Raw genomic sequence first — 57,671 nt, 5'->3', positions numbered from 1 at the left:
TACAACAAGGCACTGCCCAAGACACCCACAAAGCCACCCAAGAACTCGATCGCATTGCCGAGCAATATCTGCCCTCTAAAGTCAATCCCCCCAAACCCAAACCCGGTTATAAACCGCAAGTCGGGGAACGGGTACGCATTCCCAGTTTAGGACAAACCGGAGAAGTGCTACAAATCGACGAAGACGGGCAAGAATTAACCGTGCGCTTTGGGTTAATGAAAATGACCGTAGGACTGGCAGAAATCGAATCCTTAGACGGCAAAAAAGCGGAAGTTCCCACTAAGGAAACGAGCAAAAAAACAGTTACGGAAAAAGAGAAAACGCCCCCTCCAAAACCCACTGCCCCAGTTATCCAAACCTCTCACAATACCTTAGATATCCGAGGCTTGCGCGTGGTAACGGCTGAAGCAGAACTCGATCAAGGGATTACCAAAGCCTATAATGCTAATTGTACCAATGTCTGGATTATTCACGGCAAAGGCACGGGTAAATTAAGGGAAGGAGTCCATGAATTTCTCCGGAGTCATCCCCAAGTAGAGCGCTTTGAATTAGCGGATCAAAAAAACGGCGGCACAGGGGTAACCATTGCCTATTTAATCGGATAATTCCATCACCGTAGGGGCGGGTTATACCAAACTCTAGGACACCCACAAATCAACCTTGTAAACCCGCCCCCACCCCACCAACAAATCCACCATAAATGATGATATCGACATCGAGTTGGGCGGGTTCACCGTAGGGGCGGGTTATACCCAAATCTAGGACACCCACAAATCAATCTTGTAAACCCGCCCCCACCCCACCAACAAACCCACCGGAAATGATGATATCGACATCGGGTTGGGCAGGTTCACCGTAGGGGCGGGTTATACCCAAATCTAGGACACCCATAAATCAATGACGTAAACCCGCCCCCACCCCACCAAAAAACCACCGGAAATGATGATATCGACATCGTGTTGGGCGGGTTTACGAATGTTATTGGTGGGATTCCAAAATGGTTGAAAAACCCGCCCCTACGGATTGATTTATATCGTGTGATGGATACAATTCATCCGTTTCCCATTTTAACGGATTATCCATAATATATTGTTGAATTGTGGCTAATGAACCTTCATCGCGGATAATGTGTTCGTAATATCCCCTTTGCCATACCGGAATTCCTTTCATTGACCGGATTTGATTGATCCGACGCGCTGAAAAGGTTTTAAATGTTCTAATAATTTTGGCTAGGTCGTGTTTTTTATCCTGTTCTTTAATCTCGATAATACCATGGAAATGATTGGGCATAATCACAAATATATTTAAGGCAATATGGGAATAAATTTTCGTTAAATTGAACCAATTGTCTTCAACAACTTGACCGTAACGGCTGAATTTCATCATTCCATCTTCAATCTTGCCCAACAAACATTCGCGCTGGTAAATACAAATCGTAACAAAATAGAAACCCGGTTGACTGTAATCATATTCCGGCAGGCGAATGGAACGACGATGATGAATTTTGGGATTATATTTCATGTTCATAGCACCAAAACAACAATCCGTAGGGGCGGGTTATACCCAAATCTAGGACACCCACAAATCAATGACGTAAACTCGCCCCCACCCCACCAACAAACCACAGGAAATGATGATATCGACATCGTGTTGGGCGGGTTCACAAAGGTTATTGGTGGGATTCCCAAATGGTTGCAGAACCCGCCCCTACAAATTTTCTCGCTATTATTCTCTGTAAAAAACCTATTATTCATATTCACCTAGAAAATGGCCCATTCTGGGGATTAAATGGCGAACAGCGAGTATCGTTTGGAGGACAGGAAACACAACAGTCCCATCGTTTTTCTCTATTTCTGTTCCAATGAGACATAGAAACTTGGACAAAGGCAGAACTAGCAACTTGCCTAATTCCAGGATCTTGATGTTGAGAGAACCTTTCTCTACAATATTGTGCGCCATCTGCAATATCAAAGTTAATTTCAATTCGTGGAGCTAATTCTCTACCCATCGGTTTCGTTACCGTACATAGGCCTTGAGTTAAATTATCAGTCTTTGGATACTCATTATAATAGTAGCCTTCTGGCTTTTTCCTATCGCAGAGTTGCGTAAAATTTATCGTGCCTACATACAACACATCACCACTTGGCTGCCCTGGTAATTCTGCTAGTCGATTATTAGGTTGGGCAGTCGGATTCTCTTCAGCTAGAGTCGGAGTTGATGTAGCAAAAAGTGCAGCTATAGCAATAAGAGAAGCTCGCATTCCAACTCCTAAACCAGCAGCTGCGAGAAATGCTAGTATTTGAGGAGCTGCTGCGACTAATACTATTACTACTCCAACTATCGCAACTGCCCAAAGAAACGTGGTAATTTCTTCTACTGGAATAGAAAATTGGTTAAAGTTTTGGGGGTCAACGTCGAAGTTTGGGACTTTAGGAATCTCTTGAACTGGCCCAAATGATTCTGATTGACCCGTTCCTTGATTATCTTCAGGAGGATCATCATCATCATTTGTATAGGGATTTGGAGGAGGTTCTCCATGATAGCGGTCTCCAGTTGGTTTAGGATCTTGTGTTTCTCTAATAGGTTGTACACGATTTTGACTAGGTTGATTTTGACTAGATGGATGGTCACTCAGCCCATTTGTATCACCAAAATGCACGCCCTGAGTATACTGCTGAAGTAGGACAAATGTCGGTAGCATTTGGTGTCATTGAGTTTAAATTTTTATTAAATTTCTGCTGCCGATACGCACTTCCCAGGAGAAACCGGGTTTCTGGACGGCTAATTTCCTTCATCCCTCAGATCTCCATTTTCCGAATCCGAATTGTGGTAGGGGCAATTACAGTAAAAGCACCCGGTAGTTGATCGGCGTATTGAGCGATCGCATTAGCAATGATTGTTACCTTTTTCTCGTTGGATAACCCTATTAACAGGCGATCCACAATCAGTTGATTAATATTTTCATCTGCCAACAAGTTCACGAAGCTACATCTAACACTGGATACACCACATCCGCCTTTAACGCTTCAGCAGCAAAGGCAAGGGCGGCGAGGATAGACTGGCGATCGAGTCTAGGATAAGCTTGTAAGAGTTGTTCCTCAGTTTCTCCAGCCGCAAGACTTTCTAGAATCAATTCAACGGTAATTCGAGTTCCCCGAATCGTTGGTTTTCCCATCATAATTTGGGGATCGGAAATAATCAGTTGTTGGTACTCCGGCATCATGTACAAGAACTCCTGTATCAATCAGAAACATTTCGGTTTGACCGTAATGCCTTATAGAAATTTCTTTGGGACAGAGAAAATCTGAAGTTAATGTCCCCCTATTAAATACTCCACATATAGCGTAAAATTAAAAAAATGTCAATTTATTTCACCAGATGTGGAAAATGGAGTACATTAAGATCTCATCACTTCATTTTATGTGACCGTAGTATCTCCATTCCTTATGATGCAACCTTCATGTCCGATCGCGGAAACCCTCTCCATAACAGCCCATGCCCCCCACACAACCCCTATCTATGTGGTTAAGCGAGATGGCACTCATGCTGCCCTAGATGTCACCAAGATTCGTGCTGTTGTGGAGTGGGCATGTCTGGGAACCCAGACGAGTCCTATTCCTCTAGAGGCAGGGCTAACGACTCGTCTACGCAATGGGGTAACCACCAGAGAAATCCAGGAAAACTTGATTAACTGTAGCTTAGAGTTGTGTAGCCCGACAGAACCGGATTGGCGCTATGTGGCTGGAAGGCTCCATATATGGAGCTTGTGGAAAGATACTCTAGTCAACCGTGGCTACCAATATAGCAATTATCCGAAAACGGTGGCTCGCAAGGTGGCAGCCAATGAGTATGACGAACGGATTTTAACCTATTCTCCGGATGAATTGGAACGGGCAGGCAGTTGGATTAACCCCGATTGGGATACGGATTATGATTATGCTGGAGCCACTCTGTTGACGAAGCGGTATTTGCTCAAAGATGAATTACCGCAAGAGGCTTATCTGACTTGTGCGCTGTTGCTTGCGTCGGTGGAGGAGCCGCAGAATCGGTTGAAGTGGGCGAAAAAGTTTTATGAGGCGATCGCCCAACGGAAAATTTCCTTAGCGACTCCCATCCTCGCCAACCTCCGCATTCCTGGGGGTTCTCTGTCGAGTTGCTTCATTACCGCCATGGATGACAACCTAGAGAGCATTTACGAAACCCTAACCGATACAGCTCGCATTTCCAAAAATGGCGGCGGTGTGGGGGTAAATGTGAGCCGCATTCGGGCGACAGGATCTTGGGTGATGGGTAAACCCAATGCTTCTGGGGGAGTTGTGCCCTGGATTAAACTGCTCAATGATACGGCGATCGCCGTGAACCAAGGCGGAAGACGCGCAGGAGCAGTCACCGTCAGCCTCGATATCTGGCATTTAGATATCCTCGAATTCCTGGAAATGCAAACCGAGAATGGGGATCAACGGCGTAAAGCTTATGATATTTTCCCCCAATTGGTGATTGCCGATGAATTCATGAGACGGGTTATTGCCCAACAAAACTGGACATTAGTCGATCCCTATGAAGTAAAAACCAAACTGGGCATTGACTTACCGACGCTTTGGGGCAAAGACTTCGAGCAAGCTTATGAAAAAATTGAAGCTGAAGTGGGTCATACTCTAGCCTTGTATAACCGGATTAATGCCAGGGAACTGTTTAAAACCATCATGCGTACCCAGGTAGAAACGGGTATGCCCTATCTGGCTTTCAAAGATACGATTAACCGGGCTAATCCCAACTCTCATAAAGGCTATATTCCCGGCGTTAATCTCTGTTGTGAATCCTTCAGTAATGTTAGTCCTGGAGAAGAAGCCCATTGTTGCAACTTAAATAGCCTCAATTTTGCCAACCTAGAAGCCGAGGAATTGGCCGACATTTGCCAAACGGCAGTCCGCATGTTGGACAATACCATTGAAGTCACCCATCCTCCTTTCGCAGCCAGTAAAACCCATAACGACAGATATCGCACGATTGGGGTAGGAGCTATGGGATTAGCGGATTGGTTAGCCAAACGCCAACTATCTTATGAAGACTTGCCTCAAATGAGTCATTTATTTGAGGAAATGGGCTATTGGTGTACCCATGCTTCTATGGAACTGGCGAAAGAGCGCGGTGCTTATGAATACTTTGCGGGCAGTCAGTGGAGTAAGGGGCATTTAATTGGATCTAAACCGGTAGAGTGGTTTCGGGAACATTCCCAGGAGCCAGAACGCTGGGAACAATTGTCACAGGATATCCAGAAATATGGTATTCGTAATAGTCATATTACGGCGATCGCCCCTAACACCTCCTCCTCCCTCGTCCAAGGCTGCACCGCCAGCATTCTCCCCACCTACAGCCGTTTCTTCTACGATAAATGGGCAAAAGGCAGCGTACCCATTGCCCCCCCATTTATCACCGATTTCTTCTGGTACTACCAAGAAAGCAAAAACTTAGAACAGAAAAAAGTCGTCGCTGCTGTTGCTACCATTCAACAGTGGATTGATACCGGCATTTCTATGGAATTGCTCTTTAACTTAAACTCCGGTGTCTATTTTCAGGATGAACCAGAGCGCACCCTCAAAGCTAAAGATATTTTTGAAACTTTAGTCATGGCTTGGCAACAAGAATGTAAAGCCGTATACTATGTCCGCACCGTTCAACGGGACGACTTTAAGGAAGGGTTAACCGATTGTAGTTCTTGCGCCAATTAACCGAATATTTGCTAAATTCGGGAAATGGAAGTAGATTATAAGCTGCTTCCATTTTTTGGTCATTAACTCCTAATTGGACTACAAAAATCATGAATCATACACACATCATCGATCGGCAAAAAATGACGATGAACCCCATCTTTAACCCTGGGGGAAATGACGATACCGAACATCGCACCATTTGGTTTGGGGAAACCACCAACCTCATGCAACTCAATGATGTCCGCTATCCTTGGGCAGTCAGTCTCTATAAAATGATGCGTGAGAACTTCTGGATTCCCGAAAAATTGGACATTACTCAAGATGTGGTAGATTATTGGAATTTGACCCCAGAAGAAAGACAAGCATTTGATGGAATTTTGTCCTATTTAACCTTTTTGGATTCCGTTCAAACCTGCAATATTCCCCACTTAAAAAGCACGGTAACTGCTCCAGAAGTGAGTCTCTGTATGGCAGAACAAATTGCCCAAGAGGGAATGCACAATCAATCTTATCAATATATGATTGAGACGATTATTCCTTCAGAAAAAAGGAATCAAGTTTATGATTTCTGGCGCACGGATAAAGTTCTCAAAGACCGATGTCGGTTTGTAGCGACACTTTATCAGCAGTATATCGACGATCCGACTCCAGAAAAATACTTTGTTTCTTTGGTGGCAGATTATATTTTAGAAGGGCTATACTTTTACAATGGCTTTTGCTTTTTCTATAATCTAGCTTCCCGGATGTTGATGCCAGGGAGTGCGGATATTTTCAAGTTGATTAATCGAGATGAATTATCCCATGTCCGGCTCTATCAAAAAATCCTGCCGGAGGCAATGACGGTGTTTCCCAATTCGATGGATCAAGTTTATGAAATGTTCGATCAAGCTGTGCAGCATGAATGCCAGTGGACAAACCATATTATTGGCAATCAAATTCTGGGAATTACGGAGGGGAGTACGGAGCAGTACACCAAATACTTGGCTAATATTCGCTTAGGTGCGATCGGTTTGCCGCCGATGTATCCGGATGATAAATATAAGAAGAGTCCCTATGCTCATCTAGAGCGTTTTTCGGATACGAAGAAAGAAGGCCATACGAAGGCAAATTTCTTTGAAGCGGGAGTCACCAGTTATGTGATGTCTTCCGGGGTAACCGGTTGGGACGAAATTTAGTAATCATAGGGAGCAGGAGATTTGATGGGTTTTTAGCGAGCAGGAGATTTGATGGGTCTTTAGCGAGCAGGAGATTTAATGGGTCTTTAGCGAGCAGGAGATTTAATGGGTCTTTAGCGAGCAGGATGCTCGCACTCCATAATATAATGATGAAATTTCAGGAGTGTGAGCGTCTCGCTCACTAAGGATAGTAAGAGCGAGCAGGAGATTTGATGGGTCTTTAGCAAGTAGGAGATTTAATGGGTCTTTAGCGAGCAAGATGCTCGCACTCCATAATATAATGATGAAATTTCAGGAGTGTGAGGGTCCCGCTCACTAAGGATAGTAAGAGCGAGCAGGAGATTTCATTATTATGACTTATAAAAAGCCCTTGCCTAAATTAGAAATTCAAGGAGGGATTTACTTTATTACTTTTACCACTTATGAAAGATTAGAGCTGAATGATGAAGCGCGAAAAATAGTCTTAGATGCTTGTCTATATTTTCATGAAAAACGCTATTTTTTGTATAGTACTGTTGTGATGTCAGATCATGTTCATTTGTTAATCAAACCCTATCGAAAATCGGAACAAGAATATTGGTCAATGGGTAGTATTATGCATAGCATAAAAAGTTATAGCTCTAACCAAGTTCCTAAAGTGATGAAACATATGGGCAAGGTTTGGCAAGATGGATGCTATGATGTATTGATCAAAAATCGCGAACATTTTCTGAATATTTTGGACTATATCAGAGAAAACCCAGTTAAAGCAAAATATGCTGATGCTCCAGAAGATTATCCTTTCTTGTGGGAAAGTTTTTAATTCTTTTTGTAGAGGACAATACAGGAATGCGAGTATCTTGCTCGCTAGTTGATTCCGAGAGGAGTGCGAGCATCTTGCTCGCTAGTTAATCCCGATGAGGAGTGCGAGCATCTTGCTCGCTAGTTGATTCCGAGAGGAGTGCGAGCATCTTGCTCGCTAGTTGATTCCGAGAGGAGTGCGAGCATCTTGCTCGCTCGTTAATCCCGATGAGGAGTGCGAGCATCTTGCTCGCTAGTTGATTCCGAGAGGAGTGCGAGCATCTTGCTGGCTGTTGATCTCTAGAGGAGTGCGAGCATCTTGCTCGCTCGTTAATTCCGAGAGGAGTGCGAGTATCTTGCTCGCTCGTTAATCCCGATGAGGAGTGCGAGCATCTTGCTCGCTCGTTGATTCCGAGAGGAGTGCGAGCATCTTGCTCGCTCGTTAATTTGTAGCGAGCGAGACGCTCGCATTCCCTACTTTTAGGATTTGTATCAAAAAACTTCTGAAGCCATGTAGGTGAGGAGAGGGAAGGGTAGGCGAAGGGGAAAAGGAATTGTTAGACTGAAATGATCCATTGGCCTAGGTTCCTCGGTACAATGAACAACGACTTCATCGTTGATAAACACTCCATGCGATCGCAGTATTCCCCCCGTCGAACCAAGATTGTTGCTACCATTGGCCCAGCTACTAGCAGTGCAGAGGTGCTTCGTGAGCTAATCCTAGCCGGAGCAACGACCCTCAGACTGAATTTTTCCCACGGCAGCCATGAAGATCATCAGCGCAATATCCGTCTGATTCGCCAAGTGTCCTTTGAGCTGAATCAGCCGGTGGGTATTTTACAGGACTTACAGGGGCCGAAAATTCGGTTGGGGAAATTCGAGCAGGGATCGGTGGTACTGAAAAAGGGCGATCGCTTCACGCTAACGAGCGATCGCATGTTGGGAACACAAGAAATTAGTTTTGTCAGCTACGATCGCCTCGCAGAAGAAGTCCCTGTAGACTCCACCATTCTCCTCGATGATGGTCGAGTCGAAATGAAAGTGGAAGAGATCGATCGCAGCACCCAACAACTCCACTGTCGCGTCACAGTTCCCGGAACCCTCTCCAACAACAAAGGGGTCAACTTTCCGGGGGTTTATCTCTCCGTTAAAGCCTTAACCGATAAAGACCGGGTGGATCTAGCCTTTGGCTTAGATCAAGGGGTAGACTGGATAGCCCTCTCCTTTGTCCGCAACCCCCAGGATGTTCTGGAGATTAAGGAAATTATCTCCAATGCAGGCAAACAAGTGCCGGTGATCGTCAAAATCGAAAAACATGAGGCGATCGAGCAAATGGACGCTATTCTGAGCTTATCCGATGGGGTCATGGTCGCTCGCGGAGATCTGGGAGTAGAAGTGCCCGCCGAAGACGTACCCATGTTGCAAAAACGCCTAATTTCTACCGCCAACCGTCTCGGTATTCCCGTAATCACGGCGACCCAAATGCTTGATAGCATGGTCAGCTCCCCCCGTGCCACCCGTGCAGAAATTTCCGATGTTGCCAATGCCATCCTCGATGGAACCGATGCGGTAATGCTCTCCAACGAAACCGCCGTCGGTAAATTCCCCGTAGAAGCCGTTGCTACTATGGCCCGCATTGCCCAACGGATCGAAAAAGAACCCCATACCCGCAACGCAGAGACCAATGGTCGCCAGTCCATTCCCAGTGCCATCTCCCAAGGGGTAAGCCGCATTGCCGAACAGCTCAATGCCGCCGCCATCATGACCTTGACGAAAACCGGTTCAACAGCTCGCAATGTGTCTAAATTCCGTCCCATCGCTCCCATTTTAGCCATTACCCCCCAAGTCTCGGTGGCACGGCGGTTGCAATTGGTGTGGGGAGTAGACACCCTCTTGGTTCTCGATTTACCCTCCATGAATCAGACGTTTGAAGCGGCAATTAATACAGCCCAAGAGCAGCATTTACTCCAGGAAGGGGATTTAGTGGTGATGACGGCAGGGACTTTAACTGGAGTGCCCGGTTCAACGGATTTGATTAAAGTACAAATTGTCACGGCGGTTCTAGGCAAAGGAACGGGAATTGGCCAAGGCTTAGTCAGTGGTCGAGCCAGAATTGCCCACAATGGGTTAGAAGCCACCCATTTTCATCCCGGTGATATCTTGGTTGCGCCAGAAACGGGAGCCGATTTTATTGAAGCGATTCGCAAAGCCGGGGGAATTATTGTGGAAATAGACAGCACCACCTCCCATGCAGCTATTATTGGTTTGCGCTTAGGAATTCCGGTGCTTGTAGGCGTTCAGCGAGCGACAGAAGTTATCCGTGATGGGGAGTTTGTCACCTTAGATATGGCGCGGGGTTTGGTCTATTCTGGCTCATCGAGAATGTAATTAACCTGAGATGGCAAAGGATACTTTTCACGAACAAGTTAAGAGGGGATTGGAAAAAGAAGGCTGGGCGGTGACTGACGACCCGTTATTTTTGAAGTGGGGAAATACAACGACCTATATCGATCTGGGAGCAGAAAAATTATTGATGGCCACAAAAGAAGAGAAAAAAATAGCAGTTGAAATCAAAACCTTTTCTGATATTTCTCCCATGTTTGCTTTTCATGTGGCTGTTGGACAATTTGTGAACTATAAAGTTATGCTTGAGAAACTAGAACCCGATCGCCGCCTTTATCTTGCTGTTCCAGATGTTATTTATGAAACTTTATTTCGGTCGGAATTTGCCCAAGCTGTAATCGCTAAACAGGAAATTAGTTTAATCATCTACAATCCAGAGGAGGAGATCATTGAACAATGGCTACCTTAGAACATTTACGCAGTGCAGTCATTCAAGTCTTGGAAGAGTTATACTGTTATAATACTTCCCGTCAAGAAAAGGATGTTTTTTCAGAGATTATTTTGGATAAGGAACGAGATCATTATCTTTTGTTAGATGTAGGTTGGAAAGGAAAGCAGTATATTTATGATCCTTTTATTCATATTGACATTAAGGATAGTAAAATCTGGGTGCAACGCAATTTTACGGATGTGGATTTGGGAGAGAAGTTAACGGCAATAGGGGTAAAGAAGGAGGATATTATTTTGGGTTTGCATTCGCCTTTCATGCGCCAGTTTTCAGGTTATGGAGCAGTTACGGTAGAATAAGTTTGCGATCGCCCTTATCAATACCCATGTCCACTCAAACCCCTCTCAGTTCCCAGCCTTCTCTGTCCCTCAAAGAAGCGATTAAAAACAGTCAAACCTATCTGCTCTCGCAACAATATCCCCAGGGGTACTGGTGGGCGGAACTCGAATCGAATGTTACCATCACGGCAGAGATGGTGATGTTGCATAAGATTTGGGGAACGGACAAAACTCGACCCCTGGATAAAACAGAAGCTTATCTGCGATCGCAACAACGAGACCATGGCGGCTGGGAACTGTATTATGGGGATGGGGGTGACCTGAGTACCTCTATCGAAGCCTACATGGCCCTCAGATTGCTGGGTGTGCCTGCCTCTGACCCCGCATTGCAAAAAGCCAAAACCCTGATTCTGCAAAAGGGAGGCATCAGCAAAAGCCGCATTTTTACCAAAATTCATCTCGCCCTTTTGGGGTGCTATGAGTGGCGCGGTGTGCCCTCTATTCCCCCTTGGGTGATGCTCTTACCCAATGACTTTGGGTTTAATATCTATGAACTCTCCAGTTGGGCCAGAAGTAGCACCGTACCTCTGATTATTGTATGCGATCGCCGCCCCATTTATCGCCCCACCCCCAACTTCAACCTCAACGAACTCTACAGCGAAGGCATCCACAACGTCCGCTACGAACTGCCCCAAAACCAAGATTGGACAGATATCTTCGTCTGGTTTGACCAAGGCTTCAAACTCGCAGAAAACCTTAATTGGATTCCCTTTCGTCAAGAAGGACTGCAAGCAGCAGAGCGCTGGATATTAGAGCGCCAAGAACCGAGCGGAGACTGGGGTGGCATCATTCCCGCCATGCTCAACTCCCTTCTAGCTCTTCGTTGTTTAGAATACAGTATCCGCGACCCCTTCGTACAACGGGGATTAGCCGCCGTAGACCGCTTTTGCATCGAAACCGAAGACACCTATCGCACCCAAGCCTGTGTTTCCCCCGTTTGGGATACCATTTGGGTATTACGCGCCCTAGTCGAATCTGGATTAGCCCCCAACCATCCCGCCCTCGTCAAAGGGGGAGAATGGCTACTCGATAAACAAGTTTTAGCCTATGGAGATTGGGCCATTAAGAATAAAGTCGGTAAACCCGGCGGTTGGTCATTCGAGTTTGACAACCAATTTTATCCCGATATCGACGATGCGGCCGCTGCCGTCATGAGTTTAATCGAGTTAGAGCTACCCGACGCAGAAAAAAAATGGGATGCGATCGCCCGTTGTGTAGACTGGATCATGACCATGCAATGTCAGGCCGGAGGATGGGCAGCCTTTGACCTCGACAACAATCAAGATTGGTTAAACAGTCTCCCCTACGCAGACCTCAAAGCCATGATTGACCCCAACACCGCCGACGTTACCGCCAGAGTCCTCGAAATGCTCGGCGAACTCAAACCCCATACTCACCAACTCAACCCCCCCGCGCTCACCGAGCAGAGTCGCAATGAGCGCACCCAAAGAGCATTAACCTACCTCCAACAACAACAAGAACCCGAAGGCCCTTGGTTTGGCCGTTGGGGCGTAAACTACATCTATGGAACCAGTGGCGTACTCTCCGCCCTCGCCCTCATCGCTCCAGATAGCCATAAAACCCAAATCGAAAAAGCCGCCAACTGGCTCATTTCTTGCCAAAACGCCGATGGTGGATGGGGCGAAACCTGCCACAGTTATCATGACCCCAGCTTAAAAGGCATCGGAGTTAGCACCCCCTCCCAAACCGCTTGGGCCTTAATCGGATTATTAGCCGCCGGAGAAGCCACCGGAATCTTTCCCTGGCAGAATTTAGAATGGGGAATCAACTATTTACTCTCCTGCCAACTGCCTAATGGAGAATGGGAAGAAGCCGAATTTACCGGAACCGGTTTCCCCTGCCACTTCTATATCAAATACCACTTTTATGCCCAATACTTTCCCCTCATTGCCCTCAGCAGATATCACCAATTAATCACTAACCCTTAACAATGAGTAAGTATGAATATTCAATTCATTTCCGGAAACCAATCCATTTGAATCTGTTCAATAGAATAGGGGCATGTTTCTGGAAACTCCCAATCCAAAATACCCGTTTCATTCGCAGCATCCGCTCTAGCATCTTCATAAACCTTCGATAGATTTTGCCAATATCGCTTTAAGCTAGGTGTATCTCTGAGATAACGTTTCAGATTATTTCGTTCTCGTTTAATGGTAATTTCCCAAGAGCGAGAACGTTTTTCGGGTTGGTATTCCCATTTCAAAAGATGCTGAATAATTAAGCGAATAGACGATAAAAAGCGATCGCGCTCTCGTTTACTCAAGTCTTCAATCTCTGGTAACAGATTCTCCCAATCCACTTCACCATAGCGCTCTTGCCGAATCAGAGCGACCTGTTGTTCAACCCATTGGATGATATCAGTTTCGTAGAGCATAGTCTGAAAAGGGCGATCGTAACTCATTCTATCCTAAAAATAACCTTTTCTAGCCCCTCCATTAAGTAATTGTTGTTCTAATTTATCAGATATCCCTGGATTATTAATAAATTTTGCATCCTTTGCTTGTGGGACTTCATCAAGCGTAACATCTGTCAAGTTAGTACCTATAAGAGTTGCATTAGTTAAGTCCGTTTTCGGTATCCTTCGATTTCGATATTTCTGGATATTCTTTTTGAATTGTTCTACTGCCATTTTTTGTGCTTCCAATGGATTCTTTGAGTTGTCGAATTGCTTGACACGCTCTCGAAGCTCTTCGAGTTCTTGCTTAAAATTCACATCTTGATTCACCTTATCTATTGTCTCTTGGTTAAATGACAAAGAATGGTTTTTAGGATTATCTAAATATTTATCAATACTCTCCTCTAAATCATCAATTAAGTTATCGTAGCTTTTCAAATTAGCACCGGTTAAATCAGCACTGGTTAAATCAGCACCGGTTAAATCAGCACCGGTTAAATTAGCACCTGCTAAATTAGCATCGGTTAAATTAGCACCGGTTAAATTAGCACCTCTTAACTCAGCCCTCGTTAAGTTAGCACCCGTTAAGTTAGCATTAGTTAAGTTTGCCCTATTTAAATAAGCATCCGTTAAGTTAGCATTAGTTAAGTTTGCCCTATTTAAATAAGCATTACTCAAGTTCGCAAAAGCTAGATTCAAACAATTTGGCTTAGGGCATTGAGTAATTTCTAAATAAGCATCGTTTAAAAGAGCGCCTTTTAATGTAGCATAACTTAAGTTAACACCAGTTAAGTTAGCGCCTGTTAAGTCAGTCATAGTTAAATTAGCTCCTTTTTCAATTAAGATATTACCACTTGATTTATCACTAGCAGTTACACTTAAGTCAGCACCACTTAAGTTAGCGCCTATTAATTCAGCGCCTCTTAAGTCAGCACCCATTAATTTAGCGCCCCTTAAGTCAGTACATTTTTGTTTTGCTGTTTGGTTTAAGTTGAAGACTCTGAACAATTCAAGAATAGGAAATTCAGACAAAATATCAGCCTCTTGAAGCATCTCACATTTAAGGTCTGACCCTATAAGCTTTGCTTCAAGTAATTGTGTGTTCAAAAAGCTTGCTCCTCTTAAATCTGCGTAGGATAAATTGATATTATTTAAGTTGTATCCCGTAAAATGAACAAACTTCAGATTTCCTCCCTTGTAAAATTGACATTGGTCAGGATGACTGGCTGAATTGCTTATATCACAAGGATCATTTGGATTTTTTTCAGGAATACCTAATTGGTGGAGAAAAAGCACAAGTCTAGCTTTTCTATCATTTCCTTCAGTTAACTCCCGCAAAGTAACTACAGTTAAATTTTGAATAAAACTTTCTCTTTCTTTTTTCGATTCTTCAGAATAATCCCTAGAAAGCTCTATTTCCTTAATCGTATTCATATACCCTTCAAGAATTCTTTGATTATTGAGTTCATTAGTTGTTTTACGTTCCCTTAAATCAGCTTTATAATTTGAGTAAACACCAAATATTCCAGCACATAAACCAACAACAATCGCTGTGGGGAATATGGTTTTGAAATCTTCAAGCCACTCTAATCGAGATTTGAGTCTTTGAATGACATTTTTAGGTTGAATTAATTCTTGATACTTTTTGTCTTCTAATAATGCTTTTAAATCTTCAAAAGCATGGTCGTTTTTGTCCAAGAAAAAGTCACGCAATTTTTGCTCACTTAAATGCTCTGAGTAGTTCTCTGCTATTTTGCGGGCAATATCTTCAAGTATTTTCTCCTTAATCAAATTTAAATCAGGATCGAGTTGTTGAAATTCCCTCTGGGGATTCTTTGACCCTGTTGTTTCAGGAGATGAAGCAGCTTGGGTTTCATCAAGATTTCTTTCTTCACTGGTTGGATGAGCTTGTTCCTGGGGGTTTGGTGTTGGATCAGTCATGATAATTGAGTGAGAAGTCAAAAAAATAACCGATAATTCAGAGGTATACTTTAGTTTAACTTCCTTAAAAAGACTATATTGTAAACAATTATAACTTTATACTCATTTTTGAATCTTATTTTTGCGAATTAGCTGAACTAGAAGTAAAATTTTGTAAAGCGATGGAATTTACGGTTCGGATTTAGGTTATTTTTCTCCATATTTAGGATGCAAAAAATCATAAATATCACCCCTAAATGAATGACATTGCCACAAGAAAGGCAAACTCAGATCAACCCCCAATTATCTCTGGATCGGATTTATTAGCACCTCTAGTACCACAGCAGAGAAAATCGCTGAATTCTGTCAAAAGTGTTAGCTTGTCGAGTTTGCTCTGTTTGGCTCAATATTCGTCAAGAAAATATTTTAGGTTCGGCAAGGATAATTTATGCGACGAAATAAGGAATTGCAGCTATGAATCACTCCTCACTCCCCCTGTTTGGTAAAACCCAATTCATCGAAAATCAACTCAATGAATTTTTCGATCGCCTCTCAGAAGGGGGAATGTACTTTGAGATGGGTATGGTACTATACCTAGAGACCGAAGCCCTAACCCCAGGCTGTGAAGAAAAAATGCAACAAATCAACCAAGTTAAACATCGCTGTAATACCTTGCGCCGGGAAATTGAATCCGAACTCTACACCGAAATGCTCATTCCCGATGCACGGGGAGATGTATTAAGCTTGCTCGAAGCCTTATATTATCTCATTGGCTTAATTGGGGATAATTTCCAAAACTTAATGATCGAAGAACCGATTATTCCCACTCCCTATCATAGTGATTTTAAGCAGTTAGTTTCCATGGCTGTTCAATGTTTAGAAACGATTGTCCTCACCTCTCGCGCCTTTTTCCGCGACTCCAGAACCGTGCGCGACTATGCTTATAAAGTGCGAGTTTATGAAGCAGAAGCCGATCAAATTTCCTTTCGCCTCAAACGGGAAATTTTTCGCTCCGTTTTACCCCTGGCACACAAAACTCAATTGCGAGATGTGATTGATGTGATTGATGAATTAGCCGATGCATCCGAAGATGTGGCCGATAAATTATCGATTTATGCCATTAAACGAGCATTATAGTATTTCACGCGACAGAAGAGTAATGGGAAAACTATTCCCCCATTCCCCCCATCCCCCCATCCCCCTATTACCATCATGGATGTTATTACCGCTTTAATCTTCCTCTCCAGTGGACTATTTTTAGGATGGTCTCTCGGTGCTAATGATGCTGCTAATGTGTTTGGTACTGCGGTGGGTAGTCGGATGATTCGCTTTTCCACAGCCGCCTTTTTATGCAGCGTCTTTGTGATTTTAGGGGCAGTTATTGGGGGCGCAGGGGCTGCCGGAGGACTGGGAGAACTGGGATCGTTAAATGCCTTGCCGGGAGCCTTTACAGTGGCATTATCAGCCGCTATCACCGTGTTTTGGATGACTAAGTTAGGTCTACCCGTATCTACCTCTCAAGCGGTGGTGGGGGCGATTATGGGTTGGAATCTATTTAGTGGAGCAATTACCGATTTAGCGGTGTTATCAAAAATTGCCCTGACTTGGGTGGCTTGTCCGGTTTTGGGGGGCATATTTGCGGCAATTTTATATCGCTTGATTGTCAGTATTATTAATCAAGTTAAACCCCATTTGTTGCAATTGGATTTATATACCCGTTGGGGGTTGATTTTAGCGGGAGTTTTTGGTTCCTATGCCTTGGGCGCGAATAATATTGGTAATGTGATGGGGGTGTTTATTCCCTCTTCTCCGTTTACGGAGTTTAGTCTAGGGGAGACCGTGCGGGTTAGTTCTGTGCAGCAATTATTTTTACTCGGAGGAATTGCCATTGCCATTGGAGTCTATACTTATTCTAAGAAAGTGATGATGACGGTGGGCGGGAGTTTAATGAAGTTATCGCCCATTGCTGCTTTTGTGGTGGTGGTTGCCCATTCTTTAGTGTTATTTGTGTTTTCTTCGAGGGAATTACAACAAACGTTGATTAACTGGGGACTGCCTCCGATTCCCCTAATTCCGGTGTCGAGTTCCCAAGCGGTAATTGGTGCAGTGATTGGTATTGGGCTATTACAGGGAATGCGAGGCGTAAGACAAATTCGCTGGCGGGTTTTAGGGGAAATTGGATCGGGTTGGGTGGCGACTCCGGCGATCGCCACTTTAATCAGTATTATCCTCCTCTTTATTGTACAAAATGTCTTTAACCAACCGGTGTATGAGGAAATCCACTTTCGCCTCTCCCAACCCGTATTAATGTATCTACAAAAGCAAGGTGTGCCCACTGCCGAAATTGCCCCCCTAGAAGGTCAAACCCTGACTAAACCCATTAATTTTCGCACAGCCTTAAGACGAGTCGCTACCTTAACCCCAGAACAAGAATCCCAGGTGATAGCAGCAGCAGAACTCTATCCCCTACACATTACTCCAGAAGCGATTAACAAGATTGATGCTCAAGCCTTAACTCCAGAGCAACTTTTAGCCCTTCAGCGCTTAACCGGTCAATCCTTTGATTATAAATGGGAATTTCAGCAAGCGTTAGGCGTACAAACTACTGCCTGGCAAAAACAACCGGGAGAAGAGCAGTTAGACGACCAATTCCTTTATCTAGAAAAACTCTTTTATGATCCAAAAAATGAGTAGGGGTTAACGGCCGTTAACCCCTACAGTTAAAAATGAGGATTAAATCAATTTTCAAATGTCGTAGCTAAGGGTTTCGGAGACAATTGAGCCACCAAAGAGGCGATCGCCTGGGTATAATGAGGATCGGAAGACGTAGCTCGTAAACGAGCATTTTGCACCAAGCGTCGTTGATCTTGTTGACTCAACTCTATCGCTACATCGGGCGTAATCCCGGTTTTGCTAATATCCGTTCCCTTCGGCGTGTAATAATGGGCGATCGTCACCGCTAATCCGGAGCCATCAGAGAGAGAATGAACCGCTTGCACCAAAGCTTTACCAAAGGTTTTCGTCCCTACAATCTTAGCTCGATGATTATCTTGCAGAGCGCCCGTCAGGATTTCGCTCGAACTCGCCGATCTTTGATCGACTAAAACCGCTAAAGGACGTTGAGTTAAGGCAGTACGATTCGCTCGCACAGACTCCCGATGACCATTACGGTCAATGGTACTCACAATCGCTCCATTTTCCAGCCACATGCGGGCAATTTCAATACTCGATTCTAATAATCCCCCTGGATTACCGCGCAAATCTAAGACAAATGCATCTACCTTTTGATGCTCTAAATCCTTAATCGAGCGCTCCATTTGTTCGGCTGCATGGGAACTAAACTCATCTAAACGAATATACCCCACTCGCAAAGAACCCTCTTGTTTCACTTCAGCATTTACAGAAGGAACTTCTACCGTTGCTCGCACTAACTCTAACTCAAAGGGGCCCCATCCCGGTCGGGTGACTTGCAGTTGAACTTTGCTTCCTACATCTCCTCGAATCAGTTGAGTAGCCGCTTGTATGGACATTCCCTCTGTAGAGCGACCATCAATGGCTAAAATGATATCTCCAGCAATAATCCCCGCTTTGAAGGCTGGAGAGTGGTCATAGGGTTTAATCACGGTCAATTGGCGGGTTTGGGGATGGATTTCTAAGGAAATACCGACTCCGGATAACTCTCCAGAGGTTTGCTCGGTGAGTTGCTGAAACTGGTTGGGGTCAAGAAAACGGGTATAGGGGTCATTGAGCTGTTGCAAGGCAACACGAATGGCTTTGTAGGCTTGGTCTGGACTGGTATATTGGCGATCTAAGAGTTCCTGTCGCACGTTTAACCAGTCTACTTGATTAAAATTGGGGTCAACATACTCACGGTTTACGATTTGCCAGGCTTCATCCACAATGGCTTTGGGACTATCCTGTAGGGCTGCACGGACTGATTGACACCAGGCTGTACCAAGTAAAGATAAGGTTGCTGTCGTGGTAACTGTGCCCGTAAGCAACGCAATCTGAAGCGGTTTTAAACAATTTTTATACCAGTTCATTGGGATTAGCCGCGATCGAGGTTAGAGAGTGAGCTGTCCTAGTCTATCTTGATCTTCCGTTTTACCCATCAACCGATCCAGTGGACAGGGATACTCAGTTGATCGAAGAATGCAAAATGCTTAAGGAGAGCGCTTTGATTCTACTTCAAGATAAATCACTCACTTTCCCTATTGTGTGACACTTTTCCCGAATTGCCACCAGGGAACATAACATAACTTTACATCGGCTAAGGAAAATGGCGATCGCCTATACTCAAATCGCATCCCCCTAGCCAATCCTATGGAGATAGTGATGAAGATTTGGGCACAACTAGGCTCTCCTGTACTGCGTCGTTGGCGGCGGTTGGGCACTTGGGTACTCCTTAGCCTGATTGTAGTGGTTGTCAGTGGGTGGGCGATCGCCACCTCCCAAAAACTTTCTGCGGCTTCCCAATCCCCCCTCGATGCCTATTTAATGTTAGGGGGCAGTATTCGCCGGGAAGTACATATCACCCAAGTCGCTAAGGATCATCCCAACATTCCCATTTTAATCTCCCAAGGGGCCGACGATCCTTGTATTTTACGCCTCTTTGAAGTGAATGCTTCCCCTCAAGATCGAATCTGGTTAGAACGTTGTGCCAATTCTACCTTTGAGAATTTTTACTATACTTTACCCATTCTTAAACAATGGGGCGTTCATCATGTGCAAATGATTACCTCTGCCCGTCACCTCCCCCGCGCCCAATGGTTAGGACAAATCATCCTCGGCAGTCATGGCATTTGGATGGAAACTTATACCGTCAAAGAAAAAGGAATTCCCGGTAATACTGAATCGGGTTTAAAAACCACATTAGATGTCATTCGTAGCCTCATTTGGGCAGGAATTAGCCAATTTTATCAACCCACCTGTAACCAATTCTATCCTCTAGTCGATGCTAATTTACAAGAGTGGATAGACAAAGGATATGACTGTGAAGATCAATGGGATTTACGCCCTATTTTCAAGGATATGCCTTAAGTCCCGATAGGCAAAGTTAGAATTAGGATAAACCCTCAGCGCTATGATGACTGAAACCTTATCCGCACAAACCATCACCCTCAGAGACCTGATCGATCGCTTTGGCTTAACTTTAACTGAAGATGAAAACTTTTTCCCCGAATGGCAAGAAAATTTACCCGATATTTCTCCGAGCGATCGCCAACTCCTCGATAAAGTCAAAGCGGGTTACATTAACCTCCTCAACCATCCCCCCTTACTCGAAAATGTCGTTAGAATGGCGATATTAGACCCCATCCTATTCATCGGCAACTTCTATATCTCCCCCTTCTATATCAAAAGCGAAGAACCCATAGAGATTAGCGCCGAAGACGATGGCGTAATCATCAAGGGTCGAATTGATACCTTGATTTTGAAAGAACAATTTTGGATCGTGGCGATCGAATCCAAAAAAGCTGCCTTTTCCATCGAAGAAGCCCTCCCCCAGATCCTCGTCTACATGCTCGCCAGTCCTCACCCCGAACGCCCCTGTTTTGGTATGATTGCTACAGGAGGCAGCTTTATTTTTATCAAGCTCGTCCGGGGCGAAATCAACCGCTATGCTTTATCAGATGTTTTCAGTCTTCGCAATCGCGGTAATCAACTCTACGAAGTGCTACGAATCTTAAAACACCTCAGCCAGTTATAGCCCCATCCCCCCATCTCCCCATCTCCCCATCTCCCAACCTGACAATTCTGCCCATTGTTCTGTATTCTGAAAAGAACCAACGTTATTATAATTTTTGTAAACAAACTTGAATTGAGCATCCTTCCATGAGTAACAGCCCACTCCATGCCTTCTTTGTCGGTCGCGCCCTATCCGAGGCGATCGCCGAAGAAGTCGAATACACCCTAACCCATGCCCTCAGTAACTTTGGCAAAGCAGACGCAGAACAACAAGAGAGGCTGAAAAACTTCCCACAAATGGTCTTAGACCGGGCAACAGCAGCAGAATCCGCCGCCCGCAACGGCAACCCTTCCCCCACTCCTGGACAACCCAATACCCCTACCCGTGACCTGCAAGAAACCCTAGATGATTTGCGGGCCGAAATTGCCCAACTGCGTTCTGAACTGCAAAAATATCGCTCCCGTTCCACCTAAAAACCAACCCATCAATCGCCCACTGATGACCTCTGTATCTGCGCTCTCTAACCTATCCGACAACCCATCAGCCCTTTCCCCCTCCAGTGTTATGGAACAAGGCTATAGCAGCAAATCCTATCGCTGGAATCGCCCCAAATATTCCCGAAACCGTCGTTTTCTTGATATTTGGAGTTTCTTCTGGCTGTTTTTAGGCTCTCTATGGCTCAATGGTAAAGCCTGGAGTTACCAAGGCGGTATGACCGAGGAAAAAATCCAAAAAAGACGGCGACAGCAAGCCATTTGGATTCGGGATACCTTCCTCGATCTAGGGCCCACGTTTATTAAACTCGGCCAACTCTTCTCCACCCGTGCGGACTTATTCCCCCTTGAATATGTAGAAGAACTCTCCAAACTCCAAGACCGCGTACCGGCTTTTAGCTATGAAAAAGCCGAAAGCATTATCAAAGAAGACCTAGGCAAGTCTGTTCAAGACCTCTACCGCAGTTTTGACCCTATCCCTATGGCTGCTGCCAGTTTAGGCCAGGTTCATCGTGCCCAACTCCATAGTGGCGAAGAAGTGGTCGTTAAAGTCCAGCGGCCCGGTTTGCGACAACTCTTTACCATCGATTTAGCAATTCTCAAAGGGATTGCCCGCTATTTCCAAAATCATCCCGACTGGGGCAAGGGACGAGACTGGCTCGGCATTTATGACGAATGTTGCCGCATTTTGTGGGAAGAAATTGACTATCTCAATGAAGGTCGTAATGCAGATACCTTTCGGCGCAACTTCCGCCAAGAAAATTGGGTGAAAGTGCCCAGAGTCTATTGGCGCTATACTTCTCCCCGTGTCTTAACCCTTGAATATGCTCCGGGGATTAAAATTAGTCAGTATGAAGCCTTAGAAGCAGCCGGCCTAGACCGGAAACAGTTGGCTCAGTTGGGAGCAAAAGCCTACTTAATGCAAATTCTCTATAGTGGGTTTTTCCATGCTGACCCCCATCCGGGTAATATTGCCGTGAGTCCAGATGGATCGCTGATTTTTTATGATTTTGGCATGATGGGCCAAATTCAGGCGGTTACCCGTGAAAAACTGTTAGATACGTTTTTTGGCATTGCCCAGAAAGATGGGAATCGGGTGATGAATTCTTTGATTGCTTTGGGGGCACTGGCCCCAACTGGGGATACGGGGCCGGTGAGGCGATCGATCCAATATATGTTGGATCATTTTATGGATCAGCCTTTTGAAACCCAGTCCGTGAGTCAAATTAGTGACGATCTCTATGAGATTGCCTACGATCAACCCTTCCGGTTCCCAGCAACCTTTACGTTCGTGATGCGAGCGTTTTCAACCTTGGAAGGAGTGGGTAAAGGTCTTGACCCAGAGTTTAATTTTATGGAAGTAGCTAGACCCTTTGCAACAGAGCTTATGAATAGTGGAAATGGATCGCCAGGAAATGATTTGTTGGGCGAACTCAGTCGCCAAGCGACTCAGATGAGTAATACGGCTTTGGGGTTGCCCCGGCGTTTAGAGGATGCTTTGGATAAGTTGGAGCAGGGGGATATTCGCCTGCGGGTGAGAGCAACGGAGAGCGATCGCATCCTCAGACGCATTAGTAGTATGAGTTTGGTGAATACCTATGGTATTTTGATTAGTGGCTTGACCATTGCGGCGGCGATTTTACTGAGTGCCGATAAACTCGGACTGGCTGTAGTGGTGGCTGTGTTGGCGATCGCCTTAGCAATCATGTTATTCCGTCTCCTGCGGCGCATTAATCGTTTTGATCGAATGCCTTAATCCAAAATCCCCCACCAGGGGTTACAATCAGAGGGGAGAAATCTCTTCATACCCATCCCTTACTTACTGTTGTGGTCAGCAAACTTATGAAACGCATCTTCACGGGTCTAACTGATACGGGGCGAGTCCGTTCTGTTAACCAAGATGACTTCTATAATGACCCGGAAGGTCGATTTTTTATTGTTGCCGATGGTATGGGCGGCCATGCTGGTGGCGAAGAAGCGAGTAAGTTGGCCACCAAAACCATTAAGGAGTATCTTTTAGCCCATTGGGACTCCGATAAGTCTTCCGATCGCTTGTTGAAGGCAGCCCTCTTAAAAGCCAATGATGCCATTATTGAAGACCAGCGCCAACATCCCGAACGCTCGGATATGGGAACGACAGCCGTAGTCCTGCTCTTCCGCAAATCCCCAGAGCAGGAGAGGGAAGAACCTTGGGTGGCTCATATTGGTGACTCCCGTCTTTATAGACTCAGGGGCCATACTCTACAACAGATAACCCTCGATCATACTTGGGTGGCTAAAGCCATGGCTTCGGGAGTCCTCGACCCCGAACAAGGGCGCACCCATCCCTGGAGGCATGTGTTATCCCAGTGTTTGGGACGGGAAGATACCCAAGATGAAGATATTGATGTAGACCCCATCGAGTTACAAGGGGGCGATCGCCTCCTCCTCTGTAGCGACGGCTTAACCGAAGAACTCCCCGACGGAACCATCGCCTCTACCCTCAAATCGATTCGTGCCTGTGACATGGCCGGACAGAAATTAATTGAACAGGCCAAAGAAAAAGGCGGACGCGATAATATCACCGTCACTATTGTTGTTCTAGAAAGTGAATAGGACTTAATCCCTCCATCCCTTCCATCCCCCCATCCCCAGATGAAAAACTAGGGATTTGTTCATCGTGAGCATTTTTACTTCTGTGAACTTGCTACAACATCACTCAAGGCAGGAAACTAAGGTGGCCAATCTGTCAAATATTTGTTATATTTCGTAACATGAAGCAGAAGTAAAACACTTCTCGCTCTTCTTAGTCCCACTGAATCTAAATTGAGGAGTCTTCAATGAACGAACCCATGCAACTCTCCCTAGAACAACAATTTAGCCTTCGGTCTTTCCAAACCCAAGTGGAGAAGATGAGTCGCGAGCAAGCTCAGGAATTCCTGGTGAAGCTCTATGAACAGATGATGCTGCGAGAAAGCATGTATCAGGAAGTTCTCAAACACGAGTGGGGTTTAGATTAGATTCAGGATAACTTATCGTATCTATTCAGAAGGTGAAGCTCAAGATTTGTTCAATCCTGCGTCTAACTCCCTCTTGAGAGTGCTAGGGTAAGGGTAGATTAACACTTCGGTATTACACTTACCCCTTATGTTCAAGCGTGCTTTAATCTCAACGGATTTATCGGATGGATTATATCGTCTGGTTAACTCAGTTCCCGCTCTTGCTCAAAGTGGTTTAGAGCAAATTGTATTTACCCATTGTGTGGCTTTAGAAGGAATCATTCCTAAAGCAGATAATGAAAAGATTGAATGGGCAAAATCTCAATTATCTGTGCTGCGTCCGAATATTCCTGATAGTCTAGAAATCAAGGGTGAAGTTGTTCCTTCAGTCAAACCCCATGAAACAATTCTGGATGTCGCCAAAAAACACAATTCTGATGTGATTATCATGGGAGCGAATATCCATACTCTCATGGATGAAAAAATCTTTGGCAGTACCAGTCGGAGTTTAGCCGAACATACGGATATCCCGATTATGGTTTTGCGTCCCCAACTGATTTCGACCTATACCTCTGAAGAATTAGATCTGCGGTGTCGTTATCTATTTCGGTATTTAATGCTCACCTATGATGGCAGTCCGAGTGCCCAATACTTGTTAAAGCGAGTTAAGGACTATGCCCAAAGCCGGCCAGAAAACTCCCTAGAAAAATTGCTACTTGTCTGGGTAGTTGAAGAAGGGAGCCGGAGAGAATATAAAGATGTGAATTATGAGTTGGAGAAAGCGCACACTGAGCTGGAAAAAGCCAAGGAAGACTTGTCGAGTCTGAATTTAGAAGTAGAGCTTGAAGTTCGCCAAGGGGAAATCATTCCTCAGATTTTTGAGTCAGCTTTAATGCATGATATTAGTGCGATCGCCGTTTCGTCAAGTCGCAGAAACAAAATTCTGGAATGGTCATCCCCCAGTGTGAGCAGTCAAATCTTGCGTCGGAGTTGGCATCCAATTATTTACTTCTCTCCTAAACACTAACTGGCAAACCCTAAAAGGAAGAATCTGGAACTCCAGCTTCCAACTTCATCATAATTTGGGGTTGGAGTTTCTCAAATTCTTTTTGCAATAGTTCTTTACTGCGTGTCGGTTGACCGCCAGCCAGAGAATCACTGGCGCTTGCCCAATCTTGTAGCCTTTGCCGTTGGGAATAGTTAACATCTATATTAATCACATCAGCACAACGGCCGGGTTCTTCTAAGGCAAAAAATAACAAGCAGTAACGCCCTGTATGGGCTAATAGATTAGCTAAACGCTTACCTTTATTACTTTTGAGATCCATATAATATCTCAACCATCTGGGCCCCTGTTTGGGATCGTATAAAACGGTGAGCCACAAAATCATGGGATGGGGAGAAACAGAATACAAGAAATTTTTATAGGTTTTATTGTATAGTCGGCTGATTTGTCGCTGTTCGATTTCCTTTTTTTTCAGCATTGCCCACAGGGTGACTACAGATTGTTCTGTTTGAGTTTGCAAAACTTGCGGAAAGACAATTTGAGCCAGGGGTTTGCCTTTCGGCCAAGTTTGTTCCCAACAGATCATATCAATGGCCGGTGTGGTCTCAATCACTTGCAATTTTCCGGTGTCTTTTCCAAGACTACGGTTAGGAGAAACTTGGGTTGAAGAAGTGGGTTTAACGGCGGGAGAAGGATCGACAGGGGTAGAGGGAGTTTTTTGAGCGGGTGGGGAAGTAGAGGAGGGTTGCTTACCATTTTCGGTAGGTTTTGGGGAGCTGTGGAGATTTTTGTGATCTTTTTCTAGTTGTTCTAGAGTTTGGACGATTTCTCGCGCACTCTGGGGCCGTTCTTTGGGTTTTTTGGCTAAACATCGAAAGACTAAGCTTTTCAGTTCTGAAGGCAGTTTGAGATAAGGGGCAACGGATTCAAAGGAGCGGGGGGTTTGGAAGTGATGAGTTTTATACCATGCGCCAAAGGTATGGGTTTCTGCGGTCAGGGGCATATGACCGGTGAGCATTTGGAACATCATCACCCCTAAGCTGTAGAGGTCGGAGCTGCTGGTGAGTTCTTTGCCTTCCATTTGTTCGGGGGAGGAATAGGCTAAAGTCCCCATAAAACAGTTGGTTTGTCCGGCTGTTTCTTCTTGGAGTAGTTTGGCAATGCCAAAATCGAGAATTTTCACCATTTCCCCAAAACTAGAATCTTGGGTGACGAGGATATTGCTGGGTTTGATGTCTCGATGGACGATGGGGACGGTTTTGCCGTCTTTTTGAATGCCTTCGTGGGCGCATTGTAAGCCGAGGGCAATTTGTCGGGCTAGACTTAAGAAGCGTTCTAGTTTGATGTTGTCTTCGCGGATGACATCGCTGAGGCTGTCTCCTTGGAGGTATTCCATGACGTAGAAGGGGATTTCGTCGGTTACGCCATAGTCCATGACGCGGACAATGTGGAGGCTATGTTGTCCGAGGAGGGCGCAGGTGGTGGCTTCTCGCTCGAAGCGATCGCGCATTTTTTTATTGAGAAGGGCTTGGGAGAGAAATTTAACGGCAACCAATACTCCGCCGACTCTGGCATCTTTGGCTAGGTAGACTTTCCCCATTGCTCCCTTACCGAGGAGTTCAACAAGCTCATAGCGATTAAATAAAACACGGCCAATATTGGGGTCACTCATTAGACGTTACACCGGGATACTCGAATGAAATCGAATTATTTAGTATAGTTGAGGACGGTATCGGTAAGGAGAGCAAATGCACCTCATCCAAATTCTGCTGATCCTATCGGATTTTACCGTCTACTCTAAATTCATGAACTGATTTAGAGTGTTGGTTGGATAGTTAAGGGTTTCTAGGATTTCCACCTTTACTTTCAATTGTAGCTTGAGTTCGTAAAGGTTCACTGAGATTAGCTTTGAGATTAGCTTTCGGTTTGCCTTTCGAGTCGAGCTTCCATGGCACTGGTTAAGTAATGTCCTGCCATGACTGCACTGGAGAGATGATAGGTGTCGTAGTCGATGCGATAGAGGGTTTCAAAGCTGCTGCGCCGTTCTTTGTCTCCGAGAACCCAATAGCGCTGAATGATGGAGTCGGGAGCTACCCAACCTTCTCCTTCGACTTTTCCGAGGACGCTGTGTTGAAGGACGAAGGTATATTGGCGTTCGCCACTGTCGAGACGGCCTTTGTACTGAAAGGAGATGGGGGAGCGATCGCTGTCGGTAAAGGTGAGTTTCATGACCATGGTAAACCAGTTATCCTGAGACCACCGTACTAGGGTTGCGCCTCGGATGGCGATCGGCAGGCCATCTTTTTCTAGCCAGTTTCCTTCGAGTGTCCAGCGTCCGGGTTCCATTAAGAATGTATGAGCCACTTCGATCGCCTCTAAATTCTTGTCTCAGATCGTTTCTAGTTTTAAGCAACACTGCTTATGAGCCTGTGAGGGATCATAACATTGTTGTCCGATCGCTTCCAACGGGGTGCAACTGTCCCAAAATTTGCCCAGAGTTGGCTCCGGTGACTTGGGGCAGATTACCGGGTAGACCGAGATGATGCCAATAGCCGAGGACGGCAAAGGCGATCGCTTCTTTAAATTCGGCATTTAAGCCCATTTCTTCAGTTGTGAGGACTGGAATGGGGTTCAGATGGTGTTGAATGCGGTCTTTGAGGTAGAGATTACGACTGCCTCCTCCACACAGTAGCACGCGATCGGGCATCTGGGGCAGAAATTGGCGATAGTTTTGCACCACAGAAATGGCTGTAAATTCTGTCAGGGTGGCTAGGCGATCGGCATCGCAGAGATCGTAAGCTTGGCTCTGTTGCCAACAGCGCTGCCAGAAGTCTAGCCCAAAATATTCGCGGCCGGTGGATTTGGGGGGCGGTTGCTGAAAATAGGGGTCTTGCATCCACTGGTCTACCAAGGGTTGGCAGGGGGTTCCACTGGCGGCCCAAGCGCCCTGATTATCATAGTGTTGAGCGCCGTTGGTGAGCTGCTCTACGGCGAGATCTAGGAGGCTATTACCGGGGCCGGTATCCCATCCCCGCACTTGGTCGAGGTGTTGATGACTATTGGCGGGTAGATAGGTTAGATTGCCGATGCCGCCTAGATTCTGGATGCATTGGCTGTGGGTGGGATGGCTGAGGAGGCAGGCATCTACGGGGGGGACGAGGGGGGCCCCATGGCCACCGGCGGCGATATCGGCTTGGCGAAAATTACTAATGGTGGGAATACGGGTATTGTAGGCGATCGCCTCTCCGCGTCCGAGTTGCAGACTGTAGCCGAGTCCTCCATGGGGGGGACGATGGAAGACGGTTTGCCCGTGGGAGGCGATCCGTTGGGCGGGGGGATGCCCTTGCTGTATGTTAAGCGCAGCTTGGCTAAAGGCGTGGGCAATACGGTCATCGAGGGTGGCGAGTTGGGGAAGGGAGAGAGCTGTGCCAGAGGCGATCGCCAAAATCTCCCGTTGCAATTCCTCCCCATAAGCATAGGTTTCCCCTGCCACTAAATCCACCTTTAAATCATATCCCTCTCCAGAAATATCCACCAGCGCCGCATCAATTCCATCTGCCGATGTACCACTAATCAAACCAATAATATACATGATTTTTACTGCCTTTAAAATTCCTAAATTGGCAACCGATTAATCGATTTATTATGGCCAATTAACACCATTGAATCACCCTTTTCCATCCGTTGATTCGCTTGAGGATTTACCTCCAACTTATTCCCCTGATGATTAATCGCAATCACCGTCAATCCATACTCATTTCTTAAATCCAACTCTAAAAGAGTTTTGCCAGCAAACTCTTCCGGAACTAACAATTCCACCATACTATTATCTGGATCGAGTTCTACCCGCTCCAAGATATTCGGTTTCGTCAAAGAAATCGCTAAATTACAGCCCATCTCATATTCCGGGAAAACCACCCAATCCGCTCCCACCTTATTGAGCAATTTATCATGAATTTTAGAAGACGCTTTCGCTACCACAAACTTCACCCCAGCCTCTTTCAAATTCAATGTCGTAATCACACTTTCTTCCACATAATTACCAATACTGACAATCACCGTATCAAACTCAAAAACACCCGCCTGTTTCAGGGCCATCGGATCGGTAGAATCCAAAGTCAATACATGGGTAGCAATTTGACTATTGATCGCCTGATTCACTTGCTGTTCGCTCGAATCAATTCCCATAACTTCATAACCCATATTATATAGGGTTCCACAAACCGCTCGCCCAAACCGTCCCAACCCAATAACGGCAAACTGTTGATTATTTTGACGCAGGCGACGAAACCACCCGAAAGACTCTTTTTTCACTGTACGATCTCCCCTGAGTTGATATGGGTACTCCAAATTTCAAGTTTAATGTATAGCAAACCTAAATGAGTTGTGTAATGGCTGCCCCTCATCTCCCTACCCCCTTCTCCCGCAGGAGAAGGGGGAAAAAGTCCCTCTCCCGTGGGATTCCTGATTTTCCGCAAAGCGGACATGAAAGGGAGAGGGCATTTCCCGTTGTACAACTCATTTAGACTAGCTATATAATCCTAAAAACTGTAAATCAACAGTGTACCTCATAGCAGTGTGTTTCATGTCCGCGACGATCCAAAGCCCTATAAAATCATACTCGTCACAAAAGGGCACCAAAAGTTAACAGCCCTTAGTGCTATTCTAGAGTAACGGTCAAATTTCACAGCTTAACTCATGATTAAAGACATAGAAAAACAATCTATAGACTTGCCAATATCCAGTTCCACTAAAATGTATTCGCCTGAAAATCAATTACTGTTGTGCTGTATTCGTTACCAACTCAATTCAGCCAAGGCTTCTGAGGTTCAAGATTTGCTAAGAACTGATTTAGATTGGGATATTCTGGTTCAAAATGCAGTGAGGCAGAATGTATTTATGCTGCTCTATCGAACCCTAAAACAAAATCAGTCAGAGGGTGTGCCTTTATCTGTATTTGAGAGAATAGAAAACGAAGCTCAAAAACGGATGACGTATAATTTATTTTTGACCAATAAATTGTTACAAGTGCTTAAATTATTTGCAGAACATAGTATCCAAGCTATTCCTTTTAAGGGGCCAATCTGGGCACACTTAGCCTATGGCAATATGGGACTTCGAGAGTTTTCTGATTTGGATGTTTTAGTGCGTCCTGAAGATTATTCTAAAGCTAAAGATGTACTGATCGAGCAAGGGTATTATGACAAACACTTTGGTGGACTTGAAGAGAGTATTGGAGAAGCTCAGATGGTGTTACCCGATGGCCGAGTCAACATCGACCTGCATTATAAGTTAACGCCACAAAACTTTTATCTACAGATCGAGACGGAATCGTTTTTCGATAACTTGCAAACTTTATCTCTTTCGGGTAAAGAAGTCGCCACATTCTCTCCAGAAAATTGTCTCGCTCTTGGTTATCTCCAGGGAGCAAAAGACAGTTGGAATTCATTAAAAAGAATCTGTGATTTTGGAGCCTTAATTCAGACTTATCCAGAAGCAAATTGGCAGGAAGTCATCGCTCAATGTGGAACGGATGAGAACGATCGCGTATTTTTGCTAGGAATTGCGATCGCCCAAACCTATCTACAAATTTCCCTTCCTGAAAGATTTTCAGAAAAGCTGAAGCAGTTTCCAGAAGTGGTGAAAGTTGCCCGGCAACATGAAGAGTATATGTATCATAAAAACATGGAATATGGCTATATCTTCTTGATTATCAGTTTGTGGGAGAGAAGAGAAAACACTTTATGGAGTAGGTTGCAATATTTGCTAAAGATTATTTTTCATGTGAATGCAAGAGATCGAGAATTATTTCCCCTGCCCGATCTTTTGTTTTTTCTCTATTATCCCCTGAGAATTGTCAGGTTAATCGGAAAACATAAAATCAGCAAAGAAAAAATATCGTCTCTCTGGAGTTTATTCAAAGGTTAATTTTATTGATAATACTTGGATTGAATAGAAAATAAACGGGCATAAGTTCCACCGAGCTGTAATAACTCTTCGTGGCAACCCGTTTCTACAATTCTACCTTTTTCTAAAACAAAGATGCGATCGACCATCCGAACCGTAGACAAGCGATGGCTGATCAGAATAGCTGTTTTTCCTTCAATCAGTTGACGAAATTTTTCAAACACTTCATATTCTGCTTCAGGATCGAGTGCGCTGGTAGGTTCGTCGAGAATTAGCAGTTGAGCATGACGCAAAAAGGCGCGAGCGATCGCTACTTTTTGCCATTCCCCAATGCTCAATTCTTCTCCTTCCTCAAATTGGGTTCCTAACATGGTATCATAGCCTTTAGGAAGTCCATAAATTGCCTTCTCTGCTCCTGATTTTTGGGCGGCTTCGATAATCTCAGCATCATTGTCCATGTGGGCAATATTTCCCAAACCAATATTTTCTCGAACGGTTAAACTGTAGCGGACATAATCTTGAAATACCACACTAATTTGTCGTCGCCAATCTACAACATTGAATTCCTGTAAGTCAATGCCATCAATGGTAATTCGTCCGTAAGTCGGATCGTAGAGGCGACATAATAATTTAATTAAGGTGGTTTTTCCGGCTCCATTTTCTCCGACTAAGGCAACTGTTTCTCCTGCGGGAATGGTGAGATTAATGTTTTGGAGTAAGGGACGACTGCTATGGGGATATTGAAAAGAAACATTTTCAAATTTCAAGCTCTGTTTGATGGGTTGGGGAACCCATTGGGGATAGATCGGATTAGCAATCGTGGGTTTTAAGTCCAGGAATTCGTAAAGATGGGAGAGAAATAAACTATTTTCGTATAAACCGGCAAAACTAGACAGAAGTTGGCCTAAAAATGCCTGTCCCCGTTGAAAACCTTGATAATACATCACCAAACTTCCTAGGGTGATCTGTCCTTGAATGGTTTGATAGGCAATAAGGCTAAATACGGCAAAAAGAGCGAGAATTCCACTGAGTTGAGTTAAAAAATCGGCGATCGCCCGTTTTCGAGCTAGAGCTAACTTTTCTTGACGAATGTCCTGTCTTAGGTTATGGTAGCGTTTTCGGAATAAAGCTCCGAGATCGAATAGCCGTACTTCCTTGGCATAACTTTCGATGGTCAGCATCCAGTGAAAGTACCAGGCCATACGTTCTTTTGCTGTCCAAGTTTTTTGCTGTCGATAGAGTATTTTACTCTGCTGTAAGCGAACGAATAAGACTGGAAGTGCTGCGGCTAATAAGACGATACTAATCGACCAATGGAGGGAAAGCAGTAATCCGGCGATCGCCACCAGAGAAATCGCATTTTGAGCCAAATGTAGCAAATTATTCAGTAAATTTTGCGGTCGATAGCTGGCTTCTTGTTGAGCGCGGTGCAGGGAATTATAGAAATTAGCGTTTTCGTAATATTCTAAGTCAAGTTCAACGGATTTACTGTGTAAAATATCATTGACAAAATCAGTAACAATCTGGGATTGAGCTTGGGTCGCATATCCCGATAAAGACCGTAAAAGATTGGTGATGAGTGCCGTTATTCCCACCAGAAGAACGATCTTCAGGACATCATACAAGGCAGACATGCCATTGCCAATACCCGCAGTCACGGTATCGATGAGTAACTTCATTAAATACAGGGAGGCTAAGGGTAATACACCTTGTAAAAACACGAGAATAATCGTACAAGATGTCCAAAATGGTGTACTTCGCCAAACTAGACCGATCGCTCTTTTCAGATTTTTGAGCAGTTGTAATTGAAATTGCATCCGTGTTATTCTTCTCCCAAGAACCAACTGACAATCGTAAACCTCTCACCGGCTGTCACTGGCTTCACTTCATGCATCAGTATAAAGACACCTAAGCGCTCAAACAGGGTTAATTGATCGAACATGGTACAAATTTTGGTTTAATTGAATAGCAAGTCAAACGTAGTATATGACTTTATGAGTGGTATTGTCGGTATTGTCAATGGGGACGGTCAACCCATTGATGCCAATCTTTTACAGCAAATGACCGATTTGATGAGACCTCAAGCTCCTGATGCTCAGAATATCTGGAGTGAGGGTTATGTGGGTTTGGGTCATGCTCTCTTGCGGACGACTTGGGAATCGGAACATGAACAGCAACCTCTCGGTTTAAATGGAAAAGTTTGGATTACTGGGGATATCCGTTTGGATCGCCGTCAGGAGCTAATTGACCGCTTGCGTGCTTGTGGACGCAATCTAGAGAACGATGCACCTGATGTTGATCTGGTGTTGCATGGCTACTGGGTTTGGGGAGATGCTTGTTTAGAACAACTCAGTGGAGATTTTGCGTTTGCCATTTGGGATAGTCAGCAGCAGCGCTTGTTCTGTGCTAGAGACCAGTTTGGGATTGTTCCGTTTTATTATGCACAAATGGGTCAAACTCTGGTGTTTAGCAATCATCTGAATACCGTGCGCTTTCATCCTAGAGTATCGGATAAGCTCAATGAGAGCGCGATCGCCGATTACCTCCTCTTTAGCATGAATATGGATCGGGCGACCACCACGTTTGCCGATATCCACAAGCTGCCTCCCGCTCACACCCTGACTTACTCCAAAGGTCAAGTTCGCATTCAGCGTTACTGGCAATTACCTGAAGAGGTGGAATACCTCAATTATCAGCGTCCAGAGGACTATATCGAACACTTTCGGGAGTTATTCGAGCGCTCAGTGGCAGACCGACTGCGGACTAACAGTGCGGGAACCCATTTAAGTGGAGGAATGGACTCCACCAGTATTGCAGCCACGGCTTATAAATTAATGACCGAAACGGGTGCGCCTGTTGACTTTCGCGGATATGCCATTGTTTACCAACATCTGATTCCCGACGATGAAGGAGACTATGCCACCCAAGTTGCCGAAATGGCCGGCTTCCCCATAGAGTACGTCGTGGCTGAAGACTATATTCAGCAAGCTCCGGAGGACAATTCCGAATATCTCTGTCCCGAACCCCTACTCATTGCTAACCAAACTGCTGAACTGGAAACGATGCGCCGCGTAGCCGGGTACAGTCGGGTACTGCTGGCTGGGTTTGGTGGCGATCCAGCATTTCATCCGCCACCTTCTTCCCAGGGTAAGTCGCTACAGAATCCGCATACTATCCGGGACTATATCCGTTTGCTTCGTGCGCGGGTGCGGTTGCGGACTCGATTACGTCAGTGGCGGCAAAGTGGGCAACAACCACAGTCGAACGTTACTGGCCGCAAGCCGCCACAGAAGGAGTTTCCCGACTGGTTGAACCCAGAGTTTGCTGAACGAATGCAAATGCAGGCACGACTGCAAGAGAGATTAACCGCTTCACCGGAACTCGAACGCTATGGGATGGAAACGGCTCCTTTATGGTCGAATATTTTTGCTTGGGGAGATCCGGGGTTTAGTGGGTTTCCGGTTAAAGTTCGCTATCCCTTTTTTGATGTATCTCTGGTACTCTACCTACTCTCAGTTCCACCAGAACCTTGGTTTAAGAATAAATTCTTGCTGCGGGAAGCGATGCGAGGTCTGTTGCCAGATTCCGTGCGAGAGCGACCCAAAACACCCCTGAGAGGATTTCCCCATTACAACCTCATGCAGCAGCGAGGGATTCAACCCTGGATAGTGGAATTGGCAACTTTGCCCACTCTGACTCCCTACATTAATCCAGAAGCTCTGTTATTCAGATGGAAGACTTTAGCCGAACTCACCCCTACGAACTACAACCAGACGATTCCAGCCCTGCAATTAGCCTATTGGCTGCACCACCAAAACCTTGATTAATGTCCATTGTGGAGTATCATCAACTATAATTGCTGGTGAAAACTCTTGCGTTAACCCCATCTGAAGTAAACTACCATGTCTGCAACCGATTCTAATCAAGCAAATCTTGCCAACAACCGTCCATACCATACTCCCAAACTGAAGAAGTTTGGGAGTGTCAGCGATCTGACGCTAACCTCGCCTTTTGCTGGCAATAGCAGTTTTGATGGCGGTGCATTTCCGAATAGCTATGTTGCTGCTGGATCGTAAAGAATCCAGGAAAATGAGATCAGTTAGTCTCATCGACCCAATATTTCAAGCTTAGGGGTTGAGCGATCGCCAAAAACGAAGCTCTAGGAGCCAGGCGATCGCGATCGACCCCGAACCCAAAGTCGAATCTCTTCTCAATCTCCTATGAGCATTCCCCGTAACGGTGGTCAAATCTTCACCTACCAAGTTTACGGCTTAACCCTGGCGAGCAATCAATCCTTGCCGGGGCTATTGGCTTGCGATAATGATATGTCTGTCGATATCTGGGTGGATTTGAAAGATGCTCCCGAATCCGATTCCGCCATTGGCAGGGTTCCCTTCCATCCACAGGGGCCTGCTAATTTTGACTCTCAGATTGAAAAACGCTCTCGTGCAGATGGAAGCAGCTATTTCAACTTTTGGTATCGCGGTAACGAATACATGGAGCCAATCGATCTCCAGCTCGAAGCCGATGGCAGTCGCATTAGTTCGCCCAATTGGACGAATTCGATTATAGAAGATGTGACGGTGTTGTTGCTGGGGTCAGTGTTGAAGTTGGCCCTGCGGTTGCAGGGAAAGGTTTGTCTGCATGGTTGCGTGTTGGCAGTGGGTGAGCAGGCGATCGCGATTTTGGGCGATTCAGGAGCGGGTAAATCGACAACAGCAGCCGCTCTTGCCGGACAAGGATACCCCATTCTTTCCGATGATGTCGCTCTTCTGACCGAATCATCGGATCATTTCCTCGTCCACCCCGGCTATCCCCGTCTGCGACTGTGGCCGGAGTCGGTTAACGCCCTCTACGGCTCGGAAGAAGGCTTGGCGCGCGTGCTGCGCTTATCCGAAAAGCGCTTTATCGATCTGACTTATAGCAGTGATGAACCTGTAGCCAATCAAAGCCCGTGGCAATTTCAGAAGGAACCCCTTCCTTTAGCTGCTATCTACGTTCTGGGAGAACGGCAACCGGGATTGGCAGCACCGGTCATTGAGTCTATTCCTCCAGCCATGGCAGTGGTAACCTTGATGAAGCAGCGATCGGCAACCTTCTTAAAATTAGATACAGATAAGCAAGCCCAAGAGTTTGTGGCTCTGAGCCAAGTCGCGAAGAGAGTGCCCCTGCGAAACGTGACTCGTCGCGATAGTTTGGACGCATTGCCTCAATTGTGCGACGCGATTACAGCAGATGCGGCTCGTATAACGAAGTCAGAGAAATGTACTCATGAATAGCCAACCCCAAATCCCCGATCCGGAGACAAGAACAAGGTCTATTGCTCGCTGGCGAGAGATCTGTCTAATGTTTGATGATGTGAATATGCTGCTCGATGAAGCGATCGCCCTTGCCGAAGCTGATATTCGCAATAGTCCGATTAATGTTGAGCGACGACAGCGAGCCAGAAATTTACTAGAAACTAAATGAGGTCATTCCATCTGAAACCTGGAGTGCAATTATTGGAGATATCGATGAATCCTAAAAATCCAACTCTTTCTCCCCTACATCAGAAAATTGATGCTGGCGTGAAACAAGCTATTGCCGAGGCGATCGAGAAACATCGGAAACTGGGCGAATCCATTAGTATTTGGCAAGATGGAAGAGTTATCACCATTGAGAGCGATAAAATCCCACCTCTAGAAAAAGATGTCTAGTTTTTGCCCAACATTAGAGACAATTGGAATCTGTCATGAATAGCAAACTGAAAATACCTGATTCAGAGACGAGAGCGCAACGAAAACTCATTCTAACTCTAGATGACGCGATCGACAGAAATTATGACGCTGATTGATACTTTAAAATTTCCCTACAGGTACATCCGTTATCAAATGGCTGGGGATATAAGGAGGCGTTATCGTTGGGTAATGTGTAAATTCTTTCCTCAATTGGGTTTTCCCAAGTTGGGGTTACTAGTCAACGAGCGCGAGCTGCTTCCGCAATACAAGGCAGCGATTAAATATTTACAAGAAGCACTAGGGGCTGAAAATATTGGCGACTATTTAGAATTTGGAGTTTGTCAGGGAACTTCGTTCTCTTTGATGTACAGTGCATTACTGAAGGCGAAGCTGAATCACGTTCGCCTTTTTGGATTTGATTCTTTTGAAGGCTTACCCTATGACGAAGAAGGAATATGGCCGCAAGGTTTTTTTGCCATTGATTATAATTATGTTGTAGAGTCTCTGAGTGCTAAGAACATTGATTGGTCGCGATGTAGTTTAATCAAAGGGTTATACTCTGACACGCTAAATTCTGACCTCATCCAGAAACATAAGTTACGCAAGGCAAGTTTGATCATGATTGATGTCGATTTATATGCATCAGCAAAGGAGGCTCTCAATTTTTGTAAGCCTCTCATCCTTGATAAAACTATTATCTTTTTCGATGAATGGAATTTTCAAGGGTTAGCAGATCGAGGTAAAGGCGAGAAACGTGCTTTTGATGAATTTCTGCAAGAGAATCGCGAGTTTACTGCGACTGAAATGGGCAGTTATAGTTACTTTCCCGGTGATAACTATGGCAAGGTATTCTTGGTTCGTCGCACTGAGTAATTTTGATTTTTTATGGGTGAGCTGGCTGCTCCTAAGAACAATAGATTGAGGAAGATAAGATGACCGCGATAGCTCCAGAAATTGCCAAGTTCAGCGTGGAAGAGTACCATCAAATGGTCGCGATCGGTCTATTTAAAGAACGCCGAGTAGAATTAATTAACGGAGCGATCGTAGAAATGTCTCCTCAAGGCACGGAACATGCTTATTTTGAAGAAAACTTAGCGAAAATACTGGAGAGGCTAACCGCAGGACGAGGCTATGTTCGAGAAGCTAAACCGATTACATTATCTCAATCGGAGCCAGAACCAGATATCGTAGTGGCTAAACTGCCGCGATCGCAATACATCGACCATCACCCCTTTCCTGAGAATATCGAGCTAGTTGTTGAAGTCTCTAAAGCAACTCGAAATTATGATATTTCAGCGAAAAAAGAACTCTATGCCCGCGAAACTATACCCGAATATTGGATTGTAGATATTCAGAATAAAACCTTAATTGTTTATCGCGCTCCTCAAGATAGTGACTATCAAGAAAGGCAAGAATTTTCAGTAACAGAAGTTGTTTCTCCCTTCGCATTTCCGGATATTGTAATTTCTGTATCGGACGTTTTTGCGGTTTGATATTACTACCCCAAAGAAAACCATGCACTCACCTCTAACAGAGTCTATCGATATACTATTGCCCCATCTCGTGCCAAAATTAGTTGCACCCGATGCAATCTGGGGATTAAAAGCATTAACGGATAATCTGGCTCCGATTCTCCGAGGGGGGTTTGAATGTCGCCTGAGTTCCGATACTTCCCAGGTGGATTTTCAACAATGTATTATCCGGGATGAGAGTCAGTTAAAATCGCTGCAACAGGCAATGGCTATTGCTACAGGCCAGAGCATACCGACGGATGCTAGATGGTCGCAATTACAGAATTTTCTGGCACAATGGGAATTATCTCTTCATGAAATTCCAGAAATTTGGTTGGAATACGATCGCGACAACTCATCAGATTTTCTACCTCTCCCCGCCATTTTTGTCGGCTTTCCCCAAGAAAAGAATCCAACTGTCGATACCTATGCCATTGCCACAAAATCCCTAAACTTACTCCTAGATTGTTCGGTTTGGCACAAGTGGCAAGATAATCTGGAACGGTGCTTTAGAGCTTGTCCCCATGGGGTATTTGTCAGCCATATTGGTGTAATGCTCTCTCGAAACTCGCCTGCTTTACGAGTGAATGTCAAACATTTGCAACCCGATGCACTCGTAGACTACTTACAAGAGATTGGCTGGCAACAGGACACCCAGGAACTGCAAGCTTTGATGAAACAGTTGTTAGAGTTTGTCGATCTCCTCACCGTCTGTCTTGATGTCGGTCAGCTCATTTATCCCCAAATTGGATTAGAATGTATTTTGCACGGACAGCCTCCTCATGAATCTCGCTGGGCTATGCTTTTAGATTTTTTAGTCAAACGAGGGTTATGCTTGCCTGAAAAGCAAGAGGCATTGTTAACCTGGCCAGGTCAAACCACTCCCGTCAATGCTCAAGCATCTTGGCCCAGTCAGTTGATTGTTGCTTCTCTTTTACAGTCGAAAGAGTGCTTTACTCTCTTCGATCGCCGATTAAGCCACCTAAAACTTGTTTACCGTCCCCAATCTCCCCTAGAAGCTAAAGCCTATCTTTGGTTTGAACATAAGTTTGTCTCTGGATAACATCATGAACATCAATCTCGAAGAATACCTCGATCTAAATGATTTTTATGGCAGCGTACCCGTTGCCGAATGGCAAAAGGTGATTGGTGAGGAATTACTGTACCATTGTGGTTTTTTTCGTGGTTCTGAAGATTTAGAAACCGGTTTGAAACAAACGATTCGGAATTTTTATCCCTACATTACGACCGGTTCCCATGTATTAGATATTGGCTGCGGTTGGGGAGGAGTCACCAAGATGTTAATTACCGAATGTCATTGCTCTGTAGAAGGTATCTCTTTCAGCGAAACCCAGGCAGACTATTGCCGCAGTCAGGGTTTCAATGCATCCTACAAAAACTTGGAACGAGATGAGTTGGGGGGCAAGTATGACCTGATTTTTGGCATTGAAATCCTCTCCCATATTCGCGACAAGCTGAAACTGCTGCGACAACTGCGCTCCTTAGCTCCCCGTATGATTATCTCAGTCCACTGCGTTGGAGACCACTACTTGGGAGAGAGGGAAACGTTTGGGGGGTCGATGCTGATGTGTTCGGTTTCGGAATTACTGCAATACGTGGAGGAAGCAGGCTGGAAAATTCAATTTACCCAAAGCAGGCGATTTCAAGCACTGCGAACGTTTGTCCTCTGGAAGGAAAATTTAGATCGGGTCTATGGGGAAAATAAGCCTCCTGGACAGCTTAACTACTTTCTCGGTTATGTCAATGCTGCCCTTGCATCGCCAGTAACCTGGTCTCTGTCATTTCCCCTTATCGATATTGTTGCAGATTGAGGAATAAAAGATGAGTGAAAACATGCCTTTACCCTTCAATCCGCGATCGCCAGAATTTCGCGCCAACCCCTATCCCACCTATGATTACCTGCGAACTCACCATCCTATCTACTACCGAACGGAAGGAAGAGATTGGGTGCTGACCCGCTACGCTGATATGGTGGAAGTCCTGCACAATCGAAGTTTTGGTCATCCAGAGTCATTGCCACCCCATCCCATTCAAGGACACAACCTTCTGGATCGATTCTTATCTTTGCGATTCTCAAGCCAAAGACTGATGAGGTTATGGGTAATCCTCAGTAATCCTCCTACCCATACTAGAATTCGCCAACTGTTCCAGAATTCCTTCACAATTGGGCAAGTGCAAACATGGCGCAGCCAAATTCAGACCGAGGCCGATCGCTTAATTGCGGGGTTTGAAGGCTTAGAGCGGATAGACATTATGAGCGATCTGGCTTATCCTCTCACCATGTACGGGATTTGCCAGATATTGGGAATCTTGCCAGAAGAACGGCATCCTCAGTTCCCCCAGTGGTCTCACGATTTGTCTTCGATTATTGACCTTGATGTGAGTGCGCTAGACAATGAGCGAGGTCTGTTGGCGATCGCCAATTTTGCCGAATACTTCCGCAATTGGATTTCTAAAGATCGTAACCCTTCTCAACCCCACAACCACCTGATTAGTACGCTGATTAAAGCACAAGCTGAGGGGCAATTAAGTGAAGAAGAACTCTTAGGAAACCTAATTCTCATGTTTTTTGCCGGACATTCCACCACCAAATATTTAATTGGCAACAGCGTCCTGGCACTCCTCAATCACCCAGAGCAGCTCCATCTACTACAAGCTAATCCGGACTCGATCCAAATGGCGATCGCTGAAGTTCTGCGCTATGACAATCCGGTTCAGTTTATCTCCCGTACAGCCTTCTCGGATATCCAACTCTCAAATCAAACCATTGCTCAGGGTCAAGTCGTTCATTGTATTCTAGCTGCTGGCAATCGAGACCCCGCCCAGTTCCCCAACCCGAACACCTTTGATATTAGGCGCAAACCCAATCCCCATCTTTCTTTTGGTCAAGGCATTCATATTTGTCTCGGAAAGCACTTAGCCCAATTAGTAGCAGAAATTTCCGTAAGTACGCTAGTGTGCCATTTCCCTAAATTATCCTTAGCAACCGAATCCCTCGAATGGGAGGAAACTTTCCTCGTGCGGGGTTTGAAATCATTGCCAGTTGTCTTGTGAATAGAGCAACCCACGCATTGCCCAGTCATGTTTGTGCGCCTGTTCCAGTTCGGCAACTGTGAAATGGAGTCCAAGGTTAGAACCCAGGTTAACAAAGCTTTCTAAGTCCGGACTTTTACAGGTGGCTAAAAGTAGCGTTTTGAGCTGTTTATCTGCACGAAACTGTTGTATAAATTGTAAAGCATTTTGGACAGACATGAACTTCCTTTCGGTATGGTAAAAGTCCTGGAGAACCCAAGAAAATGGAGAGGTAGGTAAAAATGGATAGCGCAGATATTGCCGGAGCAAGAAACCCGGTTTTTTCAAAAAACCGGGTTTCTCAGCCATCACATTCAACAAGCGGATTGCTATCAAAGAATTTAACACTCTCTATCGATATACGGCTTGTGGTTTGAATATTGCTTCTGAGTTAGTCTGTCCTGAGTTGCGCCCCTACTCTGGCAATGACTCCGATTTTGATGTCCGCATTTCTGTCGGCCCTGTGAGCGATCGCCTCATAGAACCGGTCTATGAGGACTGGTTCAGTCAAATCAAACCAGGAGCTTATCTGCTAAAAGTGGATGAGATTGCCAAATATTTAGTGCTTGATGGCAAAGAGATTATCATCGATCCTGCTGCCGGTTGTCCCGAAGAACTCATACGTCTCTATCTTTTCTCCCAAGGTTTCGGCTCCTTGCTGCACCAACGGGGTCGTTTAATCCTCCATGCCAGCGCTGTTGAGAGCGATCGCGGTGCTATGTATATTTCTGGGTCGTTCGGGTGCAGGCAAATCCACCTTAGCGGCTGGATTCCTAAAAGCCGGTTATCGGATTTTAGCCGATGACTTATGCGTAATTGACTGTTCTCCAGATCAAGGGCCGCAAGTTTGTCCTGCCTTAGCTCAAATTCGCTTGTGGAATGACACCTTGCAACAGCTAAACTACGATCGCCAGACCCTGCAACGAGTGTGGCACAAAGAAGACAAATATACGAAATATTTGCCAGAGTTGCTGGCCAGCCATCCCAGCAAATTGTATGGCATCTATTGGCTAGACCCTGGCGATGTGCCCGGTGTTTCAGTGATATCTTTAACCAAAGTGGAACAGTTTGAGGCATTGATGAAGAATGTATTCCGAGTAGAATTTATTAAAGCTTTGGGCGTGAGAGAAAACGTTTTCCAACAAATTTCTCAAGTCCTCGGCACTATCCAGGTCAAACGGCTGGTTCGACCGCAAAGTTATTTTTCGCTCGGCCAAGTGATCGAATGTCTGGAAGAAGATATGGCCCTTTGCGCTGTATTGATGGACAGTAGGTTTTGATCCCCCTAAATCCCCCTTGAAAAGGGGGACTTTTGCTGCCCCCTTTTTTAAGGGGGGTTGGGGGGATCGAAATGTCCCTCACTCATAGCGCAAACTGCTGTATGGCTATGCTAGAAACCGGGTTTCTTTAGAGTTTGAATAAAAATAAGGTGTTTTTTATGGGATTAAATCAAACCATTACTCTGACTCAAAAAATTGTTCGCAACCCAGATATTTTGGCCTCCAATCTGGAGGACGAACTGGTGATGATGAACATAGAGAGCGATAGCTACTACGGTACGAACCCAGTCGGCACGCGCATCTGGGAGCTACTGGATCAACCTTTGAGTGTGGCCGAACTCTGCGGCCTCCTACAAGAGGAGTTTGACGTAGACGCTCAAACCTGTCAGCAAGATGTATTGCCTTTTATCCAGAAGATCATCGATGAAAAACTGGTTCGCATTATTGAAGAATAAAGCCGCTCTATTTTGGCAACAACCGAGCCACAGAAAAATAGCTTTCCTAGAGGCGTTTCTCTGGCTCGGTTTAGCGCGGGGCTGTGTGCTACTTTTTCCCTTTCGGTGGATCGCCCCCTATTTGGGGGGTCTAAACCAAGAAACCTCAGAAGACGGCATTCAGCCAGCAGAACAGGCAGTAGTTGGGCAGATCGCTTGGGCGATCGCCACCAGCAGCCGCTATACCCCTTGGCGCAGCAACTGTTTGGCACAGGCGATCGCCGGTAAAATAATGTTGCGGCGGCGCAAAATTGCCAGTACCCTCTATCTGGGGCTGAAAAAAAATGCCGACCAACTCGAAGCCCATGCCTGGCTCAGAGTCGGCCAGGAAATCATCACTGGCGGCACAATTGAATCTCAATTTAAAGTCATTTCTTTTTTTGGTGCTTAAAGAATTCTCTAGGGAGATTGCCAACATTGAGCGGAATCTACGGCATTTTTTATAAAGACGGTACGCCAGTTACCTCAGAGACTATCGAGCCGATGCGAAGATCTATGGCAGCTTGGGGTAAAGATGGTCAAGGCTCTTGGTGTGAAAATTCCGTGGGATTGGGTCACTTGATGTTACACTCCACTCCCGAATCCCTGCACGAAAAATTGCCCATTGCCCATCCCAAGAATCCCAATTGGGTGATCACTGCTGATGCCCGCATCGATAATCGGCAGGAACTCTGGGCAGCCCTAAATGTGGCATCTGCCGAGGCTCGAACCCTACCCGACAGTATTCTGATTTTATTGGCTTACGAAAAATGGGGGCGAGACTGTGTAAGTCGGCTAATCGGCGAATTTGCTTTTGTCCTCTGGGATCGAAAGCAGCAGATCCTCTTTTGCGGTCGAGACCATATGGGCTTCAAGCCCTTTTATTACTACGAAGATAACCGCAGCTTTATCTTTGCTTCCGATATCGAGGGGGTGCTGGCTCGCTCGGAGGTTCCGCACCGCCCCAACGAACCTTTACTAGCCGCTTATTTGCAGGAAGACACCTATTTTCCAGAAAAGCGCCAGACCTTTTTGGCCGATATTGTCAAATTGCCGCCAGCTCATCAATTGACGGTGACTGCAAAGACTAGCCAACTGACTCAATACTGGTCTCTCAATAATGTAAGAGAAGTACGTCTACCCTCGGATGAAGCTTATGCAGAGCAGTTACGCGAGCTACTTTTTGAGGCAGTGCAGTGCCGAATTCGGACTCCTTTCCCGGTAGGCTGCCACCTCAGTGGTGGGTTAGATTCCTCTAGCGTAACGGCGATCGCCGCCCAATTGCTCCGTCAGCAAGGCAAAACCCCCACCGCCTATTCCTGGTCTCCGCCGCCCCCAGCCACAGGTGAATGCCCCGATGACGAGCGCCGGTTAATCCAGGCCGTTTGTCAACAAGAAGGGATTGAATGCCAATATATCGACTTAAAGGTGGAGGATGTGGTCAGAACTTATATGCGAGACTTCAGCCGCGACCCAACAGAGATGATGTTTCGCGAGCAACTCGTCCAAGAGCAAGCCGCCCAAGACGACGTTCGCATCATGCTTTCGGGCTGGGGTGGAGACGAAGCGATTACGGGTCATGGCTGGGGATTTTGGTCGGAGCTATTTTTGCGGGGACGCTGGGGGAAACTGCATCAAGAAATTCGTTGCTTGTCCCAACAGGAGGGCGCTAATCTATTGTACGCTCTCAGATTAGATGCTCGTGTCGCCTACAAGAAAGTCTTACTGCCCCTGGTTCCCGAAGCGATCTGGTCTTGGCGGTACGGACGGAACAGTAGAAGCAGTTGCTACCCCATAACCTGCATCAATCCCAGCTTTGCCCAGCAACATGAAGAGGCAGTTTTGGCTATGCGCGGGCCATCCTTGCAGGAGAGTCCGGGGGTGCAAGCAAATCAGTGGCGTTGGCTAAATAACGGGCATTTGACCAAACGGATAGAAGCCTGGGCGGTCAATGGCGATCGCCAGGGATTGCTCTATTCTTACCCCCTGCTAGACCGACGCATCCTGGAGTTTGGTCTGGGTACGCCCCCAGAGCAGTTCGTACAGCAGGGATGCGGACGATCCTTGATGCGTAGAGCAGTTGAAGGTATATTGCCAGCCGCAGTACAATGGAATCGCTCTAAACGAGAAGCGGCTGCTTTTGCTGTCCTCGATCGCGTATGGCTACCTGCTCTACCTGTTTTGAGCGATCGGCTTGGCTTGCAGGAGGGCGATCGTCCAGCAGCTAAATATGTAGACTTAAACAAGTTAGAAGAGGTGATATCGCAAACCAAAGAAATGAAACGGGATGTAGAAGTCCTGTTGATTACCCTAGCCTGTGTCAATTGCTTTAGAGTTTAATTAGTTTCGTCACTTTATCTAAGAAAGGAGTGCAATACCATGAATACAAATCCAAACAACCAACCACAACCGGCAAAAAAAATCTGGCTTGCCCCCGAGCTGAATAAAATTGCGGTACGAGAAACAGAAAGCGGTCCGTTGCTACCCAATCCTGAAAGTGGTGCATGCTCCCCTCCCCCGGTTCTGCCTTCTTAATGCACGATTGCCTTGATCGGGTAGCGTTGGATCTATTAGAAACCCGGTTTCTTGAAGAAACCGGGTTTCTAGACCCCAATTGCGATCGTAGAAATTGTTTTTCGAGCGGAGTGAAGGTAAATTAGATGTTAGAAACAAGCGATAGAGTAATTGCACAAAAATGCGATAAGGCAGAACTCAAGATTAGATGTAGCGATCCAGAAGCGCTCAAGATATTTATAGAGAGAACCATGGCAGAACGATTGTGTTCTCTCTCAGATGGGATTCGGCAAACTGAAGACCGCTTGCAGGAATTTGAGGCCAAGTATCGGCAATCTACTGAGGAGTTTCTGCGTCGTTTCAATAACGACGAGCTACAGCATACCTTTGACTTTGATGAGTGGATTGGCGAATCTCGGATGCTAAAGCGCTTGCAAGCAAAGGCAGAGCAATTGAAAGGTATTGAGGCGTAAGGAATTACTAATATTGCTTAACCCCAACCCACCAGCCCAAGCAGCAGAATACAACCGCATAGCGGCTTCCTTTCTTCGGCATCCACCAGACCCCAAACTCAGCGCCTTAGCCGTTGCTTGGTATCGGCGGTCTCTGGAGGTGGAACCGAACTGCATCACAACCCATCTGGCTTTAGCACAAGCCTATCACCAGATCGGTCAATTACCAGAAGCATGGGATTGTTGCAACACAGCAGCAGCAATTGACCCGGAGTCCCTACAGCCCGACTTTTATCGCTGTATGTTGCAATTACCCATTGTCTATCGGCAGCCAGAGGAAGTATGGCACAGTCGCAAACAATACCAGCAACAACTGATATCCTTGAGCGAGAAAATCGACCGAGCTATACCAGAGGCGATCGCCGCCCTAGCAGACGCAGTTGGCCGCATTACGCCTTTTTATTTAGCCTACCAAGGCGAGGACGATCTAGACTTAATGCGCCTTTACGGGCAGCTCATCACCCGAATAATGGCCGCTCGCTATCCCCAGTGGGCGGGGTGTAGTGAAAACCAGCCGATCGTTCATGGACTCTCCCAGTCGTCGGATCCCCCCAAACCCCCCTTAAAAAGGGGGGCTTCCGGAAGCCCCCCCTTTCGTAAGGGGGGGTTTGGGGGGGATCGGAGCCAACTCATTTTGACCACACCCCAGTGGGCGCAGTCTCTGCCAAGCGTTGCCCCCAAACCAAACGAAGCCATCCGAGTCGGCATAGTGTCGGGACATTTTTATCGCCATTCGATCTGGAAAGATGTTATCAAAGGATGGATCGATCAACTCGATCGCCAGAAATTTCACCTCATTGGCTACGCGCTCAACAAAACCGAGGATGAAGAAACCGAATTTGCCCGGAATTGTTTAGCCAAATTTGTCACCGGCTCCCATACAACAGAGGAATGGGGACAGCTCATCCAAGCCGACGAGTCCCATATTTTGCTCTATCCCGAAGTCAGCATGAATACTAAGGCCATTCAGCTTTCCGCCTTGCGACTCGCTCCGGTTCAAGTCACCACTTGGGCGACCTATGTAACCAGTGGTTTGCCCACGATTGATTATTATTTAAGTGGAGCGCTCATCGAACCAGAACGGGCAGAAAAACAGTACACTGAACAACTGGTTAGATTGCCCAATCTCTCCATGTACTACACCCCGCTAGAAGAAACCCTTTCATCGGAGCAACGCCAAGACTTTGGCTTGCGTTCTTCAGCCGTAGCCTACTTTTGTCCCCAGTCCCTGTTTAAATATTTACCACAATATGATGGGTTCTACCCGCGCATTGCCCAAGCGGTGGGCGACTGTCAGTTTATCTTTCTGAAGCACAAAACGTCAGAAGCGCTGACGAAAATCTTTAGCAAACGATTGCAGGATGCGTTTGCGCTTGAAGGTCTGGACATGCAACAATATGTCGTCATGCAGCCAGCCCTATCCCATGCTAGTTACCATCGCCTGAACGATCTAGCCGATATTTTCCTGGATAGCATCGGCGTAGCGGGTGCTACAACTACCCTAGAAGGAATTGCTTATAATCTACCCATCGTCACTCTACCAGGGGAATTTTTGCGCGGGCGCGTGAGCAGTGGTATTTTGCGAAAGATGCAAGTTACCGAAACCATTGCCACCTCCCCAGAAGATTATGTCGAGATTGCGATTCGTCTGGGCAAAGATGCCCCTTTCCGAGAGCGAGTGAGGGCGCGAATGGCGGAAAATAAGCATAAGATTTATGGCGATAGGGCTTGTATTAAGGGCTTAGAAAACTTTCTGGAAAACGTAGGGTCTTTTCATGTCTCGAAACGGTCGTAGGGGCGAACGGCCGTTCGCCCCTACCAGTGCAGAAATGGTATGAGGCATAATTGTAAGGCTAATGACAACGATTAATGGCGATCGCAATTCAAGGTAAGCGCATTCTCATAACCGGAGTAAGCGGTTTTTTAGGACGGGTAGTCTGCCAGCAACTGAGAAAGCATGGCGGATATGTGACGGGTATGGATAGAAATCCACCGGAAGCAAAAGAGCCAGCAGCCGAACCCTTGATGTTGCCCCAGGACTTTATCCAACTGGATCTGACTAGCCCAAATTTGTTGGATCTTTTGGCTCACCAGCACTTTGATGCTGTTTTCCACCTCGCAGGATTCGTTTATTTTGCCGATTCCGTGAAAACTCCGGCTCTGGATTTTAATCAAAATTTGGTAGCAACTTTTAACCTGCTCGAAGCCCTCCGCAGCAGTGGGTTTTCCGGTCGCTTGGTCTATGCTTCAACGGCAGCAGTCTATGGGGAACCCCGACAAGTTCCCATTGACGAAGAGACAGCGACTCGACCGATTTCTCCTTATGGTGTGAGTAAGTTGGCTGCTGAGGAGTACATTCGCGTCTTCTCCCAGTGCTACGGCTTTCAAAGCGCGATCGCCCGTATCTTTTCTCTCTACGGGCCGAGGCAACAGAAACAAGTGATATTTGATATTCTATGTAAAACTTTGCTTTCTGACGAGGCGATCGAGCTGTTTGGCGATGGCTGCGAAATGCGCGATTTCGTTCACGTCAGCGATGCTGCTCGCGCTTTGATATGGCTGGCGAACGAAGCCAAAATCAATGCGCCAATCTTCAATGTTTGCTCTGCTGAAGGAATCACGATCCGCGACCTAGCCACCCTCATCGTTACTTTAGCCGATCGCCATCCCGATCGCATTGTTTTTACCGGCGATCGTAGAAGCGGCGATCCCATCCACTGGATCGGCTGCAATCAAAAATTGCTCGCTACTGGCTTTTCTTTGGAGCGATCGCTCTCAGATGGCTTATCAGAAACGGTAGCATGGTTTCGCCGGGAGTTTTATATCCAGTCCGGTTAAACACCGTTCTAATGAATTAAGCGAACCAGTTGTTGCTGATGCTCAATTTCTCCGACCACGCGACGTATGGGTTGGGGCCAAACCCGGAGTAAGGTGGGGGTGGCTAAAACTTGGTCTTGTTCAGCGCGATCGGGATGTTTGAGAATATCAATGACTTTCAAGGTGTAGGGTTGAGAAAGACTTTGTTCTAGAAACGAATGTACTTTTTGTAATAGTCGCTCTGTACTGTTGTGATTTCCAGAGACAAATAAGCGAAAAATATAACCATGGGGGTTGAATTCTTCTAAGGATAAATCCGGTGGAGTCTCTTCTAGGGAGGGGTTTTGGACTCGCACCACCCAATCATGATCTTCCCACAGTTGGGGAAATTGCTCGTAGTAGGAGGCGATCGCCATCGGATCGCACAATTCAGGAGATACAGAGACCGGTTTCCACTCCACCTCTAAGCCAAATAGGGCATTTAAGAGAGGAGCATAATGAAAGACTAGGGGGTAAGCTTCGGCGACACAATGGAGGTGTTGAGTTTGGGGATCGAGCCACCGATCCAGAGTCGCCGTATAACAAGGTACTAAAAAATGGGGGGTAGCACTAAGATCCAAGAGCGTTTGCAATTTAGCACACAGATCGATATGCCATCGATTCCGTTTACTCGGATCGATGCAGTAAACGATATCCCCCCCAGGTGTAAATAGGGCGATCGCCTTGAATGACTCTGATATAATCATTCCCGTCAGTCTGAATTACATCCGACCTCGGAGGAATTGGGCCATTTCATTTGGCGTTGGCGATTTCTCTAGGGCTGTTTCTTCCGTAATTCGACCCTCTTGATAGAGGTTATAGAGAGCCTTATTCATGGTCGTCATCCCTTCAAACTCTGACCGGAGCATGATTTGGGTAATCGCCTCTAAGTCATTTTTGATCACATATTCCTTGACTGCATCGGTCGCGATCATAATGTCATGGAATGCCGCCCGTTTACCATCCGTGGTTTTACAGAGTCCCTGAGCAATGATGCAGACTAAAGACTCCGCAAGTGAAACCCGCAGGGCTGGCTGTTCTGCCGGGGGAAACATCCCCATAATCCGCTCAATCGTTTTTACCGCACTATTAGTGTGCAGGGTTCCCATCACCAAGTGACCCGTAGATGCCGCTTTCAGGGCAATGCCCATGGTTTCCTTGTCCCGAATTTCCCCCACCAACATCAAATCCGGGTCTTCCCGCAGAGCGGCTTTTAGGGCATTCTTAAATTCGCGGGTATGGCGGCCAACTTCTCGGTGTTTCACCAGAGATTTCTGACTCACATGGACAAATTCCACCGGGTCTTCAATCGTGATGATATGGTGAGCCATGTTCCGATTGATATAGTCAATCAGGGCCGCCATCGTGGTTGATTTCCCGGAACCCGTGGGCCCCGTCACCAGAACCAGTCCCTTGTGATAGTGACAGACATCCTTAAATACTTCTGGGGATTTCAATTGTTCCATCGTCAAAATATTGGATGGAATCAAGCGCAACACCATGGCTGGCCCCGCCAAGGAATCAAAGACATTAATCCGAATTCGCACAAAGCCAAAATCAAACGCACCGTCAAAATCCAGGTGGTCTTGGAATTGGCGAATTTCTTCATCCGTCATACATTCTCGCAACCAGCTCATGAATGTATTCAGATCAGTTTTGGGATATTCCAAACTGGTAATATCACCCCGTTTCCGAAAGCGGGGAAGCTCATTGACCCCTAGGTGAATATCGGAGACCCCTTCTTCGTCTGCGCGTTTGACAATTTCTTCGAGGGTAGGATTACCCGGACTTGGCCCGGATTTGGCAGCTTGTCGCTTGGCTGCTTTGGGGGCTGCTCCGGGAGGGGGAGCGGCCTTAGCCTTCGCTGCCTTTGCTGCCTGCGGATTCATGGGCATGGTGCGGGCCGGCATTTGTTGGGTGGCTCCATCCGGGCTGGCGGTTGTGCGCGGTGGAGGCGCTGGGGGACGAGGGGGAGGAGAGGGAGGAGTTTTCTGGGGAGATTGGGTCATAACCAAGTCCTGTTGAATACATCAAAAGTATAGGAAAATTATAGAGCTTCGGACATCGGCGATCGATACATCAAAATATTAAGGTGTAAGATGACATCCAAAGGGGTGTGGTCTGAAGAACTGTTGAACTCATTGTACTCTTTAATTTTCAGGTTGACCGTCATTGATGGGTCAGCCCATAGGGAGACCAGCCAATTTCTATTGTACCCCCCTTTTTTTGTTGTGTTTGTATAAAATATGTCTAAAATTTGGCGAATTGGGATTATTTTGGGCACTCGTCCAGAGGCGATTAAGTTAGCGCCTGTAATTGGGCAATTTCGCTCGGCCCCAGAGTTTGAGACTCAAGTGGTTTTAACCGGTCAACATCAAGAGATGGTGTCCCAGGTCATGGAATTGTTTGGGCTGAGGGCCGACCATGATTTGGAGATTATGCAGCCGAAGCAAACCCTGACGGATATCACTTGTCGGAGTTTGCAGGGTTTAGAGGCTCTGTTTGCCGAATTGGGGTTAGATTTGGTGATTGTACAGGGAGATACAACGACGGCCTTTGCAGCTACGTTAGCGGCATTTTACCAAAAAATCCCTGTTGCCCATGTGGAGGCTGGATTACGCACAGACCAGCTTTGGAATCCCTATCCAGAGGAGGCTAATCGCCGGTTAATTTCGCAATTGGCGAGTTTACATTTTGCCCCTACGGAGTTAGCGGTGGAGAATTTACGGCGCTCTGGGGTGGTGGGAGAGATTCACCAAACGGGAAATACGGTGATTGATGCGCTTTTGAAGGTGGCTCAATCTCAGAGCGGGTGTGAAATTGGGGGGTTGGACTGGTCTAAATATCGGGTGTTATTGGCGACAGTGCATCGGCGGGAAAATTGGGGAGAGCCGTTAGAGGCGATCGCCACTGGATTTCTGCAAATTTTAGCCCAATTTCCCGATACTGCCCTGGTATTGCCCTTACACCGCAATCCCACAGTGCGCGAACCTTTACAACGAATGCTGGGCAACCGCGATCGCATCTTTTTAACCGAACCTTTAGATTATGCCCAATTAGTCGGGGCGATCGCCGCCTGTCATTTCGTCTTAACCGACTCTGGTGGCCTTCAGGAAGAAGCCCCCTCATTAGGCAAACCGGTATTGGTGCTAAGGGAGACTACAGAGCGTCCAGAGGCGATCGCCGCCGGAACCGCCCGCCTAGTCGGTACAGAGTCCCACTCTATCCTTAACGCTGCCTCCGAACTCCTCTGGCAACCCCACCTCTATCAGCGCATGGCAACCGCCATCAACCCCTTCGGAGACGGCCACGCCTCTGAACGCATCCTAGAGCAAGTCAGGAAATTCCTCAAACCTTAGAAAACCGGATTTCGCCCTAACAACTCCCTCACCGCCTCCTGCTCCAAGGGTTTCGCAAACAGATACCCTTGTCCATAATCACACCCCAATTCCTTCAACTTCTGCTGTTGTTCCACCGTTTCCACCCCCTCCGCCACCACTCGCATCGACAAACTATGGCCCAAATTCACAATCGATTTTACCAACTCCCAATCTTTTTCCACCTGAGAATGCAAAGGAATAAAAGATCGATCGATCTTCAGGGTATCAATCGGAAACAACTGGAGGCGACTTAAACTCGAATGACCCGTCCCAAAATCATCAATACAAAGATTAACGCCTAACTCTTGCAATTGGCATAATTGACGCACCACCGAGTCCAAATTTTCCATCATCAACCCCTCCGTAATTTCCACTTGGAAATAATCAGGGGGCAACTGATGGCGCTGCAAAGATTGCATAATAATCTCCACCAATCCTGCTTGGGCAAACTGGCGACCGGCCACATTCACATTCACATAAATGGGCTGTAATAATAAGCCATCCTCTTGCCATTGCTTAATTTGTCTACAGGCTTCATCAATCACCCATTCTCCTATAGCCACAATCAGTCCTGTTACTTCCGCCAAAGGAATAAACTTACTAGGACTAATTACTTTATTATCCTGATTTTTCCAGCGAATCAAAGATTCAAAACCACTGATTTTTCCCTTATTTAAATCAATAATCGGTTGATAGTATAAACAAAACTCCTGCCGCTCAATTGCCCGGCGTAAATCCATTTCTAATTGAAATTGACATTCATCCACCGAGCGCATAGTGCTATCAAACAGTTGGTGATGATTTTTTCCCTTGCGTTTAGCATGGTAAATAGCCGTATCTGCATCTTTGAGTAAACGTTCTGCATCCTCATAGACCAAACCCGTAGAAGCATGATGAGATAAAACAATCCCTATACTGGCGCTCATAAATACTTCATGACCTTGCACCCAAAACGGTTCATTCGCAAAAGCTTCTTCCATACAATCCGCTAAGTCCATAATTTCTTCATAATTCTGAATTTCTGGAATTAGCACTGCAAAATCATCGCCATTCAAGCGAGAAACAATCCCACAATTAGCAATATAACTTTCTAAGCGTCTGGCCACACTAATCAGGAGTTGATCGCCGACAAAGTGTCCCAAACTATCATTAATAATCTTAAATCGATTGAGATCGATGGTTAAGATCGTAAAAAAACGGCCGGGTTTTTCGCGTACTTCTTTTAAGCATTCTTCAATTTTATCGATGAAGGCAGAGCGGTTCAATAAACCGGTTAAGGGGTCATGAAAAGCATGATATTCTAAAATTTTTTGGGCTTTTTTGCGCTCGGTAATATCTTCAATTGTCCCTTCTAAATATAGCAGATTACCTTCAGAATCTCGGACGGCATGACAATTTTCGGAAATCCAAATTTTGCTTCGATCTAAACGATACACTTGATATTCAAATCCTAAAATTTCCCCCTTTTCTTCAATCAGGGCGATCAACCTGTCTCGCTGTTCTATATCTACATAAACTTGTTCTGCAATATTATCAATACTTGGGATGAGAGTTTGTGGTGAGTTATAGCCTAAAATCTTCGCAAACGCAGGATTAACATTAATAAATTTACCATCCAATCTGCTTTGAAAAATCCCTTCAATGGCATTTTCAAAGATACTATGATATTTTTTTTTCGCTTTTATAAGAGCTTCTTCAGTTTCTTTTAGTTCTGTAATATCTGTGCCTGTTCCCATCAACTGAAACGCTTGATTTAGATCGTTTTTTTGTACTGTTCCTCGCAGCAAAAACCAGCGAATATTTCCATTTGTGTGAAGTAATCGCTGGACAATTTCATAGGTTTTTATTTCTCCCTTAATGACTTTATCGATTTGTCTAAAAAACTTTATTTTGTCTTCATGATAAATTCGTTCTGACCAATCTTTGACATGGGTTTTATTCTCTTCCGTTGAATACCCCAACAACTGCTGTAAACTGGTATCTAACCTAAATTCATTTTCGAGCAAATCCCATTCCCAAATACCGACTCTTCCTGCTTTAGTTGCCATTTCATAGCGCTTTTGACTTTTGGTCAGAGCTTCTAAAATGCTTTGATGCTCCGTAATATCTAAGCTAATTGATTGTGTGCCAATAATCTCGCCATGGGCATTACTTATGGGGGTTTTAATCACATGAAAATACTGGGGGCGATCGCTAGAAGTCAAATACTGAGTATCAACTTGATCTAAGGCTTTTCCTGTGTTCTGAACCCATTGATCTTGATCAATAAATTGTTGTGCTAACTGGGGAGGATAAAGTTGATCTAAGGATTGTCCGATCGCTTCATTCCATTCCCGTCCTATGGTTCTTAAAAAGGCTTGATTCCCAAAGGTCAACTTACCTTCAAGATCTACCCGATAGATGATTTGGGGTAAAAGATCGGCTAGAGATTGATAATATACATGGCTTTCCCGCAGGAGTTCTTGCAGTAAGAGATTATAACTGGTGAGTCTATCTAAACTTTTATCTAAGGAACTTTGAGTAGCTTGCAGCTTACCGAGCAGCAATTTCTTCTGATCTTGGCTATGACCGATGAAAAAGGCGATACTAAGGGCTAGAAATCCAGATAAAGTTAATTCTAGAGGGGTATGGGGAAAAACAGGGAGATCGCCAGGAATCAGAACCTGATAGATCAGGGTTAAATTGACTAAAGCAGCACTGGCTAACCCGACGCGCAATCCTCCCCAATAGGAAAGCATCACCAAGGCGATCAGGAGGAGGATGAAGGGATGAATCTGCTGTAAAATTGGAGTGTTGGTGCTATCTAAAGGGGTGAATACTAACGCAGACAACAACAAGCAACTCCATAAACCCAAAGCTGACAAAGTTACCCTAATCTGATGCAAGTTGTATGGGTGTGTTTTCACCTGAACCTCCTAGCTGAATTGAAAAAGCCGGAGTAAATGGAGGGTTAAGCGCTTAGGTTAGGATTGCCCATTTTCCAGGTGAAACTAGAGACTAGATTCGTGAGAATATGGGCTAAAATCGGAACCAGCAAGTTACCTGTGGCTAAAGCGCTATATCCTAGGGCGAGTCCGACTAAGGTTGCCCAAATCACATAGGGCCATTGATTGCTCCCACTTAAGTGTAAAACCCCAAAACAGAGGCTTGATAAGATCAAACCAGTAATGTTTAATCCTAGGGCAGGGAGCATCACCCCTCGAAAGAGAAATTCTTCACTTAACCCCGGTAGTAAGCCTAGCCAGACGATATCGGGATAGGTTAAGGGTTTGAGGACAAGGCCGAGATAAACATCGGCACTTTGACGATAGGCGGGCCAGATGCCATACACTAGGGCACTAGCGGCAGTAATTCCTAGGCCAAGAACAACACCGATCGCCAGTTTATCGACTTGCCATTGGGCGCGAAGGTGCGTAATCGAACCCAGGGTTAACCACACTTTGGCGACAATCAGTAAAATAATAGCAGTGACTCCCATGGCAATGAGAATTTGCGATCGCGTCATTGGTTCTAAGTCTGGATTTTGTTGGTCAGTCACGGCGTTTTAGGTGCAAAAAGGTCAATTTCGGGGTTGTTTACTCTTTCCCCGATAAAGGGAATAGGTTCGGCCCAAGAGCGTCTAGATTTACGCCAGATCGATGGGCAACTAAAACTCCCAGGGCTTCTAAATAAGAGTTTACTGGCACTACTGGAATTTTGAGTAGCTCTGGAGGCGATCGCATCTCGGTCTTATTCTCATTTACAGCAATAATGCAAGTCTGGGTTTGACTTAACTTTAAGATAGCACTCCCTCCACAAGCCGTTGCGGGAATCACCACTGCATCGACTTGATCCGCCCAAATATCCGTCGGTTGCGGACGATAGGGCGCTAGGGGAGTCAGCAGTTGGGGGGCGCGACTTAAGCCGACTAAAACGCAAGGTAAAAAGGTATAGCCGAGTTCTTCGGCAGCAGAACGGGGGGAGAGCTTGGGGTTAAGGGGTAGGGGTTGCAGGGCAGGAGCATGGGCGCAGGGGATGCCAAAGGTGCGAACCACGAGATGGGAGATGATGGCTTCTAGACCAGCAATCGGATCGACTCCTTGCCCTTGGCGATAGTTTTGCAAGGCTTCGCTCTCGGTGTCGTCGGGAAATCTGGCGACTACGGCGATCGCCTCTGCTCCCTGTTCATCCTTGAGTTTTTCGGCTGCTCTCAGCAGGCTATCGGGGTTGCCCAGGGTTCCCCAACTGGCATGACTACCACCTTGGGTTAAGCTCACTTCTAGGGGCGCGTCGGTGATGACATAGCCGGTAATATTTAAGCCCAGGGTTGCCCGCGCTGCATCAGCGACTTGTAGATGGCGAGTGCGTAAGTCTGGCTCGATCGCCCGATCCAAAAGTAAGCCAATCCGGTTACTTTTGACTGGGCGCAGTCCCCAGTGTTGACTGGCAAACCGGTCTAGGGCATAGCCTTCTACATAAAAGCTGTTGGCAATATTCCAGTAGAGGGATGCACCATTGAGGACATTGGGATGGGAAATGAGGCGATCGCTAATGGAGGCGATCGCCTTCGCCACGGGCAAGGCATCCCCCGCATAGCCCCCAATGGCTGCACCAATACCTGTGGGGATGATTAAAACTACGGTATAAGGGCGGTTCACGCTTGTTCGATCACCACTGCTTCCACCGTCGCCTTCTGCTGCTCTTCATCTACGGCAGTCACTGCCCAACGCAAGGGTTCGCCCCGCTTTTCCAATTCCGCTTCAATGGCTTGATGCAGTTGGTTGGGCGTAGCTTGTAAATCAATTTCGGCTGTAATAAAGTGAGTTGTCATTTATTTATGCTCTGGGTAAACAGACCTGATTTTGCCCTCATCCCCCAACCCCTTCTCCCACGGGAGAAGGGGGAAAAGTCCCTCTCGGAGGGGGAGAGGGATATAGCGCAAAGCGCCGTATCGGTGGACAGTAGGAAAAGATCCCCCCTTGCCCCCCTTAAAAAGGGGGGAATAGGAAAGTCCCCCTTTTTAAGGGGGATTTTCCGCAAGCGGACATGAAAGGGGGATCAAGATGTCCCACATAAAGCGCGAAAACTGCTGTA

56 protein-coding genes (1 of these 56 running past the window's edge) are annotated in these 57,671 nt (G+C 46.0%); 37 read left to right on the top strand and 19 right to left on the bottom strand.

Annotation, left to right across the window (positions count from 1 at the left end):
- A protein-coding gene (locus PMG71_RS05215; RefSeq protein ID WP_283752589.1) for an endonuclease MutS2 crosses the window boundary here: on the top strand, nt 1-605 show its final stretch. Its footprint begins 1,816 nt before the window's first position; only the last 605 of its 2,421 coding nucleotides appear in the window; the start codon falls outside the window, past its left edge; the stop codon is at nt 603-605.
- Nucleotides 606-978: 373 nt separating this feature from the next.
- Here PMG71_RS05215 and PMG71_RS05210 read toward each other — a convergent pair whose 3' ends face one another.
- From PMG71_RS05210 to PMG71_RS05195, 4 genes are all read right to left on the bottom strand, one after another.
- The gene (locus PMG71_RS05210; RefSeq protein WP_283752588.1) at nt 979-1,521 is read right to left on the bottom strand and encodes an REP-associated tyrosine transposase; all 543 of its coding nucleotides are present in this window, start codon (nt 1,519-1,521) and stop codon (nt 979-981) included.
- A 235-nt stretch (nt 1,522-1,756) separates the two neighbouring features.
- The gene (locus PMG71_RS05205) at nt 1,757-2,701 is read right to left on the bottom strand and encodes a hypothetical protein (RefSeq protein ID WP_283752587.1); all 945 of its coding nucleotides are present in this window, start codon (nt 2,699-2,701) and stop codon (nt 1,757-1,759) included.
- Between the two features lie 97 nt (nt 2,702-2,798).
- Complete coding sequence (locus tag PMG71_RS05200) at nt 2,799-2,981, bottom strand: hypothetical protein (protein WP_283752586.1); 183 nt, start codon at nt 2,979-2,981, stop codon at nt 2,799-2,801.
- Nucleotides 2,978-3,220, bottom strand: a complete 243-nt coding sequence (locus PMG71_RS05195) for a DUF433 domain-containing protein (RefSeq protein WP_347178782.1) — start codon at nt 3,218-3,220, stop codon at nt 2,978-2,980. The genes PMG71_RS05200 and PMG71_RS05195 overlap by 4 nt, the downstream gene beginning before the upstream one ends.
- Nucleotides 3,221-3,446: 226 nt before the next feature.
- Here PMG71_RS05195 and PMG71_RS05190 point away from each other — a divergent pair, with 226 nt between their 5' ends.
- The 7 genes from PMG71_RS05190 to shc all read left to right on the top strand — a co-directional run bounded on the left by PMG71_RS05190 (nt 3,447) and on the right by shc (nt 12,804).
- The gene (locus PMG71_RS05190) at nt 3,447-5,729 is read left to right on the top strand and encodes a ribonucleoside-diphosphate reductase subunit alpha (protein ID WP_283752584.1); all 2,283 of its coding nucleotides are present in this window, start codon (nt 3,447-3,449) and stop codon (nt 5,727-5,729) included.
- Between the two features lie 122 nt (nt 5,730-5,851).
- Nucleotides 5,852-6,886, top strand: a complete 1,035-nt coding sequence (locus PMG71_RS05185) for a ribonucleotide-diphosphate reductase subunit beta (RefSeq protein ID WP_430540994.1) — start codon at nt 5,852-5,854, stop codon at nt 6,884-6,886.
- A 352-nt stretch (nt 6,887-7,238) separates the two neighbouring features.
- Entirely contained in the window at nt 7,239-7,688 is a 450-nt protein-coding gene (locus tag PMG71_RS05180) for an REP-associated tyrosine transposase (protein WP_283752582.1), read from the top strand.
- A 608-nt stretch (nt 7,689-8,296) separates the two neighbouring features.
- Nucleotides 8,297-10,054, top strand: a complete 1,758-nt coding sequence (gene pyk / locus PMG71_RS05175) for a pyruvate kinase (RefSeq protein ID WP_347179205.1) — start codon at nt 8,297-8,299, stop codon at nt 10,052-10,054.
- A 10-nt stretch (nt 10,055-10,064) separates the two neighbouring features.
- Nucleotides 10,065-10,478 carry an element excision factor XisH family protein gene (locus PMG71_RS05170; RefSeq protein ID WP_283752580.1) on the top strand — a complete coding sequence of 138 codons (414 nt, stop codon included), beginning with the start codon at nt 10,065-10,067 and terminating at the stop codon, nt 10,476-10,478.
- Nucleotides 10,466-10,816, top strand: a complete 351-nt coding sequence (locus PMG71_RS05165) for a XisI protein (RefSeq protein ID WP_283752579.1) — start codon at nt 10,466-10,468, stop codon at nt 10,814-10,816. Before PMG71_RS05170 ends, PMG71_RS05165 begins: the two co-directional genes overlap by 13 nt.
- A gap of 26 nt (nt 10,817-10,842) precedes the next feature.
- Nucleotides 10,843-12,804, top strand: a complete 1,962-nt coding sequence (gene shc, locus PMG71_RS05160) for a squalene--hopene cyclase (protein WP_283752578.1) — start codon at nt 10,843-10,845, stop codon at nt 12,802-12,804.
- A 20-nt stretch (nt 12,805-12,824) separates the two neighbouring features.
- Here the strand turns inward: shc and PMG71_RS05155 are convergent, their stop codons facing one another.
- Together PMG71_RS05155 and PMG71_RS05150 are read right to left on the bottom strand one after the other, a co-directional pair.
- Nucleotides 12,825-13,277: a DUF29 domain-containing protein gene (locus PMG71_RS05155; protein ID WP_283752577.1), complete on the bottom strand. Its 453-nt coding sequence runs from the start codon at nt 13,275-13,277 to the stop codon at nt 12,825-12,827.
- Nucleotides 13,278-13,283: 6 nt separating this feature from the next.
- Nucleotides 13,284-15,212 carry a pentapeptide repeat-containing protein gene (locus PMG71_RS05150; RefSeq protein ID WP_283752576.1) on the bottom strand — a complete coding sequence of 643 codons (1,929 nt, stop codon included), beginning with the start codon at nt 15,210-15,212 and terminating at the stop codon, nt 13,284-13,286.
- 453 nt (nt 15,213-15,665) lie between these two features.
- Here PMG71_RS05150 and PMG71_RS05145 point away from each other — a divergent pair, with 453 nt between their 5' ends.
- Together PMG71_RS05145 and PMG71_RS05140 are read left to right on the top strand one after the other, a co-directional pair.
- The gene (locus tag PMG71_RS05145) at nt 15,666-16,328 is read left to right on the top strand and encodes a DUF47 domain-containing protein (RefSeq protein WP_283752575.1); all 663 of its coding nucleotides are present in this window, start codon (nt 15,666-15,668) and stop codon (nt 16,326-16,328) included.
- Between the two features lie 75 nt (nt 16,329-16,403).
- The gene (locus PMG71_RS05140; RefSeq protein WP_283752574.1) at nt 16,404-17,885 is read left to right on the top strand and encodes an inorganic phosphate transporter; all 1,482 of its coding nucleotides are present in this window, start codon (nt 16,404-16,406) and stop codon (nt 17,883-17,885) included.
- 44 nt (nt 17,886-17,929) lie between these two features.
- On the opposite strand, the gene ctpB is transcribed toward PMG71_RS05140, so the two are convergent.
- Nucleotides 17,930-19,234: a carboxyl-terminal processing protease CtpB gene (gene ctpB / locus PMG71_RS05135; protein WP_283752573.1), complete on the bottom strand. Its 1,305-nt coding sequence runs from the start codon at nt 19,232-19,234 to the stop codon at nt 17,930-17,932.
- Between the two features lie 292 nt (nt 19,235-19,526).
- Between ctpB and PMG71_RS05130 the strand changes: the two genes are divergently transcribed.
- The 7 genes from PMG71_RS05130 to PMG71_RS05100 all read left to right on the top strand — a co-directional run bounded on the left by PMG71_RS05130 (nt 19,527) and on the right by PMG71_RS05100 (nt 25,376).
- Nucleotides 19,527-20,231: a YdcF family protein gene (locus PMG71_RS05130; RefSeq protein WP_283752572.1), complete on the top strand. Its 705-nt coding sequence runs from the start codon at nt 19,527-19,529 to the stop codon at nt 20,229-20,231.
- Between the two features lie 46 nt (nt 20,232-20,277).
- Entirely contained in the window at nt 20,278-20,898 is a 621-nt protein-coding gene (locus tag PMG71_RS05125) for a restriction endonuclease subunit R (protein WP_347179203.1), read from the top strand.
- A gap of 125 nt (nt 20,899-21,023) precedes the next feature.
- Complete coding sequence (locus PMG71_RS05120; protein ID WP_283752570.1) at nt 21,024-21,350, top strand: DUF6825 family protein; 327 nt, start codon at nt 21,024-21,026, stop codon at nt 21,348-21,350.
- Between the two features lie 25 nt (nt 21,351-21,375).
- Nucleotides 21,376-23,127 (top strand): ABC1 kinase family protein, encoded by a 1,752-nt coding sequence (locus tag PMG71_RS05115; RefSeq protein WP_283752569.1) that lies wholly within the window; start codon nt 21,376-21,378, stop codon nt 23,125-23,127.
- Between the two features lie 86 nt (nt 23,128-23,213).
- Nucleotides 23,214-23,966: a PP2C family protein-serine/threonine phosphatase gene (locus PMG71_RS05110; RefSeq protein WP_283752568.1), complete on the top strand. Its 753-nt coding sequence runs from the start codon at nt 23,214-23,216 to the stop codon at nt 23,964-23,966.
- Nucleotides 23,967-24,190: 224 nt separating this feature from the next.
- Nucleotides 24,191-24,370: an NblA/ycf18 family protein gene (locus PMG71_RS05105; protein ID WP_283752567.1), complete on the top strand. Its 180-nt coding sequence runs from the start codon at nt 24,191-24,193 to the stop codon at nt 24,368-24,370.
- Nucleotides 24,371-24,497: 127 nt separating this feature from the next.
- On the top strand, nt 24,498-25,376 hold the full coding sequence (locus PMG71_RS05100; RefSeq protein ID WP_283752566.1) for a universal stress protein: 879 nt from the start codon (nt 24,498-24,500) through the stop codon (nt 25,374-25,376).
- Between the two features lie 10 nt (nt 25,377-25,386).
- Here the strand turns inward: PMG71_RS05100 and PMG71_RS05095 are convergent, their stop codons facing one another.
- The 4 genes from PMG71_RS05095 to PMG71_RS05080 form a co-directional block, all read right to left on the bottom strand.
- Nucleotides 25,387-27,027, bottom strand: a complete 1,641-nt coding sequence (locus tag PMG71_RS05095; RefSeq protein WP_283752565.1) for a serine/threonine protein kinase — start codon at nt 27,025-27,027, stop codon at nt 25,387-25,389.
- A 242-nt stretch (nt 27,028-27,269) separates the two neighbouring features.
- Complete coding sequence (locus tag PMG71_RS05090; protein ID WP_283752564.1) at nt 27,270-27,719, bottom strand: hypothetical protein; 450 nt, start codon at nt 27,717-27,719, stop codon at nt 27,270-27,272.
- Between the two features lie 73 nt (nt 27,720-27,792).
- Nucleotides 27,793-28,947: an anhydro-N-acetylmuramic acid kinase gene (locus tag PMG71_RS05085; RefSeq protein ID WP_283752563.1), complete on the bottom strand. Its 1,155-nt coding sequence runs from the start codon at nt 28,945-28,947 to the stop codon at nt 27,793-27,795.
- A gap of 23 nt (nt 28,948-28,970) precedes the next feature.
- Nucleotides 28,971-29,669, bottom strand: a complete 699-nt coding sequence (locus tag PMG71_RS05080; RefSeq protein ID WP_283752562.1) for a potassium channel family protein — start codon at nt 29,667-29,669, stop codon at nt 28,971-28,973.
- A 441-nt stretch (nt 29,670-30,110) separates the two neighbouring features.
- Here PMG71_RS05080 and PMG71_RS05075 point away from each other — a divergent pair, with 441 nt between their 5' ends.
- The gene (locus PMG71_RS05075; RefSeq protein ID WP_283752561.1) at nt 30,111-31,283 is read left to right on the top strand and encodes a nucleotidyltransferase domain-containing protein; all 1,173 of its coding nucleotides are present in this window, start codon (nt 30,111-30,113) and stop codon (nt 31,281-31,283) included.
- Between the two features lie 2 nt (nt 31,284-31,285).
- Here the strand turns inward: PMG71_RS05075 and PMG71_RS05070 are convergent, their stop codons facing one another.
- Nucleotides 31,286-33,079, bottom strand: a complete 1,794-nt coding sequence (locus PMG71_RS05070; RefSeq protein ID WP_283752560.1) for an ABC transporter ATP-binding protein — start codon at nt 33,077-33,079, stop codon at nt 31,286-31,288.
- Nucleotides 33,080-33,256: 177 nt separating this feature from the next.
- Here PMG71_RS05070 and PMG71_RS05065 point away from each other — a divergent pair, with 177 nt between their 5' ends.
- The 10 genes from PMG71_RS05065 (at nt 33,257) to PMG71_RS05020 (ending at nt 41,565) form a co-directional block, all read left to right on the top strand.
- The gene (locus tag PMG71_RS05065) at nt 33,257-35,089 is read left to right on the top strand and encodes an asparagine synthetase B family protein (RefSeq protein ID WP_283752559.1); all 1,833 of its coding nucleotides are present in this window, start codon (nt 33,257-33,259) and stop codon (nt 35,087-35,089) included.
- A gap of 75 nt (nt 35,090-35,164) precedes the next feature.
- Nucleotides 35,165-35,338, top strand: a complete 174-nt coding sequence (locus PMG71_RS05060; protein WP_283752558.1) for a hypothetical protein — start codon at nt 35,165-35,167, stop codon at nt 35,336-35,338.
- A gap of 144 nt (nt 35,339-35,482) precedes the next feature.
- The gene (locus tag PMG71_RS05055; protein ID WP_283752557.1) at nt 35,483-36,541 is read left to right on the top strand and encodes a hypothetical protein; all 1,059 of its coding nucleotides are present in this window, start codon (nt 35,483-35,485) and stop codon (nt 36,539-36,541) included.
- A complete protein-coding gene (locus PMG71_RS05050) occupies nt 36,534-36,731 on the top strand; it encodes a hypothetical protein (RefSeq protein WP_283752556.1) in 198 nt (65 codons plus the stop codon). The genes PMG71_RS05055 and PMG71_RS05050 overlap by 8 nt, the downstream gene beginning before the upstream one ends.
- 44 nt (nt 36,732-36,775) lie before the next feature.
- Nucleotides 36,776-36,958, top strand: coding sequence for a hypothetical protein (locus PMG71_RS05045; protein ID WP_283752555.1), 183 nt, complete (start codon nt 36,776-36,778; stop codon nt 36,956-36,958).
- Nucleotides 36,959-37,081: 123 nt separating this feature from the next.
- Nucleotides 37,082-37,852 (top strand): TylF/MycF/NovP-related O-methyltransferase, encoded by a 771-nt coding sequence (locus tag PMG71_RS05040; protein ID WP_283752554.1) that lies wholly within the window; start codon nt 37,082-37,084, stop codon nt 37,850-37,852.
- A gap of 59 nt (nt 37,853-37,911) precedes the next feature.
- A complete protein-coding gene (locus PMG71_RS05035; protein ID WP_283752553.1) occupies nt 37,912-38,472 on the top strand; it encodes a Uma2 family endonuclease in 561 nt (186 codons plus the stop codon).
- A 22-nt stretch (nt 38,473-38,494) separates the two neighbouring features.
- A complete protein-coding gene (locus PMG71_RS05030) occupies nt 38,495-39,553 on the top strand; it encodes a hypothetical protein (RefSeq protein WP_283752552.1) in 1,059 nt (352 codons plus the stop codon).
- A 4-nt stretch (nt 39,554-39,557) separates the two neighbouring features.
- The gene (locus PMG71_RS05025; protein ID WP_283752551.1) at nt 39,558-40,322 is read left to right on the top strand and encodes an SAM-dependent methyltransferase; all 765 of its coding nucleotides are present in this window, start codon (nt 39,558-39,560) and stop codon (nt 40,320-40,322) included.
- A 10-nt stretch (nt 40,323-40,332) separates the two neighbouring features.
- Nucleotides 40,333-41,565, top strand: coding sequence for a cytochrome P450 (locus PMG71_RS05020; protein WP_283752550.1), 1,233 nt, complete (start codon nt 40,333-40,335; stop codon nt 41,563-41,565).
- Here the strand turns inward: PMG71_RS05020 and PMG71_RS05015 are convergent.
- Nucleotides 41,545-41,763 (bottom strand): Nif11-like leader peptide family natural product precursor, encoded by a 219-nt coding sequence (locus tag PMG71_RS05015; RefSeq protein ID WP_283752549.1) that lies wholly within the window; start codon nt 41,761-41,763, stop codon nt 41,545-41,547. The two genes, PMG71_RS05020 and PMG71_RS05015, sit on opposite strands and share 21 nt — an antisense overlap.
- A gap of 193 nt (nt 41,764-41,956) precedes the next feature.
- Here PMG71_RS05015 and PMG71_RS05010 point away from each other — a divergent pair, with 193 nt between their 5' ends.
- The 8 genes from PMG71_RS05010 (at nt 41,957) to PMG71_RS04975 (ending at nt 49,200) form a co-directional block, all read left to right on the top strand.
- Entirely contained in the window at nt 41,957-42,388 is a 432-nt protein-coding gene (locus PMG71_RS05010) for a hypothetical protein (RefSeq protein WP_283752548.1), read from the top strand.
- Nucleotides 42,297-42,863 carry a hypothetical protein gene (locus PMG71_RS05005; RefSeq protein ID WP_283752547.1) on the top strand — a complete coding sequence of 189 codons (567 nt, stop codon included), beginning with the start codon at nt 42,297-42,299 and terminating at the stop codon, nt 42,861-42,863. The genes PMG71_RS05010 and PMG71_RS05005 overlap by 92 nt, the downstream gene beginning before the upstream one ends.
- A 158-nt stretch (nt 42,864-43,021) precedes the next feature.
- The gene (locus PMG71_RS05000; protein ID WP_283752546.1) at nt 43,022-43,318 is read left to right on the top strand and encodes a lasso peptide biosynthesis PqqD family chaperone; all 297 of its coding nucleotides are present in this window, start codon (nt 43,022-43,024) and stop codon (nt 43,316-43,318) included.
- Nucleotides 43,287-43,748 carry a lasso peptide biosynthesis B2 protein gene (locus tag PMG71_RS04995; protein ID WP_283752545.1) on the top strand — a complete coding sequence of 154 codons (462 nt, stop codon included), beginning with the start codon at nt 43,287-43,289 and terminating at the stop codon, nt 43,746-43,748. Before PMG71_RS05000 ends, PMG71_RS04995 begins: the two co-directional genes overlap by 32 nt.
- 17 nt (nt 43,749-43,765) lie before the next feature.
- Entirely contained in the window at nt 43,766-45,676 is a 1,911-nt protein-coding gene (locus PMG71_RS04990; RefSeq protein WP_488199577.1) for an asparagine synthase-related protein, read from the top strand.
- Between the two features lie 320 nt (nt 45,677-45,996).
- Nucleotides 45,997-46,323, top strand: coding sequence for a hypothetical protein (locus tag PMG71_RS04985; RefSeq protein WP_283752543.1), 327 nt, complete (start codon nt 45,997-45,999; stop codon nt 46,321-46,323).
- A 13-nt stretch (nt 46,324-46,336) separates the two neighbouring features.
- Nucleotides 46,337-48,157 carry an O-linked N-acetylglucosamine transferase, SPINDLY family protein gene (locus PMG71_RS04980; protein ID WP_283752542.1) on the top strand — a complete coding sequence of 607 codons (1,821 nt, stop codon included), beginning with the start codon at nt 46,337-46,339 and terminating at the stop codon, nt 48,155-48,157.
- Nucleotides 48,158-48,231: 74 nt separating this feature from the next.
- Nucleotides 48,232-49,200, top strand: coding sequence for an NAD-dependent epimerase/dehydratase family protein (locus PMG71_RS04975; protein WP_283752541.1), 969 nt, complete (start codon nt 48,232-48,234; stop codon nt 49,198-49,200).
- Between the two features lie 8 nt (nt 49,201-49,208).
- Here the strand turns inward: PMG71_RS04975 and PMG71_RS04970 are convergent, their stop codons facing one another.
- A complete protein-coding gene (locus PMG71_RS04970; protein ID WP_283752540.1) occupies nt 49,209-49,925 on the bottom strand; it encodes a circadian clock KaiB family protein in 717 nt (238 codons plus the stop codon).
- Nucleotides 49,926-49,940: 15 nt separating this feature from the next.
- Nucleotides 49,941-51,227, bottom strand: a complete 1,287-nt coding sequence (locus tag PMG71_RS04965; protein ID WP_283752539.1) for a type IV pilus twitching motility protein PilT — start codon at nt 51,225-51,227, stop codon at nt 49,941-49,943.
- A gap of 237 nt (nt 51,228-51,464) precedes the next feature.
- On the opposite strand from PMG71_RS04965, the gene wecB reads away from it, so the two are divergent.
- A complete protein-coding gene (gene wecB / locus PMG71_RS04960; protein WP_283752538.1) occupies nt 51,465-52,577 on the top strand; it encodes a non-hydrolyzing UDP-N-acetylglucosamine 2-epimerase in 1,113 nt (370 codons plus the stop codon).
- Here wecB and PMG71_RS04955 read toward each other — a convergent pair.
- The 4 genes from PMG71_RS04955 to PMG71_RS04940 form a co-directional block, all read right to left on the bottom strand.
- Nucleotides 52,574-55,429: a sensor domain-containing protein gene (locus tag PMG71_RS04955; protein ID WP_283752537.1), complete on the bottom strand. Its 2,856-nt coding sequence runs from the start codon at nt 55,427-55,429 to the stop codon at nt 52,574-52,576. The genes wecB and PMG71_RS04955 overlap by 4 nt on opposite strands.
- 119 nt (nt 55,430-55,548) lie before the next feature.
- Complete coding sequence (locus PMG71_RS04950) at nt 55,549-56,136, bottom strand: CPBP family intramembrane glutamic endopeptidase (protein ID WP_283752536.1); 588 nt, start codon at nt 56,134-56,136, stop codon at nt 55,549-55,551.
- A gap of 37 nt (nt 56,137-56,173) precedes the next feature.
- A complete protein-coding gene (locus tag PMG71_RS04945; protein WP_283752535.1) occupies nt 56,174-57,235 on the bottom strand; it encodes a DUF3326 domain-containing protein in 1,062 nt (353 codons plus the stop codon).
- Nucleotides 57,232-57,408: a hypothetical protein gene (locus tag PMG71_RS04940; protein WP_283752534.1), complete on the bottom strand. Its 177-nt coding sequence runs from the start codon at nt 57,406-57,408 to the stop codon at nt 57,232-57,234. Before PMG71_RS04940 ends, PMG71_RS04945 begins: the two co-directional genes overlap by 4 nt.
- Nucleotides 57,409-57,671 lie beyond the last annotated feature (263 nt).

This window comes from Roseofilum acuticapitatum BLCC-M154 (assembly GCF_030068475.1).
GTDB classification, from domain to species: Bacteria; Cyanobacteriota; Cyanobacteriia; order Cyanobacteriales; family Desertifilaceae; genus Roseofilum; species Roseofilum acuticapitatum.
The sequence above is the reverse complement of the archived record's forward strand: the minus strand, read 5'-3'. Positions and strand labels throughout refer to the sequence as shown.

Bases quoted from the DNA above. Each gene is read 5' to 3' on its own strand.
- PMG71_RS04970 (WP_283752540.1), bottom strand. From the start codon at position 49,925: ATGATTATATCAGAGTCATTCAAGGCGATCGCCCTATTTACACCTGGG.
- PMG71_RS05190 (WP_283752584.1), top strand. From the start codon at position 3,447: ATGATGCAACCTTCATGTCCGATCGCGGAAACCCTCTCCATAACAGCC.
- PMG71_RS05130 (WP_283752572.1), top strand. From the start codon at position 19,527: ATGAAGATTTGGGCACAACTAGGCTCTCCTGTACTGCGTCGTTGGCGG.
- PMG71_RS05100 (WP_283752566.1), top strand. From the start codon at position 24,498: ATGTTCAAGCGTGCTTTAATCTCAACGGATTTATCGGATGGATTATAT.
- PMG71_RS05140 (WP_283752574.1), top strand. From the start codon at position 16,404: ATGGATGTTATTACCGCTTTAATCTTCCTCTCCAGTGGACTATTTTTA.
- PMG71_RS05195 (WP_347178782.1), bottom strand. From the start codon at position 3,220: ATGCCGGAGTACCAACAACTGATTATTTCCGATCCCCAAATTATGATG.
- PMG71_RS05035 (WP_283752553.1), top strand. From the start codon at position 37,912: ATGACCGCGATAGCTCCAGAAATTGCCAAGTTCAGCGTGGAAGAGTAC.
- PMG71_RS05180 (WP_283752582.1), top strand. From the start codon at position 7,239: ATGACTTATAAAAAGCCCTTGCCTAAATTAGAAATTCAAGGAGGGATT.
- PMG71_RS05205 (WP_283752587.1), bottom strand. From the start codon at position 2,701: ATGCTACCGACATTTGTCCTACTTCAGCAGTATACTCAGGGCGTGCAT.
- PMG71_RS05170 (WP_283752580.1), top strand. From the start codon at position 10,065: ATGGCAAAGGATACTTTTCACGAACAAGTTAAGAGGGGATTGGAAAAA.
- PMG71_RS05115 (WP_283752569.1), top strand. From the start codon at position 21,376: ATGACCTCTGTATCTGCGCTCTCTAACCTATCCGACAACCCATCAGCC.
- PMG71_RS05120 (WP_283752570.1), top strand. From the start codon at position 21,024: ATGAGTAACAGCCCACTCCATGCCTTCTTTGTCGGTCGCGCCCTATCC.
- PMG71_RS05070 (WP_283752560.1), bottom strand. From the start codon at position 33,079: ATGCAATTTCAATTACAACTGCTCAAAAATCTGAAAAGAGCGATCGGT.
- ctpB (WP_283752573.1), bottom strand. From the start codon at position 19,234: ATGAACTGGTATAAAAATTGTTTAAAACCGCTTCAGATTGCGTTGCTT.
- PMG71_RS04985 (WP_283752543.1), top strand. From the start codon at position 45,997: ATGTTAGAAACAAGCGATAGAGTAATTGCACAAAAATGCGATAAGGCA.
- shc (WP_283752578.1), top strand. From the start codon at position 10,843: ATGTCCACTCAAACCCCTCTCAGTTCCCAGCCTTCTCTGTCCCTCAAA.
- PMG71_RS05015 (WP_283752549.1), bottom strand. From the start codon at position 41,763: ATGTCTGTCCAAAATGCTTTACAATTTATACAACAGTTTCGTGCAGAT.
- PMG71_RS05165 (WP_283752579.1), top strand. From the start codon at position 10,466: ATGGCTACCTTAGAACATTTACGCAGTGCAGTCATTCAAGTCTTGGAA.
- PMG71_RS05075 (WP_283752561.1), top strand. From the start codon at position 30,111: ATGTATTCGCCTGAAAATCAATTACTGTTGTGCTGTATTCGTTACCAA.
- PMG71_RS05050 (WP_283752556.1), top strand. From the start codon at position 36,534: ATGAATAGCCAACCCCAAATCCCCGATCCGGAGACAAGAACAAGGTCT.
- PMG71_RS05105 (WP_283752567.1), top strand. From the start codon at position 24,191: ATGAACGAACCCATGCAACTCTCCCTAGAACAACAATTTAGCCTTCGG.
- PMG71_RS05185 (WP_430540994.1), top strand. From the start codon at position 5,852: ATGACGATGAACCCCATCTTTAACCCTGGGGGAAATGACGATACCGAA.
- PMG71_RS05125 (WP_347179203.1), top strand. From the start codon at position 20,278: ATGACTGAAACCTTATCCGCACAAACCATCACCCTCAGAGACCTGATC.
- PMG71_RS05020 (WP_283752550.1), top strand. From the start codon at position 40,333: ATGAGTGAAAACATGCCTTTACCCTTCAATCCGCGATCGCCAGAATTT.
- PMG71_RS05085 (WP_283752563.1), bottom strand. From the start codon at position 28,947: ATGTATATTATTGGTTTGATTAGTGGTACATCGGCAGATGGAATTGAT.
- PMG71_RS05145 (WP_283752575.1), top strand. From the start codon at position 15,666: ATGAATCACTCCTCACTCCCCCTGTTTGGTAAAACCCAATTCATCGAA.
- PMG71_RS05155 (WP_283752577.1), bottom strand. From the start codon at position 13,277: ATGAGTTACGATCGCCCTTTTCAGACTATGCTCTACGAAACTGATATC.
- PMG71_RS05065 (WP_283752559.1), top strand. From the start codon at position 33,257: ATGAGTGGTATTGTCGGTATTGTCAATGGGGACGGTCAACCCATTGAT.
- PMG71_RS04995 (WP_283752545.1), top strand. From the start codon at position 43,287: ATGAAAAACTGGTTCGCATTATTGAAGAATAAAGCCGCTCTATTTTGG.
- PMG71_RS04965 (WP_283752539.1), bottom strand. From the start codon at position 51,227: ATGACCCAATCTCCCCAGAAAACTCCTCCCTCTCCTCCCCCTCGTCCC.
- wecB (WP_283752538.1), top strand. From the start codon at position 51,465: ATGTCTAAAATTTGGCGAATTGGGATTATTTTGGGCACTCGTCCAGAG.
- PMG71_RS05025 (WP_283752551.1), top strand. From the start codon at position 39,558: ATGAACATCAATCTCGAAGAATACCTCGATCTAAATGATTTTTATGGC.
- PMG71_RS05030 (WP_283752552.1), top strand. From the start codon at position 38,495: ATGCACTCACCTCTAACAGAGTCTATCGATATACTATTGCCCCATCTC.
- PMG71_RS05040 (WP_283752554.1), top strand. From the start codon at position 37,082: ATGACGCTGATTGATACTTTAAAATTTCCCTACAGGTACATCCGTTAT.
- pyk (WP_347179205.1), top strand. From the start codon at position 8,297: ATGCGATCGCAGTATTCCCCCCGTCGAACCAAGATTGTTGCTACCATT.
- PMG71_RS05060 (WP_283752558.1), top strand. From the start codon at position 35,165: ATGTCTGCAACCGATTCTAATCAAGCAAATCTTGCCAACAACCGTCCA.
- PMG71_RS04975 (WP_283752541.1), top strand. From the start codon at position 48,232: ATGGCGATCGCAATTCAAGGTAAGCGCATTCTCATAACCGGAGTAAGC.
- PMG71_RS05095 (WP_283752565.1), bottom strand. From the start codon at position 27,027: ATGAGTGACCCCAATATTGGCCGTGTTTTATTTAATCGCTATGAGCTT.
- PMG71_RS05055 (WP_283752557.1), top strand. From the start codon at position 35,483: ATGAGCATTCCCCGTAACGGTGGTCAAATCTTCACCTACCAAGTTTAC.
- PMG71_RS05000 (WP_283752546.1), top strand. From the start codon at position 43,022: ATGGGATTAAATCAAACCATTACTCTGACTCAAAAAATTGTTCGCAAC.
- PMG71_RS05045 (WP_283752555.1), top strand. From the start codon at position 36,776: ATGAATCCTAAAAATCCAACTCTTTCTCCCCTACATCAGAAAATTGAT.
- PMG71_RS04940 (WP_283752534.1), bottom strand. From the start codon at position 57,408: ATGACAACTCACTTTATTACAGCCGAAATTGATTTACAAGCTACGCCC.
- PMG71_RS05110 (WP_283752568.1), top strand. From the start codon at position 23,214: ATGAAACGCATCTTCACGGGTCTAACTGATACGGGGCGAGTCCGTTCT.
- PMG71_RS05210 (WP_283752588.1), bottom strand. From the start codon at position 1,521: ATGAAATATAATCCCAAAATTCATCATCGTCGTTCCATTCGCCTGCCG.
- PMG71_RS05150 (WP_283752576.1), bottom strand. From the start codon at position 15,212: ATGACTGATCCAACACCAAACCCCCAGGAACAAGCTCATCCAACCAGT.